Source organism: Actinomyces bouchesdurhonensis, assembly GCF_963540955.1.
Classification (GTDB): domain Bacteria; phylum Actinomycetota; class Actinomycetes; order Actinomycetales; family Actinomycetaceae; genus Pauljensenia; species Pauljensenia bouchesdurhonensis.
On record NZ_CAUTSL010000008.1, the window covers coordinates 1 to 57,671 of the forward strand.

Consider the following 57,671-nt stretch of genomic DNA (forward strand, 5'->3'; position numbering starts at 1 on the left):
GGACGGCGCCGTCGAGGTTCTTCCACTCCCCCTTGCCGACGCGGTATTCGAGGGTCGTCACGGTCGGGCGCATCTGGTCGCGGCGCATCGTGGTGAGCGCGTTGATGAAGCCATGGCCGCGGTACTCCTTGCCGTCGGTGGGAGCGTCCAGGCGCGTGTAGTCGATGGCGGCCTGCTTGCGCATGAGGTCGACGATCTGGGCGCCCGTGAACGCCGGGTGCGTGGCCTTGATGAGCGCGGCGATTCCCGTGATGCGGGGGGCGGCCATCGAGGTGCCGCTCGTCTTGGCGTAGCCGCTCGCATACTGGCTGGTGGGCACGGTGGAGTAGATGCCGTCGCCGGGGGCCGCGAAGTCAATGGTCGTGCCGTAGTTGGAGAAGTCCGCGCGCGCGAGCGTCGTCCACTCGGGCTTCGTCTCCTCGTTGACGCGCTTGAGGGCGCTCACCTGGCTGACCCCCGCGACCTGTCCGGGGACGCGGATAGAGCCCGCGACGGGACGGTCCTTGATGGGCGTGTCCAGGTCCGTCGGCGAGGCCGAGTCGGTCGTCGGGTTGTCGTTGTCGGCGCCCTCGTTACCGGCCGAGGCGATGACGGCCAGTCCGCTGCCCTGCGCGAAGGCGATGGAACGCGACGCCGCCTCCAGGCCCGCGGCCTGCTCCGGGTCGGTCGGGCTCCAGTACATCCACGGGTCCATCGAGTAGGAGTTGTTGACGATGTCGACCCCGTGGCTGGCCGCCCACATGAACCCACAGGTCACGTATTCCGGGTAGATGAGCTGCTCGGAGTTGGCGGCCTTGATCGACACGAGGGTCGCGTCGGGCGCGATGCCGTCGATGCCAATGCTGTTGTGGTTGGCGGCGATAATGCCCGCGACGTGCGTGCCGTGGAAGTAGTCGTCGCGCCACGAACCGTAAGCCTGGGAGGCGATGCCGTTAGTCGCGCAGGACACGGAGCGCGTCTGGTCGACGCGCCCGGCCAGGTCGGGGTGCATGTCGTCGATGCCCGTGTCGATGACGCCAACCGTGACGGGGGCGTGCGCGACGGGCACGGCGCCCGCCTCGCGCGCGCTCATCGCGGCGGCGCCCCAGTTCGAGATGTCCTCTTCTCCCTCAGCCTCGGTGGCATCGTGGTCGCGAGCGCTGTTCGTGCCGCCCGAAGGGGCGCCCGACTGTGGCCCGCTCGGACCGGTGCCGTCCCCGGACTGCGCCGGATCGGGCACCGGGTCGGGTGTTGGTTCGGGTGCGGGTTCTGGCTTCTCCCCGGGCGCGGGCGCCGCGGCTCGCTCACCCTCGGGCACGGGGGCGACGCGGGTCGGTCCGACCGAGTGCACCTTGATCCCGGCGCCGGCCAGGGCCTCGGCGATGTCGGGCGCGAACGAGGCCGACTCGCTCTGAGCGAAGAAGGTACCGATTTGGGGATACGAGGCCAGGGCGACGCCGTGGGCGCTCGGGACGAGGGCGAGGGCCCTCTCCAGCTCGGCGGGGCTGGCCCCCGGACTCAGGTTAATCGCGTAGTTCATCAGGCCCGCGCTACTTCGGGCGGGGGCTATCAGCGACGTGGGGTCATCGGCTCTGGCGGGTGGAGCGGTCGCGGTGGCCACGCCCATCGAGAGGGCGAGGACTCCGACGAGCCCGATGCGTGCAGCGTTGCGGCGCATGGTTCCTCATTTCAGTTGCTACAGTCACGCGCACGACACCGTGCGCGCATAAGAACCATCATCCTCGAGTTTGACATGTCCGACAATTCATAACGACTAACGTCGGGCAACACCCGGACAAATCAGGGCTTGACAGGGGGCTGCGCATGAGCGCAGCCCCCTGTCAGTATCGATGATGCCTCGGCGCGCCCCAACCTGGTACGCCGAGGCAGCAACTACGAGCGCAAACGACCGGACGAATCAAAGAAGTAGACAACGCCGTCGATCGTACGTTCGCCCGTCACCATGACGCCAGCCTCATCCAGGTAGTACCAGGACGAAGCATCCCTCACCCAGCCGGTAGCCATCGCACCCGAGAGCTGCAGGTAGTACCAGGACGATCCTTCCTTCAGCCAGCCGGTCACCATCGCGCCCGAGCCGTCCAGGCAGAACCACACGCCGTCCAACTCCAGCCAGCCGGTCACCATCGCGCCGGTCGCGGGGTCCAGGTAATACCAGGTGCCGCCCACGCTCACCCAGCCCGATGCCTGGGCACCGGACACTCCGTAGTAGAACCAGTGACCATTCTCGCTGGCCCAGCCGGTCACCATGTAGCCGCGCGCGTCGAAGCGGTACAGCTCGCCACCAATACGCATCGACGTCGACGCCGGGTAGGTGCCGTCGGCATTGCGCCACCACCAGCCCAGCGCATCCGAGATCCACTGACCGGCCACGGCCTCGTGCGTATCCTCGCTCGCCGGAGCAACCGTGAAAAGGGCCGACGTGGTCACGTCGTCGTCGGCGCGCGGATCCGGGTTGCGGCCCGAGGCCTCGACCCGAACAGCCTGCTGCCCCGACAGAGCCGAGACGTCCACGTCGTCCGCCCGCAGCGTCACGACGTCGCCCGTCAGCTCTCCCATGCCCGTGGTGGTGGCGACCACGGCACCGCCCACCAGCACTCGCGCCGAGGTCACGGGCCCGCCCACCGTCACGCGCACCGAGACGGAACCGGAGAGCTCCTGTCCGTCCAGCGGCGCCCACGCCGTCCCATCGGTCGAGTACTCGATGGGACCAATCACGGGCTGAGGCTGGTCTTTCAGGACAGCGTCGAGAGCATCCAGGAAGCCACTGCCGCGGTACTCCTTGCCATCCCAGGGCGCGTTAAGTTCGCCGTAGTTGCGCGCCGCCTGCTTCTTCATGAGGTCAATGACCTGCGCGCCCGTGTACTCGGGGTGCACCGACTTGATGAGCGCGGCGACACCCGACACGTGCGGGGTCGCCATGGACGTGCCGTCGGCGACCGCGTAACCACTCAGGTAGAACAGCAGCGGCGCGGTCGAATAAATCTGGTCGCCGGGCGCCGCGAAGTCAATCGTCGTGCCGTAGTTAGAAAAATCGGCGCGCGCCAAGGACAGGCCGGGGGCCACGTTGTAGGCCTGGGCGAGGGCGCTCACCTGCGCGACGCCGTCGATCATGGAGGGCACACGGATCCCGCCCTGAACATCACGGCCCTTCGTCGGAGCAGGCGCGTCGGTCGGCGAGCCGTCGTCGATCGTCGGGTTATCAATGTTGACGCCCTCGTTACCTGCGGCAGCGATGACGGCCAGACCCTTGCCCTGCGCGTACTTAATCGAACGGGTCGCCGCCTCCAGGCCCGCCGCCTGCTCCGGGTCCGTCGGACTCCAGTAGACCCACGGGTCCATCGAGTAGGAGTTGTTGACGATGTCCACCCCGTGATCGGCCGCCCACATGAACGCGCATGTCACGTACTCGGGATAGATGAGTCGATTGTCGTTCGTGGCCTGGATCGCCACGATGCTCGCCTGGGGTGCGATGCCATCAATGCCGATGTCATTGTGGTTCGCGGCAATGATGCCCGCAACATGCGTGCCGTGGTAGAACTCGTCGCGCCAGCCGTACAAGTCCTGCGTAGCGACGCCATTCACCGAGCACTTCACGGAACGCTGCGTGTCCACGCGGCCTTCCAGGTCGGGGTGCGTGTCCTCGACGCCCGAGTCCACGACGGCGACGGTCACGGGGGCGCGCTCCACGGCAACCGCCCCTGCCTCGCGGGCGTGCATAGCCTCGGCGCCCCAGTTGAAGACTTGTTCGCTGGTCGTGGAGGCCGCGTTGTTGCCCGTCTCGTCGCGCGTGGCAGCCAGGCCCCCTGACTGAGCGTCATCAGCCGCCCGGTCACCGGCTGCCGGGGTCTCAGCGTTCTCGTCGGCGGGTTCTTCACCGGTGGGAAGGGTGAGGCGCTCGTAATAGAGGACTTCCTGGGTGCGGGTCGGCCCGATCGAGTGGACGGGGATACCCGCGTCCCTCAGGGTGGCGGCCAGGTCGGGCGCAAATGAAGGCGTGGCGCTTTGCGCAAAGAAGGTTCCGATCTGCGGGTACGAGGCCAGGGCGGCGCCCTTGACCGACGGGACCAGAGCGATGGCGCGTTCCACGTCGGCTGAGCTGGTGCCCGGGGCCAGGTTGATCGCGTAGTTCATCTGATCATCGTTGGCGCGGGTGGACGAGATCAGGGGGCTGGTGTCGTCAGCGTGTGCGGGCGGAACCACCACCGTCGTCACACCCATCGACAGGGCGAGCGCGGCGACGACTCCAATGCGGGCAGCAGTGCGGCGCATTGTTCCTCGACTTTCGATTGTCATTGTCAGGATTTCGGCTGCATGTACAGCTGCGCCCATCATCCTAGAGTTTGTCAGTAACAACAAACTGTAGGCTTACCTTATTTGCTATTTGCGCAGCATTTCCGACAGGCCCCCACCGATTGCAAGTTCCCACCTCCAACACAAAGTCGCACGTAATTTAACTTGGTCAGCATTCGAGCGCCCCCACAAACGTTGCAATTTCAACGAGCCAATTTCAAACTCTGAAATAGTCGGGGAGGAATTACGTGCGACATTACTGGGGAAAGGTCGCGGCGATACCAGGACTGCTCCGAACGACCGTCCCACGACACAGGGTCCGACAGGCCCTCTCACAGCAAAGGGTCCGAACGGCCCTCCATTCCTCGGACTGTGATGTCGATGTCCAAGAAACGGGGGCCACTCACAAGGCAAGCGAGACGGGGAGCGCGCTCCCCGTCTCGCTGATCCGCTTACTCCAGGCCCGCGTCCAGGGCCAGCAGGTGATCGACCGTCTGCGGGCGAATAAACCAGCGGGCAGTGCCGTTCTCGACGGCGAGTACGCCAGGCTTCGTGACCATGTTGTAGTTCGACGCCATCGAATAGCCGTACGCACCGACGGCCGGCACAGCCAGCAGGTCACCACCCGTAATGTCAGCGGGAAGGTCAATGTCACGGATGATGATGTCTCCGCTCTCACAGTGCTTACCGACAACGCGGCAACGCGCCAGGGACGAGGCCTGGGCCGGGTCGCGGTTCGCGAGCGTCGCCGTGTAGACCGCGTCGTAGAGAACGGGACGGATGTTATCCGACATGCCGCCGTCGATGGCCACGTAACGGCGCACTCCCCCGCTTTCCAGGGAGACGTCCTTGACGACGCCGACCCTGTAGAGCATGACCATCGACGGACCGGCGATCGAGCGACCGGGCTCGACAGACACGTGCGGGACCGGCAACCCGTGGTGGGCGCAGCGCTCACGCACGACCCCGGCCAGCGCGCGAGCCACCTCGACCGGAGAGGTCGGGACCGGATCCTGCCCCGTGTAGGCGATGCCGACACCGCCACCCAAGTCAATGGCGGGCACATCCACGCCCAGCTCGCCGCGCACAACCGCCGCGAAGTCGACGACGATGCGGGCGGCCTCAGCAAAGGCCTCGGTCCCAAAAATCTGGGAGCCGATGTGACTGTGCAGCCCGCGGAAATCCAAGTGCGGCGCGTCCCTGATGGCTGCCACGGCCTGGTACGCCTGGCCGGTGGCCAGGGACAGGCCGAACTTCTGGTCCTCGTGGGCGGTCGCGATGTATTCGTTGCCGCCCGCGTGGATGCCGGATTTCAGGCGCACCATGACGGGCGCGGTGACACCGAGCGAAGCGGCGATGCGCTCGACCTGATAGACCTCATCCATCGAGTCGATGAAGATGCGGTGGATGCCGACCTCGAGGGCGAGGCGGATTTCCGCGTCGGACTTGTTGTTACCGTGCAGGCCAATCCGCGAAGGATCCACCCCGGCGCGCAGGGCGAGGCTCAGTTCGCCGAGCGAGGCGGTGTCGATACCCAGGCCCTCGGCCGCGACCAGGCGCGCCACGTCGGCGCTCAGGAATGCCTTGCCAGCATAGAAGACGTCGCCGCCGCTCAATCCGTATCCGTCCCAGAACTCCTCGGCCATCGCCGATGCCCACACGCGGGCGCGACCGCGCATAGCCTCGACGTCAAGCACGAAGGTGGGGGTGCCGAACTCGTCGGCGACGCTGGTCAGGTCGACGCCACCCACGCGCAGCACGCCACCCTCCCGCGCCGCGCTCCACGGCCACAGGTCGGGGCGCTCATCGGGGGTCGGGCACGTCAGGGTAACCGCATCGCTCACCGGGTCACATCCTCTCCGGCGCGCCCACACCGAGCAGGCCGAGGCCGGTGCGCAGCACCTGAGTGACCGCGTCATTGAGCCAGAGGCGCGCGACGTGACCGGACTCGACCGGATCGTCGCCGCGAGGCGTCACACGACACTGGCCGTACCAAGCATGATAGGTCGCGGCCAAGGACTCCAAGTAGCGGGCGATGCGGTGCGGCTCGCGCAGCTCTGTGGCCTGTGCGACCTGGGCGGGGAACTGGGCGAGGGCGGCCAGCAGGGCCTCGTCAGCCTCGGTGTCCAGGACAGCCGGGTCAAAGCCAGCATCGCGGGTAACGCCGTGCGCCGCCGCGTTGCGGGCAACGTTACAAGTGCGCACGTGAGCGTACTGCACGTAGTAGACCGGGTTGTCGTTGGAGTGGCTCGAAAGCAGGTCCAGATCGATGTCAACCTGCGTGTCCATGGAGACACGCACGAGGGCGTAGCGCGCGGCATCCACGCCCACGGCATCAACGAGGTCATCCAGAGTGACAATGGTTCCGGCGCGCTTCGACATACGCACAGGCTCGCCGTCCTTGACCAGGTTGACCAGCTGCCCGATCAGGATCTGTAGATTTTCGCCCGGCTTGTCGCCGAAGGCCGCGCACATTGCCATCATGCGACCAATGTAGCCATGGTGGTCGGCGCCAAGCAGGTAGATGGCCGCATCCGCGCCGCGCTCACGCTTGTTCAGGTAGTAGGCGACATCGCCCGCGAAGTAGGCCGCCTGGCCATCCGACTTGATGAGAACGCGGTCTTTGTCGTCGCCGTAGGTCGTCGTGCGCAGCCACACCGCGCCGCCCTCGTCGAAAACCTCGCCGCGCTCACGCAGGCGCTCGATCGCGTCAGCCACCGCACCGGAGCTGTGCAGGGAGTCCTCGTGGAAGAACACATCGAAGTCCGCGCGGAAGGAGTGCAGGCGCTCCTTAATCTCCGCGAACATGAGCTCGACACCACGGGAACGGAACACCTCGACGGCTTCGGCCTCAGGCAGCGTCACAGGGTCAGGTTCACCGGCGGCGTTCGCGTCGGCACGGACCTGCTCAGCAATGTCCGCGATGTACTGACCGCCGTAGCCGTCCTCAGGAACCTCACGTCCCGTCGCGCGAGCGTACAAGGATTGGGAGAAACGGTCGATCTGGGATCCATGATCGTTGAAATAGTACTCGCGGGTCACCGCGGCACCGCAGGCTGCCATGAGTCGCGAGAGCGAATCGCCGACAGCTGCCCAGCGGGCGCCACCCAGGTGCACGGGGCCAGTCGGGTTTGCCGACACGTACTCGAGATTGATAGAGTGACCCGCCAAAGTCGCGTTACGACCGTACTGCGCACCGGCCTCGACAATGGTACGAGCAAGCTCACCGGCGGCACCCGCACCCAGACGAATGTTGATGAAGCCAGGACCCGCGACCTCAACGGAATCGATGCCGTCAGCGGCGGCGAGATCGTCAGCGAGGATCTGTGCGAACTCGCGCGGCGCCATACCCGCCTTCTTGCCGAGCTGCATGGCAACATTCGTCGCCCAGTCGCCGTGCTCACGCACGCGCGGGCGCTCGACCGTCACAGGGTCAGGCACAAGAGCGGGGTCAATCGAGATGCGCCCGGCGGCCGCAGCGTCCAGCAGCGTCGAGCGGATAAGGGAGGCAAGTTCTTCAGGAGTCACCCCATTAGCCTACGGGGTTTTGGCTCGTCACCGCGAATGAATGCGCGGCGCGGGGATGAAAACCTGGCCACACGAGAGCCATCACGCGCGTCTTTCGTCCCGCGTCTACACGAAAGTCGAGGGTAAGATTTCGGGTAGCCGAACAATCATGACTGCGCAAGGAGGAACACCGTGAGCACCCCAGCCGCCGAGCACCACCACAAGCTCATCCCTCTCCTCGGTCCTGCCTTCGTCGCTGCCGTCGCCTACGTTGATCCCGGCAACGTCGCCGCCAACATCACGGCGGGCGCACGCTACGGGTACCTCCTCGTGTGGGTCCTCCTCGCCTCGAATATCTTCGCGATGGTCGTCCAGTACCTCTCCGCGAAGCTCGGCCTCGTCACCGGCAAGTCCCTGCCCGCCCTGCTCGGCGACCGCATGTCCAAACCCGGTCGCATCGCCTTTTGGATCCAAGCAGAGATCGTCGCCGCGGCGACCGACCTGGCCGAGGTCATCGGCGGCGCCCTCGCACTCCACTTACTCTTCGGACTGCCACTCCTGTGGGGCGGCATCATCATCGGCGCCATCTCCATGGCTCTTCTCGTCGTCCAAGGCGAGGGTAAGCAGCGCCAGTTCGAAACAATCATCGTCGCCCTGCTGGTCGTCATCACGCTCGGTTTCCTCGCGGGTCTGTTTGTCGCCCCGCCCAGCGCGTCAGGAGTCCTCGGCGGCCTCCTCCCCCGCTTCCAGGGCACGGACTCGGTACTGGTCGCAGCCTCCATGCTGGGCGCAACCGTCATGCCACACGCCGTCTACCTGCATTCCTCACTGGTCAATGACCACGAAACAGACGACCTGGGACCCTCCACCGCCGACTCGCGTCACTCCTCAGGCCACCTGTCGCGCCTGCTGCGCGCAACCCGCATCGACATCTACTGGGCGCTCAGCATCGCGGGCCTGGTCAACATCGGACTCCTTCTCCTGGCGGCAGCGGCCCTCGCAGGACAAAAAGGCACTGACACGATCGAGGGTGCGCACGCCGCGATCTCCTCCACTCTCGGCCCCGTCGTAGGCACTGTCTTCGCAGTAGGCCTGCTCGCGTCTGGCCTGGCCTCCACGTCAGTGGGAGCCTACGCAGGCTCCGAGATCATGAACGGCCTGCTCCACGTCCGCGTCCCGATCCTGGTGCGCCGCCTCGTGTCGCTGATTCCCGCTCTCATTATCCTTGGCGCAGGAGCGGAACCCACGTGGGCGCTCGTCGTCTCACAGGTCGCCCTGTCCTTCGGAATCCCCTTCGCGATCATCCCGCTCATACGACTCACAGCATCACGCGACGTCATGGGCGACTATGCAAACAACCGTGTCCTACGCGCGTCAGGCTTCCTGATCGCGGCTGTCATCGTCGCACTCAACCTGTTCCTGGTCTACCTGACGCTCACCGGTCAGGGCTAGGCGCCATGCTCACCCCACAGTCGCACGTAATTTGGTTCACCTTAGTTATCATAGGCATCCAGAAAACCGTGAAATTCCGCCACTTAGATTTCAAAATCTGAAACACGCACCGGGGAATTACGTGCGAGATTGTGGAGGAACCACGAGGCCGAGGCCGATCGCAGCCAGAGAACGAGGCCGGGGCCGAGTTCGCGGGTCGGGCCGACGGACCACCGGCCCCGTCTCGCGAAAAGATCACTCAGGCGCGCACGGAACGCTCGTAAGCGGCCATCAAGTCAATGCGACGCTGGTGGCGCTCATCCCCGCTGAAGGGAGTCTCGAGGAAAGTAACGATGAGAGCCAAAACCTCTTCCTCGCTGTGCTGACGAGCACCGACCGCCATCATGTTTGCGTCGTTATGCTCACGAGCTAGACGAGCGGTAGCATCCGACCACACGAGGGCGGCACGCACACCTTCCACACAATTCGCAGCCATCTGTTCGCCGTTACCCGATCCGCCAATAACGACGCCGAGGCTACCGGGTTCATCCACAACGGCCTGCGCTGCCTCAATGCAGAACGGCGGGTAGTCGTCGAGGGCGTCGTACACGTGTGCGCCGTGGTCGACGACGTCATAGCCTTTCTCACGCAGGTCAGCGACGATCTTTTCCTTGAGCTCAAAACCGGCGTGATCAGTGGCAATATGGACGCGCATGGAATCCTCCTGAGGGGTTCTCGAACAAGGAACGCCCACTAGTATGGCACACCTCACCGTCACGCGCGGGCGTTTGAAGCCTGCTAAACTGGCGGAGCTGCCCCGATAGCTCAGCGGATAGAGCGCTTGCCTCCGGTGCAAGAGGTCGCAGGTTCGAGTCCTGTTCGGGGCGCCACGCGTACCCAGGCCAGCACGCCACCGCCCGCTGACACCTCCCAGCGCCGCGCCCCGCCACACGCTCGCGCAGACGCGGCATCAGGACCGCCGCTATTCACACGACCACCGCGCGCCCGCACCCGTGCACCTGCCCGCCCCGGCCTCGTCGATGAGGCGACCCCCACCTCGGACAGCGCCCGCACGCCCGCGCACACGACATAAAATAAAGAGCGTCTCTATTGTCTACCAAGGAATGGCCAATGACCTACCCGTGGTGGAGTCTGCTCCCCTTCGTCGCGATGCTTGCCTGCATCGCCCTGCTGCCCATCATCCCGAAGACCTCGCACTGGTGGGAAAAGGAAACCTCTCAGCTGTCCGTCGCGCTCGCTCTCGGCGTGCCGACGACAATCTGGCTGTTCATGAAGGCCGGCAACGGCCCCCTCATTTCCACGGGCGTGGAGTACGTGCAGTTCATTGCGCTGCTCTTCGCGCTGTTCGTGGTCTCCGGCGGCATTCACCTGGCCGGCGACATTCAGGCGACCCCGCGCAATAACACGATCTTCCTGGCGATCGGCGGCCTGCTGGCCTCGTTTATCGGGACGACCGGCGCGGCTATGCTGCTGATCCGCCCACTCCTGGAGACGAACAAGGAACGTCAGCACCGCGTGCACACGGTCCTGTTCACGATCTTCATCGTCGCGAACTGTGGCGGCATACTGACTCCGCTCGGCGACCCGCCGCTCTTCCTCGGCTACCTGCACGGTGTTCCTTTCACGTGGACGCTCACACTGTGGAAGGAGTGGGTGTTCACCCTGGGGCTGCTGCTCCTCACCTACTACTCGATCGACCGCGTACGTTACGCGTCCGAGGACACGGCCTCCATCGAGTCCGACGACCGTGACGTGCAGCCCCTGCGCCTGCACGGAAAGATCAACCTGTTGTTCTTCGCGATCATCATCCTCTCCGTCGCTTTCGCCCCTTCCTGGGATGGCGAGGCGCTGGCCGAGGGTCACTTCGACTCGTGGGTCGACCTGGTGCCCTGGCGCGAGGTCATCATGTTCACGGTCGCGGGCCTGTCCTACAAGCTCTCGGACAAGAAGGTGCGCTTCGAGGAGAACGCGTTCACGTGGGGCCCGATCATGGAGGTTGCGACCCTATTCATTGGCATCTTCTCGACGATGGCGCCGGCGCTGCGCTACTTGGAGCAGATTGCCTCGGATCTGCCGCTGACACGCATGACGTATTTCGTCTTCACGGGCGGCCTGTCGTCCGTCCTGGATAACGCTCCGACGTACATGACGTTCTTCGAGATGGCGAAGGCTTCCGGCGGCGAGGGCACTCTGATCGCTGGTGTGCCCGAGTACTACCTGATTCCGATTTCGCTGGGCGCCGTGTTCTGTGGCGCGATCACGTATATCGGCAACGGCCCGAACTTCATGGTCAAGTCGGTCGCTGAGGCGGACGGCGTACCCATGCCGTCGTTTGGCCGGTACATCGGCTACGCGTTCACGCTGCTGGTGCCGGTCCTGGCCGCCATGGCGATGATCTTCGTGGACGAGTCCTGGCTGGTTCGGGGCTTGGGCATCGCCCTGGCAGCCGGCCTGGTGTTCCTCGCGCTGGTGCGTATCCGTCGCGCGGGCCTGGACGAGGCCGTGGCTGACTTCAGCGGCAGGGCGTAATCGAGCGGGCGGTCCTGACGGATGTGTCGAGGGGGCGGGGCCGACCGGCTCCGCCCCCTCAACGCATGTGACGCTCGCCCCGCCGAGGTCCCTCGGCTGTCGTTGCATTCTGTCGACGTTGTCATTTGTTCTCGTCGCCGCTGGTGTCGTCGTCTGGTGGTCCGGACGACGCATGACGTTGCTCTGTGCAGCTCGTGTTGTAACCACAGGCGCACGCAATCAGCCCGGCGGCAGAATCGTTCACCGAAGGGGGTAGCGAGTGATGCAACCACCCCTAGAATCCGTTGTCAGGCTCGGCATCGGGAGTATGTTCGGGCTTTGGCTGATGGTTTGAACTTCACGCAGGCAGCTCATGCTGTCGGGGTTTCGAAGCGGACGGGTAAGGTCTGGCGTAATGGTCGGACTCGTTCAAGTGGCCGGTGTGAGCGAGCCAGCATCGCTCCGCAGGAGCACTGGTACCGTCTGTATATGAAGTGCCAACCTCATCGGGTCAGTCAACGTTTCTTGTCTTTGACAGAGCGCATGCTCATCTTTGGGTGGCGCGTCGAGGGAGTCTCGATTCGGGATATTGCTCGCCGTTTGGGGCGTTCGCCCTCGACGGTGAGCCGGGAGCTGAGACGAAACGGGATTACGTCCACGTGCTACAACCCTTATATCGCTCACATGCGAGCAGGTAAGCGCCTCAAACGCCCCAAGGCGCGCAAGTGCGCTGATCCTCGCTTGTGGGCCATCATCTGGGACAAGCTTGAGCTCAGATGGAGTCCGGAACAGATTTGCGCCTACTTGCGCACGCGTTTCCCGCATAATCAGAGCATGAACCCATGCGTGGAGACGATTTATCAGTCCATCTTCATCCAGGCCAAAGGAGCGCTCCGTAAGGAGATTGCTTCCCTGATGCGTCAAGGACGAACCCGCAGGCGCCCGGCCGCCTACGCTCGTGGGGTGCGGCCTCGGTTCAAGGATCCTATGGTGATGATCAGTGAACGGCCCGCCAGCGTGGAGGACCGGGCGGTCCCCGGACACTGGGAAGGCGACTTAATTATCGGCGCCAAGGGACAATCCGCCGTCGGCACGCTGGTGGAACGCTCCACCCGGTACACGATGCTGCTCCACTTGCCCAACGGACACACCGCCGTTGAAGTTCAAGACGCCATTATCGGAAAGCTCGCAGACTTACCGCACTCCTTGCGTCTGTCACTGACCTGGGACCAGGGAAGCGAGCTGGCCCAACACCGCAAGATTGCCTCCGAGCTAGGCCTTGACGTGTACTTCTGTGACCCACACTCACCCTGGCAACGCGGCACGAACGAGAACACGAACGGGCTCTTGCGCCAATACATGCCCAAAGGCACCGACCTATCGCCCCTGACCGAAGCAGACCTGGACGCCATCGCCGACCAGCTCAACGAACGCCCCCGTAAAACGCTAAACTGGGACACACCCAAGCAGCGCCTCGAGCTGCTGCTCAGGGCATAGCATGTGTTGCAACCACCCCTAGAATCCGGCTTGACAGGTTCTCGCGGGGGGGGGCTAGCCTGACCACTACTGACCACAATGTAAGGGGAGATAGTTGTCAGGTGGAATCAAATGGAACGCGGACGATGTGTCGCGTGCCGTCAACATCTTGGAGTACTCATGCGAGGACGTCTGTTCCTATACTCTCGAGGCCCCGAGTGGCGCCGGGAGCAACGAAGCCGATCTTACGGCTCAGGTTGAGAGGATCAATAAGGTGATCTGGAAGGCAGCCTTTTGTTCGTCAGCTGTCGCTCACGGTCTGACGGCAGCCTCCGAGGCCTTTGCCAGCACCGACGATCAGGAAGCCATAAACTTTCAGGCAATGCAAGATTATCTGCGCAACAGGGGGGCACGATGAGCGCCAGCGACCCTGCAGAACAGCACGGCGCCTCATTTTCCATGCCGTTTCCCATCAACGTTGACGCTCTCTTCGATTTTGAGGCGCAGTGCGCGCAAAGCGCGGAAGTAGTGGAACGCGCAGACGGTGATGCGGCCCGTGCTTCGTCCATCGTGGCTCAGCAGGAGGCTCTTCTTGTCGAGGAATGCAGAAACGATCTGAGGATCACATCAGAAGTCTGCGAGGAGGTTTCTGACGATCTGTCCACGCTCAAGAACGCGGTGTCAGAGCTCGCTTGGTCGATGCGGTCGGTGCGCGACAAGTACCAGGGAATCGCGCAGACAGCGCAAGCTTACGGCCTGCCTGTCCAAGGTGACGCTGTGACCCTATTCGAAGACGCAACCGAGGACCTTGTCAGGATTTTCAATGATCTGAAAGCACAAGCGCTGGTCCAGCGGCAAAACTATGAACGCGCGGAATACGTGTTCTCGCTCGCATTAGACGGCTTACAAGTGGATCTCTACGAGCGATGGATTGAACCCGTGTTCAACGCGTTCAAGGAACAGTTTGTTCTAGATGAGAAACACCCGTTAGCGAGGGCGCTCCCCTATGCTGTGGGGCTGTTGGACATGGGCGGGCAAATGACCATCGGGGGTTCGATGGTGCATTTCAATCGGCTGTATGAAGCTCCCGAGGGTTTCTTCGCCAAAGGGGACCTGTCGAAGTGGGCCTTCCGGCCGATCGGGAGACACGGGCTGGAACCAGTGGCAACACGACAGATATTGCCGGTCGCCACAAAAATTGGGAAGGTCGCCGGCATAGCGGGGGCGGTCGTCGATGGTGGTATCACCGCCTACGACACGTACCAAACCGATACCGAGCAGCACCCCGAATGGAGCGAGGGCCACAAGATAGCACGAGCTGGTACAAAAGGAACCCTCACAGGCCTCGGCACGTGGGGAGGCGCGGCACTAGGAGCGAAAGGCGGCGCTGCCATCGGCGCTGCCGTCTCGGGGCCTTTCGCCCCCGTTGGTGCAGTCGTTGGCGGCATTGTCGGCGGGGTCGTCGGCGGCTTGATTGGGCACTACGCCGGAGAGAAGGTCGGAGATGGGGCCAACTCAGTCATCGATAGCCATATGGACAACGGATAAGGTTTCAGATTATGACACATGATCGCATAATGCCCGTAGCGACATTTCTATTTGGTATCTTCTGTATGACAATGTGGTACCTTGAAATGTTCTCGGACAGTCGCCTTGGCCACATATTGAGAACCATGACAAAATCCAGTCTCCACAGCAGAAACTGGTCGACAATCTGCACCCCTGCGTTCTCTTTGATGTTCATTGATGTTGGAGTCATGAGCACCGCTGAGGTGAACATCATTCCACGCAGCCTTTATTTCCCTTGCGTTTATGTATCTTTATTCCTTGTCCTAGTGATTCTCATTGGGCTCCTACCTATCAGGTTTCCCCGGTGTGTCTACGCCGATTGGCAGTACGCCAAGCGGCACGGGCTCCTGGATGAGAACGGAAACATTGACCAGGAGGCATACGAGAAACACACAAAAGGCAAGGAATTCTGGTGAACGAACGCGGGGCTGTATCCGCTATCTCAGGGCCTTTCGCACCCATTGGTGCCGTCGTTGGTGGCCTGGTCGGCGGCGTCATCGGCGGAGCGATCGGGCACTATGCTGGTGAATCTGCTGGTGATTGGATCAATGATAAGGGTGTAGACCGTGTTGCAGCGTCGATGGAATGAGGGATGACTTATGAAGGATAATTTGCTTGGCTGTCTATGCGCTCTGATTCTTGGCGTTCTTGGCGTGGGCATATGGTACGCCGAAATGTTCACGGACTCCAAGGCTGCGAACCTATGGCGTCGTATGAACGGACAAGGTCGCATCAGCAAGAACTGGGCAGCTATCGGTTCTCCGGCTCTATCATCTATTTGTTTCATCTATCTATTTTCTGTTCTCATTGAGAAGCAAGCACCCGGCTGGCTAATATTTGGGCTTGCATGCCTCATGATGCTCCTCGGCCTCGTCATTCTCATCGGCCTTCTACCGATCAAATTTCCCCGGTGTGTCTACGCCGATTGGCAGTACGCCAAGCGGCACGGGCTCCTGGATGAGAACGGAAACATTGACCAGGAGGCATACGAGAAACACACAAAAGGCAAGGAATTCTGGTGAACGAACGCGGGGCTGTATCCGCTATCTCAGGGCCTTTCGCCCCCGTTGGCGCTGTCGTTGGCGGCATTGTCGGCGGCGTCATCGGAGGATTGGTCGGGCATTCTCTAGGGGAAGAGGCTGGAAATCTTGCCAATGACGCTATCGTCGATCCCCTCAATGAAAGATGAGCACATGAACGAGAATCTTAAACTGGCTATTGTTGGGATCGGCATGGGTCTATTTGGAATAGCAGTCTGGTATACGGAGATGTTTACTGATTCAAAAGCCGCAAACCTGTGGCGCCGAATGAATGGACAGGGGAAGATCAGCAGAAACTATGCTGCTATTGGCGCACCTGCGATTTCTATCACTTTCTTTATCGTCGGCATATCTGGAATTGTCAGGTATTACCACCTTCCTAGAATTTGGCTCACAGGCATCGCAGCAGTGGCTTTGTTCGCCGCTGCCTTCCTGCTCATCGGCCTTCTACCGATCAAATTCCCTCGGTGGGTCTACGCCGATTGGCAGTACGCCAAGCGGCACGGCCTCCTGGATGAGAACGGAAACATCGATCGGGAGGCTTACGAGAACCATGCGGGCAGGAAGGAATTCTGGTGAACGAACAGGTAACAATGACCCTTTCCTCGGGATGGAGATTCCTGACCCCGGAGGAATACTCACAGCTCGGCCCCCTAGCAGATGATCCCAGCGTCCGCCTCGTCGCCGTCGCTTCGACAAAAGATGAGGGAAATGTTCCGACCTTCGTAGTCACCGGCGGAGCACTCAGCACCGACGCGAGCGACGACGACGTCTACGCGGACACCATCAGGCAGGTGAAGGATGCGCTGCCCGGATTCCACCTCATTGACGACTTCACCTGGCCGGTCACGCCTCAAGGCGCACGCTGGCGCACTGGCGTCTACATTCTCGATAATGTGTCACTGACGCTCACTCAACTCACGTGGATGACACGCACAGCTCCGGTGGGGCAGCTCTCGTCGCAGCGCTTCCTGTGGACCGCGACGTGTACGTGCCCCAGCATTCTCTTCCCGACGGTCATCGATGATTTCATCACGATGACTCAAACCCTGGAGGTAGCACCGTGAGCGACCATCCCACCGAAGACAAGTCTGCTGATCAGCTCGTCGTGACCGTCGAGCAAGCCGACGCTCTGCTCGACATGATCGCCAGCAACGATAAGGACAGCACCATCTCAAGCGCTGCACTCTCCAGCGGACTGGTGTCACTCGGACTAGTCGGCGCCAACGGCCTGGCCGGCGACGCCGCACGAATCCTCGAACCGGTGCGAGCAGCACGCTCCCAAATCATTATCCGCGTCCTGTCCCCTTCCATCTCGGGCATCATACGCGACTGGAGGATCTGGCCCACAACACCTCGCTCCGTCGTTATGCGTTCCGACGTGGACGGCGTGCACGTCAGCCAGGTTGATGACTGCGAAGTCCCCCATATCCTGGCCTTATCGTCCCTGCTGCACGCCGGACCTACCATCCACGACGGGCCTCCTTACATTCCCGCGGACTTCGTCGCTGCGATTCGTTCCCTGGATGCGCAAGGCGCTCAAGATGTGCTCAACGATCTCGTGACATATGGCCCCGCGGAGTCACACTTCGCCCAGGACTGCGTCTCGGGGCGCTGGAGCGTCGTAACCTGCGTGCGCGAAGAGAAACGTCGCGGACAGTGGCGGACGGGGCCACACTACGAGTGTTTCGTGACCGACCACATGCACGCGCACATCCACGCGCCGCTTGACGGCAAAGCCCTCGCCCGGCTGTCAGCCGATCCAACACTGGACGCGCCGCCTCGCGCTGCGATCTGGGCGATGATGATGGGGCTACTGGGCGGGTAGTTCACCTTCCCCAGGCAACGCACCCGCATGACGAAAAGTCAACAACACGTGCCTTACCCCCGTAAGCGGCGTGTGTTAGCGGGCGCGCACCCGCCGGTGCGCACCCGCCAATTCACGCAACAACCTCAGTCTCTGGGCCCCGAGACAGCGCCGGGCGCCGGAGGCGGGGTCCACAGGCCGCGCGCGTCCAGGAAGTCCCGCAGGAATGCGGGGCGATCGGTGACGATGCCGTCCACGCCGACCTCGAGGAGGCGCAGCACGTCGGCCACCGTGTTGATGGTCCACACGTGCACCGCCAAGCCGAGGGTGTGGGCGGCGGCCACGAAACGTTCATCCACGACGCGGACGGGACCCTGACGCATCGGCACCTGCGCGGCAATGGCGCCCTGGCGTGGGCCAGGCACGTGCCACCACGCCGGGTTTGTCGCGCTCTTCGCGGCGCCCACGAGGCGCACCACGGCCTCGGTCCCCAGAGACGTGGCCACAGCACGATCCGGGTCGGAGGCGGCGGCATCGCGCACGACGCGCAGACGCGGCTCCGAGAAGGAGGCCACGAGCACGCGATCAGCGGCGCCATGGTCGGCCACGACGTCGAGGAGCGGCCCCTCGACGCCCGGCTCCTTCACGTCGATATTGAAGTACGCGTCCGGGAAGGCCTCCAGCACCTGCGCGAGGAGGGGCAGCTGCTCCCCCGAGTCGCGATGGCGCAGCGCGGACAGCTCCCGCCACGTCATCTGCGCAATCACGCCGGTCCCGTCGTAGCAGCGGTCCACGGTCTCATCGTGGCAGATGACGACCCGCCCGTCAGCGGTCACGTGCGCGTCGGTTTCAATGTGACGCACCCCGGCCTCGTAAGCGTGAGAAAACGCGGTCATCGTGTTCTCGGGAGCCTCCTGGCCGCCGCCCCGATGGGCGAAAACGATGGGTCCCTGACGCATAGTCACGGGCATCATGAGCAAGACTCCTGTCCGAGGTAAACGGCTTTGTGCGCCGTCATCCACGCCTCCGGGTCCACGGGAGTGTCAGAGGAATCATGGATTTCAAAGTGCAGGTGCGGGCCGGTGGACCAGCCATTGGAGCCGACCGCACCAATGACCTGCCCAGCTGTGACAGTGTCACCGACCTTCACCTTAATTTTGTTCATGTACTGGTGCAGGTAGGCCGAATGGAAGACCGTGCCGTCCGCCAGCGTGTGCTTAATCTGCACGTAGGCGCCCGAACGCGAATTCTCTGCGACCTCCTCGACGACCCCGCCGTACACGGACGTGATCGGCGTATCCAGGGGGGCAGCCATGTCAATGCCCTCGTGCGCGAGCAGCTGCCCGGAGACAGGCGAAATACGCATCGTGAAAGGCGACGTGATCGTGTAGGTCCCCTCGGCCAGCGGCCAGTAGATCGTGTCGGCCACGACCCTCACACTACGGTTACCGTCCGCGCCGGTGCCGACCGCGCAACCGGTGACGGACACGGGCGCCTTAGTCTTGGCGCGCGAATTCGCGGTCAACGTACCGTCCAGCGCGGTGGCCTGAGGCAGAATCTGGGAGGAGGCCCAACTGCCGCCGCCCACGGACGCGCCGAAGGCGCGCGCGGGAACAGTCAGGGAGGAGTCCGATCCGACGCGACCAGTCATCGGCACGGCGATGGTCGAACCCGCCAGGCCGACGACCAGGAGGGCACGCAGCACGTAGCCGACCGGGTGAACATGCCGTCGTTGCGTCTCCTCCGACGAGGCCGACCCACCGTCAGCGTTAAGGGTGCCTTCCCTGGGAATTGATGTGTCGAGAGGCGGGGTACCGGTGACGGTTTGTGCGCCACCAAGCGGGACGAACGGCGTCCCTTGCACGGGGGTGGGCGCATCGGCCTCGGCAACAGGGCCGTTACGATCGGGTCCTACACTCAGCGAAACGGGTGCGGTGGGACGAACAGGCGGCGGCGGAGGGGGCTGCACACCGCGGGGCTTGTCCCCGGTAATAGGGGTTCCCTCGCCGCCCTGGGAGCGCGCGGCGCGCAGCTGCGACCGCTTGGGCAGCGGGCACTCGTTCTCGCTCACGCTTTCTCCCCTTTCGCTTTCTGATCGTCCCACTCTAGCAACGCCCTCGTAGGCTGTGCCAGCCGCTGCCTCGTCAGGGCCGCTGGAGGGCGTCGCGAACTTCGCCGACGAGCAGCTCCAGGATGTCCTCCAGGAAGAGGATACCGACGACTACCCCCTCGTCGCGCACGAGCGCGCAGTGAACACCCGTGCGCTGCATGTGACGCAGCGCATCCTCGACCTGGTCGGAGGAGGAAACAGCCTCGAGGCGGCGGATACGCCACGGGGTGATGGGCTGGTCGCGTTCGCCCCCGGTCGCGTACAGAACATCCTTTAAATGAACGTAGCCGACGATGGAACCGTCGTCGCCTGCAATGGGGAAACGCGAAAAACCGGTGTGAGCTACGTGTTCCTCCACGTCGGCGGGCGTGACGTCTTCTGGCAGGACGACGAGGTCGTCGAGGGGCACCATCGCCGATCCCGCGGTCTCCTCGGAGAACTCGAGGGTACCACTGAGCAGCCCGAGCTCGTCGGTCAGGACGCCCTCGGCTTGGGAGGCCACGACGATGGAGGCCACTTCCTCAACCGTGTAGGTGGCGGAGATTTCCGAGCGCGGCTCGTAGCCGGCCCGGCGCACGAACCAGTTCGCGAAATGATCCATGGCATCGATGATCGGGCGCAGGACGTGGCCCAGGCGCACGAGGACGGGGGCCAAAATCAGCAGCATGCGCACGGGGGCGGCGATCGAGATGTTCTTGGGGACCATCTCACCGAAGACGACGTGACAGAAAAGGACGACCACAAGGGCCGCCGCGAATCCGACGACGTGGCTGGTCGCCTCGGGGGCACCCAGGCGCTCAAGCGGAGACTCGACCAGATGCGCGATCGCGGGCTCGGCGACGACGCCCAGCGTCGTGGACGCGACCGTCACGCCCAGCTGGCAGATCGCCAGCATGAGCGAGACGTGGCGCAAGGCGAAAAGGGCGGCGCTGGCTCCACGCGCCCCCTCGTCGACGAGCGGCTCGACCTGCGAGCGGCGCGTCGAGGTGACGGCGAACTCGCCGGCAACGAAGAAAGCATTGACGGCCAGCAGGGCAACGGTGATGGCGAGACCAACTCCGACGCTCACAGCGACACTTCCTCGTCCTCGGCGGGCGCGGGCGTGATCGCCACCTGGGCGACGCGCCTTCCCTGCATCTGGGTGACCTCGATGCCGATGCCATCGACGCTCACACGCGAGCCGACGGAGGGGATGTCACCCAGCTCGTTCATGACGAGGCCGCCGATCGTGTCGTAGGGGCCGTCCTCGGGCAGGTTGATGTCGGTGCGGCGGGCGAGCTCGTCGGGGCGCAGCGTTCCGGGCACGAGGAACGTGCCGTCGGGACGCGGGCGAATGCCGAGGCGACGCTGATCATGCTCGTCGGAGACCTCGCCGACGATCTCTTCGACGACGTCTTCGAGGGTGACGATGCCGGACACGCCACCGTATTCGTCGACGACGACGGCCATCTGCAGGCCCTCGTCGCGCAGCTGGACCATGAGGGGGCCGATCGGCGCGGTCTCGGGAACCGAAGGCGCGTCGGTCATGAGTGACGAAGAGACGACGGGGACTTCGGCGCGACGATCGGCGGGAACACCGACAGCGCGCCGCAGCGAAACCAGGCCGAGGATGTCGTCAGAGTCGTCGCCGATGACAGGGAATCGGGAGTGCCCGGTTTCGCGGGCCAGGTCGAGCACGTCCTGGGCGCTGTCGCCCTCGCTCAGGGTGTGCAGGCGGCCCCGGTCGGTCATGACGTCGGCGGCACTGAGCGTGTTCATGCGGATCGTGTTCGTGAACAGGTCCGCTGTGGAGGTGTCGAATGTGCCTTCTTCGGCTGAGTGCTCCACGAGGGCGGCCAGCTCGGAGGCGGAGCGCGCCGACGAAATCTCTTCCTGCGGCTCGATGCCCATGCGGGCGAGCACCCAGTTCGCGGTCCCGCCCAGCACCCAGATGATGGGTCGAGCGATGATGGTGAAGACCATCTGGAAAGGAACGACGCGCGAGGCCGTGGACATCGGGTGAGCAAGAGCGAGGTTCTTAGGGACAAGCTCACCGAAGAGCATCGAGAAGACGTTGATGAACACGGCGGCCACGAATGCCGCGATGCCGGTCGCCAAGCCCCACGCCAGGCCGACTGATCCGAGCAGGTCCTCCAGCAGGTCAGCCAGAGCACTCTGCGTCGTATAACCGAGCAGGATCGTGGTCAGCGTGATACCGACCTGCGCACCCGACAACTGAGTTGATAGAGAGCGGGTCGCGCGCAGGACCGAAGCGGCACTGCGGTCCCCCTCCTCCGCCTTCTTCTCGAGGACCGCCTGGTCGACCGCGACCAGCGAGAACTCGGCGGAGACGAAAACGAAGGTGCCGGCGGTGAGAACGATGCCGAGCAGGAGCATGAGCGCGGTCGTCATCGCGTGGCCCCCTCAACGAGGCAGGGGCAGACCCGGCGCACGCGCTGGGGCAACGGGAGAAAAAGAGCAGCAAAAGAGCCGACAGTGTCGCATTCCATGATGATTCCAGTCTAGCGGTCTGCGACCCGCATCCCCGTCTACGTGTCCACGCACACGCCGCGGTGTGCCAATACTCTCCCTATGACGGACCAAAGGCCCTTGAAGTACACGCCAAAGTTGTACCAGGTTTCGTGAAGACGGTCACGCGGCGGTAGAATCGCTCCGGTATGGTCGCCGCGACATAAGCCCATGCGTGCGGCGTGAGTCAAACGGAGGAAGACGTGCCCACCCACACAGTTTCCCAACCCGACCCGCAGTGGTACCTCGCAAAGATGCGGGATTTGTACAACCGCGATCCACAGCTGCTCGACCCCTCGTGGCGCGCCTACTTCGCGACAGAGTCCGCGCCCCCGCAGCTACGCGCCAAACGCCCCGCCATCCCCGAGAGTGAACCTGACACGCTCGCACACGCCACGACCTCGTCCCCACCGATTTCAACACCGGATACCACCCCCGAGGGACCAGACTCATCGAACCCAGCACCCCTGCGCGTCACTCCACCGGCGCTTGACCTTGACAGCGAAGAAGAGGACGCGCACGCCCCCCACGACGACGCGCCCGTCGTGTCCGTCACGCGTTCGGACCTGCCGCCCGCCCCGCCCGCCGCCCTCGCCGAAGCCACGAGTCCCTACACGCGCTTGCAGCACGGACGCGCCGCCTTCACTCTCTCCAAGGGAACCCCCACCCAAGACGAAATACACGTCCTGAAATCCGTCGCCCGCGCCACCGCCAAGCACATGGAAGCCTCGCTGTCCATCCCAACGGCCACCTCCCAGCGCCAGATTCCCGCCAAACTCCTCATCGAAAACCGGGCCCTCATCAACGCCCACCTGGCACGCACCGTCGGCGGCAAAATCTCTTTCACCCACCTCATCGGCTACGCGCTCGTCGAAGCCCTGTGCGAGATGCCCGACCTCAACGTGCGCTACACCCTCGAGGGCGGCAAGCCCGCCGTCGAACAGCTCGCGCACATCGGATTCGGTCTGGCCATCGACGTGGCCGACTCGCAGGGCAACCACTCCCTGAAGGTCCCCGTCATCCACGACGCCGACACCCTCACATTCTCCGAGTTCGTCGCCGCCTACCAAGACCTGGTCTCCCGCGCACGCGCCGCAACCCTGACAACCACCGACTTCCAGGGCGCCTCCGTCACCCTCACCAACCCAGGGACACTGGGCACCACAACCTCCGTGCCGCGCCTCATGGTCGGACAAGGCATCATTATCGGCGTCGGCGCCACCGACTACCCGGCCGAATTCCGAGGCGTGTCCCCCAAGCGCCTGGCATCCCTCGGCATCGGCAAAACAACGTACTTCTCCTCCACCTACGACCACCGCATCATCCAAGGCGCGGCGTCGGGCCGCCTCCTGGGCCTAGTCGACGCGAAGCTGTCGGGCCGCGACGGCTTCTACGAACGCGTCTTCACGTCCCTGCACGTACCCACGCGCCCCTACTCATGGGAAGCGGACTACGAATACGACCCCGACCGCGAAAAGGGCAAGCCCGCGCGCATCGCGGAAATCATCCACGCCTACCGCTCGCGCGGCCACCTCGCCGCCGACACGGACCCCCTGGCCTACCGCGTACGACGCCACCCCGACCTCGACATCGCGTCCTACGGCCTGAGCGTGTGGGACCTGGATCGTCCCTTCCCCACCGGCGGCTTCGGCGGGGCCGACCAGATGCTGCTGCGCGACATCCTCACCCGCCTGCACGACACCTACACGCGCACCGTCGGCATCGAATACATGCACATCCAGGATCCTGAACAGCGCGCCTGGGTCCAAAAACGCATCGAAGGTCCCTACGAGGCCCCCTCCCCCGAGGCTCAACGCCACATCCTGGGCACTCTTATCCGCGCCGAGGCGTTCGAGGAGTTCCTACAAACCAAGTTCATGGGCCAAAAGCGTTTCTCACTCGAGGGCGGCGAGTCCCTGATCCCCCTCCTTGACCATATCCTCGCCGACTCAGCGCGCGCCGGAATCCACGAGGTCGCCATCGGCATGGCTCACCGCGGCCGCCTCAACGTGCTCGCCAACATCGCCGGCAAGTCCTACGCCCAGATTTTTGACGAGTTCGAGGGCAACTACATGCCCAACTCCGTCCAGGGTTCCGGCGACGTCAAGTACCACCTGGGCACGTGGGGCGTGTACTCACTCGATGACGGCCTGGCCACAAAGGTCTACATGGGCGCTAACCCCTCGCACCTGGAAGCAGCCGACGGTGTCCTAGAAGGCATCGTGCGCGCCAAGCAGGAGGCCCTCGATGACCCCGACCTGCCGATCATCCCGATCCTCGTCCACGGTGACGCAGCCTTCGTTGGCCAAGGCGTCGTCCAAGAGACCCTCAACCTCTCCCAACTGGAAGGATACAAGACCGGCGGAACGATTCACATCATCGTCAACAACCAGATCGGGTTCACGACCGGACCCACGCAGGGCCGCTCAACCGGGTACGCGACCGACCTGGCCAAGGGCCTGCAGATCCCGATCCTGCACGTGAACGCGGACGACCCCGAGGCCGTCATCCGCTGCGCACACCTGGCGTTCGAATACCGCAACACCTTCCACAAGGACGTCATCATCGACATGGTGTGCTACCGCAGGCGCGGACACAACGAAGGCGACGACCCGTCGATGACACAGCCCGTCATGTACTCACTCATCGACCGTATCCCCTCCACGCGAGCCGTGTACATCCGCGGCCTGGTCGGTCGCGGGCAGCTCACCGAAGACGAAGCCCGTCAGTCCATCACACAATACGAAGCAGAGCTGGGGCGGATCCTCGACGAGACGCGCGCAAGTGGAGCCTCCTCAGTGTCCGAGACCAATCCGGGTAGCCGCACGCGTGACCCCGCGCTGACCGCCGGCGTGGGCAACGCGGGTGAATCCCCCGACGAAGAATGGACCATGCCCGAGTCCCAACTGCCCGGTACCGGCATGATGATCGGCTGGACGTCCGCTGTGCCTGCCACGCAGTTGCGCCGCATCGGTCGGGCGCACACGCGTTTCCCCGACGACTTTAACCCACACCCGAAGCTGCGCCAGCTGTGCGAACGACGACTGCAGATGGCGCTGGGCAACAAGCCGATCGACTGGGGGTTCGCGGAACTCCTCGCCTTCGGGACGCTCCTCATGGAGGGAACCGGCGTGCGCCTGTCCGGCGAGGACGTGGCACGCGCGACTTTCGTCCAGCGTCACGCCGTCTTGCACGACGGCGACGACGGACGCGAGTTCACGCCGCTGCGTTTCCTCACCGAGGGCCAGGCACGCTTTGACGTATGGAACTCGCCGCTGAGCGAGTATGGTGTGCTGGCCTTCGACTACGGCTACTCGCTGGAGAGTCCCGAAACACTCACCATCTGGGAAGCACAGTTCGGCGACTTCGCGAACGGCGCGCAGACAGTCATCGACGAGTTCGTGTGCTCGGCCGAACAAAAGTGGGGCCAGCGCTCCTCGCTGGTCATGCTGCTCCCCCATGGCTACGAGGGGCAGGGTCCCGACCATTCGAGCGCGCGCATCGAACGCTACCTGCAGCTGGCAGCGCAGGACAACATGTGGATCGTCCAGCCCTCCACACCGGCGAACTACTTCCACATGCTGCGCACCCAAGCCTACAAGCGACCGCGCAAGCCGCTCATCGCCTTCACACCCAAGCAACTCCTGCGCCTGTCGGCGGCGGCCTCGTCGATCGACGAGTTTACCTCCGGCGTTTTCCAGCCCGTCATCGGCGATGCCGCACACCTCGATGCCGCGTCCGTGACGCGTGTCTTGCTGTGCTCGGGTCGCCTCTACTACGACCTGGCCAAGGAACGTGAGCACCGAGGCGACACGTCAACGGCGATCATCCGTGTGGAGCAGCTCTACCCGCTGCCCGAGGCCGAGGTGGCAGCCGCGCTCGCCCAGTACCCGAACGCGACCGTGACATGGGTGCAGGACGAGCCTCGCAACCAGGGCGCGTGGCCGCACCTCGCACTCAACCTGTTCCCGTCGCTCGCACGCCCCGTCCGACTCGTCTCGCGACCCGAGTCCGCAACGACGGCAGCTGGACGCGCATCGCTTCATAAGGAACAGGCGGCTACCCTTATTGCGCAGGCCTTCGAAGGCTAGCGAGCTTCCTGCGCGCGCCCACGATCCGGGCGCGCGCAGGCACACCCGGAAAGGACCACCATGCGCATCTGCTTTATCGGCGACGAGCTGGTCGCCGGAGTCGGCGACCCTCGAGGCCTGGGCTGGGTGGGCCGCGTCAACGCCCACTCTACGTTCGACCTACCCGCCACGTTCCTCACCCTCGCCGTCCCCTCAGAAACCACCAAGCAGATGGCTGCCCGCTGGGAGGCAGAAGTCCTGCTACGCCTAGCCGACGGCGAACCCCACGGCCTCGTCATCGGGGTCGGTCCCGGCGACGTCGCTGCCGGTATCTCCACTGCCCGCTCACGCCTGAACCTCGCTAACATTACGGATCGCGCCACGTCGTTGGGGGTCCCCAGCTTCGTGGTGGGTCCCCCGCCCCTGGCCGGCGTCGACTCCGGCGCCCTGAAGTCTCTGGCGTCCTCCTGCTCCGAAGTGTGCGCGCGCCGCGGGATTCCCTTCGTTGACTGCTACACGCCCCTGGTCGCTCACGACCAATGGTTCGAGGACATGGCCGCCTCCATGGCACGAGGGATGGACGGCCAGACCCTGCCCGGGCAAGCCGGGTACGCGCTCATAGCGTGGATCGTGCAGCACCAGGGCTGGTACGAGTGGACGGGCGCGACCCCCACGGACGTGTGAGCACAGGAGGACAGCGTGTACCCGCGTCGTTCACGTTTCTCCCCCGAGAGACGTCCGAGACGTGCTCGGCAACAGCTCGGCGTGACCATATGCGCCTGCACGCTCGTCGGGTCCGCGGTCGTCATGCTCGGCGCGTTTTTGCTTGCCGGGAACTTCGGTGTCCGTCAGCTGGTCTGTTCACTCATCGGCTCTGGCGCGGTCGTTGTCTTCGGCATCTGCCTCTTGTCGCTCCTTCCGATGCTCGTGCGCACGATGCGCGCACAACTGGATCAACCTGGCGACGCTGGTCCCGCCATCAAGACACTTTTCTGCATTGCTGTGATCGCGTTGGTCGCGACCGCGTCTACCGTGATGGGCGGTGGAGCCTTCAGTGAGCTATCCAGTGACGCCCGCCAAGGCCCCCAGACGCGGGCCGTTACGAGCTGTGAGAACTTCCAGACGTTCACCGAGCACGGGCGTGGCGGCAGCATCTACTACCGCAACGTTTTTACCCTCCATTTTGACGACGGAAAGCCGCGTCGCTTCGACATCACGACGCACACGCAAGACGAGTTCACGAAACCAACAAGCCCCTACTACGCTGTCTATCAAGCATGTGTCGTCCGCCCTTTCACGACCTCTCTCGTCGTCGACTACTACCCACGCAGTGGGATCATGAAGGCTATCCGTGAGGCGTGACGCGAACGCGCCCCGGCCTCGCCCATCCCACACGCGTCAGTGAGACCATGAGCAACCAGTACCCCACCTTTCCCCCCGCCCGGTCCCGCCAACCGCCCCCCGGCCTCGTCGATTTTCGAGCGCCTGCCGCGGGGGTTCTCAACGCGCGCAAACCTGCTCGCATTCGTCGTCATCGGCTTCTTCGGCACCATTGCCTACGCCTTCGCGACGCTCGGCAGGTACGTGCACTTCGGGTTCTGGCGGCTCGTGTGGGTGGCCGCAAGGTGCGCCATCGGTCTCGTCGCTGCGATCGTATGCACGGTCCTCTTTACCTATCTGCGCAGGCGTGGGCGCCGAGCGCAGGCCGAGGGGGATGCCTCCTCCGGTACGCTCTACACCGCCGTCTCAATCGCGGTGGGCGTTGTTGGCATCGTGATCGCTGCCGTGTCAGGCGTCTACGGGATCGCCGTCGCCCGGGACTTCGCGGAAGGGCCCCGCACGATCAAAGTCACGTCGTGCCAACTCACCCAGAAGGAGCACTACAAGCCGTCGGACGATCACAGCAAGGTCATCGACTACTACGACAATCACTTCGCCATGACCCTGGAGGATGGGACAACGCGCACACTCACGCTCGAGACCGAGAGCTCCGACGACCTCGCCAAGGAGGGCGGCATCTCCGCGATCATCTACGAGACATGCAAGGCACGTTCCGGCGCGACGTCACTGACCGTCGATGTCTATCGCCACAGCTGGGTCCTCGTCGACGCACGAGCGGAATGAGCGGCACATGACCAAGCAGAAAGCCACCAGGCGCGAGAAGCTCCTCGTCTGCGCAATCATCATCGCTTTCATGTCCCTCAATATCGTCCTGGGATCTTTCTTCTCACCCCGCTCATGGTCGTCGGCTGTCGTCACCGCAGCGGCTTCCTATCTGATTGTCTTCATCGTGGTCGCAGTCGCCGTCGGCATCCGATTCCTGTACAGGGATTGGAAGACCCCGCCGCGGCACGCCGCCGGGCGCCCCTCCCCGGAGGTGCCCGCCCACCTCGCCACGCCACCCGCAACACCCGCACTCCCCCCAACCGCCACAGCCATGCCTCAAACCCACCCCCAGCCGCCCAGCGACTTCGCGAGCATCGACGGCGCCATCACCTACGCGCAGCAATCCGGTTTCACCATCATCAACCTCTTCAACGAATACGCTCCGTTAAGCAAATACGGGGACGCCGTCGGCGCGGAAATCCTCTACCTGGCCTTCTCCCACATCGCCGAAATCGACAAGAACGCGTCGCTCACCGTCACCGGCTCGGCGACGGAGGAAGCCCTCACCCTCACCATCAGCGCGCTCACAGATCGCGCCCCCGTCCTGGGTGCGCGACGCATGGGTGAGATCCGCGCCCTCGCGACGACCATGGGCGGTAGTGTGGACACCGACGCACAGGCCGCCAGCTGGACACTCACCGCGAGACTGCCCACCGCGGCGGGCGCACCCTCCTAGCCCAGGCCTCGCCCCACACCCCTCACAGCATAGGTCTCCACATGAGCAACCCCAACCAGTTCAACTCCCCGCAGAACCCCTCCGACCCCGGACAGGTTCCCCCCGTCGGCCCCTCCCAGTACCAGTACCCCTCCTACCAGGGCGCCGACTCCCAGCAGGTCCCCGGATACCAGTATCCGCAGTACGGGCAGCCCTACCAGGCGTCCGGTGCCGCGTCGCCCGACGGCGCGTATCAGGGCCAGCACAACCCGCAGGTCGGCTACCAGTACCCGCCCAACCAGACGCCCGCGGGCGCCGCCTCCTACGGGTACGCCCAGCCCGACCCCTCGCACGAGGAAGAGACTGCTGCCCCCACCCAACAGAAGAAGCGTTCCCGCGCGACGACCATCCTCACGATCCTGGCCGTCCTCGCCGTCGTCATCTACGCCGTCGTGGGAGGCTCATACGACTTCGGCACGGAGAGACTCACCTGGACGGCCGCGGCAAGCGGGCTCGGGCTCATCGTCGCCATCGGATGCCTGGTCAGCATCCCCCGCTCCTACCGCGAATTGCGGCGAGCCAAGGCCGCCGGCGACATCGCAACCAGCCGCATGCGCGTTCGCGCCCTGTTCTTCGCCATCATCATCCTCCCCCTCAGCGGCTACTTCTCCGTCACCTACGGCGTCCCGGCCGCCCAAGACCTCGTCGAAGGCCACCACACCGTCACCGTCACCTCATGCACCTACGAGCAGGGCTCGCACAGAAAGTCGCGTCGACGCGGAGGCGGGCGCACCGTGTACGACAACTACTTCACGATGATCCTCACCGACGGGACACTGCATACGACAACCATCGAGACAAACCAGCCCACGAGCATCCAGACCATGGGCGGCACCTACGAGGTGCTCTACCAGGCCTGCAAGCTGCAATCGGGCAACGCGTCCATGACCCTGGACGTCTACGAGCACAGCTGGATCATCGTCGACGCCCGCCTGAACTGACGCGCACGGACGATCTCGCCCCGGCCTCGTTCCCACCCCTCCCCTCAGGTCCACCATGAGCAATCAATACCCTTATCTCTCCCCCTACGATCCGGACGCTTCCGGCAGTCAGCCCGCCAATCAGCCGCAGGTGCCACAGCCGCAAGCGGGCGACGCGCAGCCTTCCTTGCCGCCGCTGTCGTACCAGGGTTGGGCATATCAGGGGTCCCCATACGGGCAGGCGTATGCCGCGTCGTCCGACGCCGACGAGGCCTCTCAGAGTTTTCCTGCCCCCAACGATCCTTCCGGCGAGGGCAAGGTGCCGAAGAAGCACACGGGGTGGTGGATCCTGCTCACGCTCGTGGGCCTCCTCCTTGGCACAGTCCTCTATTTCTTCGGTGAGATGTTCGACTTCGGCACGGAACGGATCGTCTGGACCCTCATCAAGTGTGCCGTCGCACTCGTCTTCGCCCTTGCCATGATTCCCCTCTATGCTGTTACGCGGCGCAATTACCTCGTGGCGAGCGCGCGGGGCGATGAGAAAGTGGCACAACAACGCCAGCTCGGCCTGGGGATGGTCGGCGTCTTTGGCCTCGGGTTCGCCATTTATGCGCTGTCGAACGGCGTTCCCGCGGTGCTTGACGTCGCCGACGGCCCACACACTGTTACGGTCACGTCATGCAGCTTCGAGCAGTACAAGACGAGTCGGTCACGCTACCGCGGCGGCGTCTCGACCGTGTATAAGAACCAGTTCATCATGACGTTTGAGGATGGCTCGACCCACACGCAGACCGTCGAGACGGACAGCAAGGATGAGATTGCGAGGCAAGGGGACGTGACAGCCGTCCTCTACGAGGCCTGCGCTCTGCGCTCCGGCAACGCGACCATGACCATCGGTTACTACACGCATTCAAGGGTCGTCGCGAGCGCGAGGATCAACAACTGATCGGTCGGCCCGCCCACCCGGCAGGCCGGCGCACGCGCCCCGGCCTCGTCCCAACCTCTACGGCCTGAAAGGGAACCCATGTCACGCAACCCAGCTTCCTCTCCTCGTCGGGCTTCCTCGCCCGCGCAAGGCCCGACAGGCACAGGTGTCCTCAAGAAGATCGCCACCGCCATCGGGGCCGTCCTCGTGGCTCTGGTCATTGCTGCTATCGCCCTCTTCTGGTTCATCGGAGATCACACAGATTTCGGCCGCGATCGCGTCGTGTGGAAAGCGCAGGCCTGCGGCGTTGGGCTCGTCCTCGTCGCGGGGCTCCTCATCGCGTGCGCGTTCGCGTACCTCGGCGTGTGGCGGGCCAAGCGCGACGTCGATATTGAGAAGTACAACCAGCGTTCCTTCGGCATCGTCGTCCTGTGCGTCACCGCATTATTCGTGGGATTCCAGTCAATCAGCCGCGGCCTGCCCGCCTTCCGCGACCTGAAGGAGGGCACCACCACCGTCACCGTCACCTCGTGCAGCTTCGAGCAGACGCCCCGATCAAACCCGGGGACGCGCGGTGATCGCACACCCGACAACGGATGGGACAACACCTTCACGATGACGCTCGCTGACGGCACCAAGCGCGCCACGGTCATCGAAACAGCCACTGGTGAGGACATTGCCTCGCGCGGCGGTCTCACGGGCGTCCTCTACGAGGCCTGCGCTCGGCGCTCCGGATCCGCCTCCATGACCATGGAGGTCTACCCCCACACGTGGTCCATCGTCGAGGCGCGCATCGACTGACAAGACACAGGAGAGAGCCATGAGTATGCCCCCACGTGATCCTTCCTTTCCGCCGTCGCGGCAGGACTACAGGGACCTCATCGACCACCACTACGTCATCCGCGGCCTCACGTTCGCCCCGCTCATCCTCTTCCCGATCGCGCTGAAGACCGGCGCGCAATACGGGCCGCTCAGCTTGTGGACGGGCATCGGCATGAACCTCAGCATCCTCCTCACCTGCCTGACGATCCCGCTGGCGATTCCCGTGATGCTGCGTGACGCCCGCGAGGCGCAGACCCGCGGCGTCGACAAGGCGATCCCCCGCCGACGCCGCTGGAAAGCCGCCGGACGAGTCGCCATCGCCGTCTCTTTCGGGATACTGAGCACCGTGCACATCGTCCCCCTCGTCCAAGACCTGGCAAGCGGGCCCAAACCCGTGACCGTCACCAGCTGCACGAGTAGCGTCGCCGACCGTGAATGGCGCAGCGGCAGACGAGGATCGCGCACAACCACCATCTATCAGGTCTACGAGATCACCATGCAGCTCACAGACGGCTCCACCCGCGTCCAAGACATCAGCCTGCAACCGCAGGACTCCGAACCCGCCAACTCCCTCGCGATCTACGACACCCTCTACGACGCCTGTATCACCCATCCGGGCCAGACACCCATGACGCTACAGGTCATGCCCCGCAGCTGGCGGATCATCGAAGCCCACCTCGGCTAGCACCAGGCCCCACGGCCTCCACACACTGGACACGACCCCATGAGTTTTCCCAGCACCCCTCCCCTGCCTCCAGTTCCTGATACTCCGCCTACTCCTCCCCTGCCTCCGAGACCCGCACCCGCCGTCGCGAAGCCGGGCCGCGGCGCAGGACGCTCCCTGTTCCTGCTCCTCCTCGTCCCCCCGGCGTTGATCACCACGATCATCGTCGTCATGCACAACATGGGTTCGTATGGGAAGAGCAAACTCGTCGGCGTTATCATCCTGTGCTGTCTGGGGCTCCTCGTCGTCATCGGCGCCGTCGCCACCCTCCTCGCCTCCATACCAGACCTGCGCGCCGCGAAGCGCTCCGGGGACCGGCGGGCGGTACGCAAGCAGCTGGACAACCTCGCCTCGATGGCATTCGGCGTCCTCGTGATTGCCGCACCCGTCTTTTACTTCCTCACGCCCGCGGTGATCGACCTGGCGCAAGACCCCCAACCGCGCGCTGTCGCCTCCTGCAGCTACGCCCAAGACACCGTCACACGATCACAGTGGTTCACCGGAGGCACCAGCTACAACAACCACTTCGTCATGCGCTTTGACGATGGCACCCAGCACACCTTCACCATCGCCACCTCTGAGCAGGACATTTCCCAGCTGCCGGGCATCATTCATCCGCTCTACGAAGGCTGCGTCCTCCACCCCGACCAGACGCCGCTGACCATCGACATGTACGTGCACAGTAAAACCCTGGTCGACGCGCGGGTCGATTAGTTGCGGGGTGACGCCGGGCGGCCTGCGGCCCTGGCTTGCGACCGTGATCCTCGATCGACGAGGCCGTGAAACAGCGTGTGAAACGCCTCGGTTACGCCTGGGTGAGGATCCCCGAGATGAAGCGAGCGCTGCGGTCGAGGGCGGCTCGGGCCTCGGGAATGGTGGGAACGCTCAGGACATACACGTGGAAACCGCCCGGCTCCACGCGCAGGCGCACGTCCACGCCAGCGCGAGCGGCCTTGCGCGCGAACTCGATCACGTCGGGCCCCAGGATGTCAGCATCGCCCTGGAAAATACGCATCGGCGGCAGGCCCGCCGGGTCACCGTACAGGGGGCTGACACGCGGATCAGTCGGATCCAGGTCTGCGGCCCACGCGCGGCCGGCCCACGCCAGCCCAGGCACGCGCAGGATCTTGTCGCGGCCCTGCACCTCCTCGATGCGCGGGTTCGTCATGGTGACGTCCACCCACGGTGCGTACAGGACGAGGCCGTCCACCTGACGCGCACCCGTGTCGCGTCGCTGCATGGCGAGGGAGAGCGCCAGCCCGCCACCCGCCGAGTCGCCAAAGAGGATGACGCGGCCGAACTCCGCCTGGGCCTCGTCGATGATGGGCTGGACGAAGTCGAACGCGTCGGTCGCGGTGTGGTTGGGGGCGAGCGGATAGTCGGGGATGATGACGGGCAGCCCGGTGCGGTCGATGAGGCCCTCGACAATCCCCCACTGGCCATCAACCAGGGGAAAGAGGTAGGCGCCACCGTGCAGGAAGATGAGGGCACCGCCCGAGCGCAGACCCTGCTTCGGGAACACGCGGGTTATTCCTCTGTCGCACGTCGCCGTGAAACGCACTCGCATCGACGCGGGCATCGGGCCCGGCTGTGGGGCGTGGAACGCCATATCGCGCACAGCTTCCTCGGTGTGCAGCGCGGGAGGCGTGAGCCCCTTGCGGGCGTGCACGAGACGCATCTGGAGGGACATGGAGCCTCTTTCGCTCTTTCGGATCGACAAACGGTTTCTGTTCGCATCGGGACGCGCCCGCGCGCCAGCACATACCAGGATACGACGCATTCACCTTTCCCACCGGCAGCCGCGTCGCCTCTCGAGTAGAGAATCCACTGGCGTCCATACTGTTCCCAGACCCAGCAGATTCGGCCATCACGCGGATAGGTAACCAGCATCCGGATAGCTTAATAACCTATCCGGATACGCGGTTCCTATCCGGATGCAACACCACGGGCCACACCCCGGCCCAACACGCGGATAGGTAACGAACATCCGGATAGGTTACGAACACGCGGATAGGTTAATAACCTATCCGGATGCGCCGATCCTATCCAGATACGCGGTTCCTATCCGGATACGACGCCACAAGTCCACCAACCGCCAGGCTCACGTCGTCTCGCAAGCAGACAATCAACCGGACGCACGTCTTTCCGCATAGATCCCACCCATCACACGCGATCACGCGGATAGGTTACGAACATCCGGATAGGTTACGAACATCCGGATAGCTTAATAAGCTATCCAGAAGCGTCGTTCCTATCCAGAAGCGCCGATCCTATCCAGAAGCGCCGATCCTATCCAGATACTCGCATGCGCTTATCCACAGGGCTATCTCCAGTGTCGGGTGTATCCACAGGCCCTCGTCTAGCGCTTTCCTCGATACCGATGATGATACGAAACTTCATCTATGACGAAATCTTCCATTATTATCGCCCCGCCCGCAGACGCACCTCGCGAACAATCAGCGTCAACGCTAGCCCACATCATGCGTGGCGTCTGCGCAGTCCTACCCCTCGATTCCACAAACGCCAACCCCTGGGACGTATGGGACGTCGTCGCTCGCGCACGCATACATGCCGTCGACACCTCCCACGAGCACTCCCCGGTCTTTGTCGGGCAAAGCTGCTTGCGGCTCCTAGGGATCCGCGGATGGTCCCAAAACCCTCCTGTCACCATCTACCGCGAACACCGAAGGTGTACCTCTTCTCTGCCGTCATGTAGCGTCGGCTCCACGACGGTTCCAGCGACATCGGTGTCATGCTCTGAGTTTCCACCTCTTTCGGAAGAACGTAACAGGATCGACGGCTTGGTCGTAGAACACCCCTACGATGCGCTCGTGAGAAGCGCGCTTCATGATGAGCCGTTAGAGTCCTTCGTCCTCGGATGTATGGCACTCAACATATGGAGCCAGTTCTCGATGTTTCATCAAGATGAGTGCCGCCAGCGAGCTGAGCAGATCCGCGCTGAGCTGCTTGCTCGCCTCTACCGAGCTGGCCACGTTCGCGGCTACCGACGTGCTCGCGCGATCCTCGAAGCCATCGATCCAGGCTGCGCCAACCCTGCTGAAGCTGCGCTTCTGTGGCTGGTGCGTTCCATCTGCCCCTTCGCAGCCAAAACGCAGGTGCATATCGGGGTACGCGGCCACCACTACTACATAGATATTCTCATTGAAGACCTGCACCTCATCATTGAATTCGATGGAGTTGCAAAACTCGGAGAAACTCGCGTCGAGCTCGAACAAGCCAAACGCGAGTGGGTGTTGCGCGATCAGAACCTTCGAGATGCCGGGTGGCAGGTCATCCGAGTGAGTTGGCCAGACTACGACGACTGGGAACAGCTGCGGATCAGGTTGAGCCGAGTCCTAGGTCCGATCAATCCTGCTCCCGACTGCCGTTTCCTGTGGAAACTACCGACACAACGTTGCGATGGACCGTTGCGGCGCTTCTACTCACGAACCCCACGCATGGGACGCAAACACGCGGATAGGTGACGAACATCCGGATAGGTGACGAACATCCGGATACCTTAATAACCTATCCGGATGCGTGGTTCCTATCCAGATGCGCCGTTCCTATCCAGATGCGAGGCCACGAGTCCACCAACCGCCACTGCTCACGTCGTCTCGCATGCGGACAATCAACTGGCCTCACGTCATCTCACGGCTCCCACCCATCGGACGCAACCACGCGGATAGGTAACCAACATCCGGATAGGTAACCAACATCTGGATAGGTGACGAACACGCGGATAGGTTAATAACCTATCCGGATGCGCCGTTCCTATCCAGATGCTCCGTTCCTATCCGGATGCGCCGTTCCTATCCGGATGCAACGCCACGAAACCCCACCGCGGCCCGTCACGCGCTTCACGACTTGGGCCCGCGGGTGGGCACACACCAGGCGCGCACCCGGCGCAGCTGCGGCTGGTTGCTGCCACCGGCGCATACAAAACGCGCCCGGACCATCCGGTCCGGGCGCGCAACGTATTCGGCTCAGGCGTTAGGACGCTTGCCGTGGTTCGCGCCGTGCTTACGACGATCGCGACGCTTACGACCCCGCTTCGACATGTCATTCTCCTTGAGTTTGTTGTCTAGACTGAAGCATTTTTGCACACATTGCCCAAAACCACCAAGGCACAGGTCGTTCGCGGCGACGAAGGTCACCGAAAAGCGGGTGGTTTACCGGGCCTCGTCGACGCGCGAGTCGACACACGTGCGGACGCCGACGACGCGACCAACTCGATGGGTGATACGCGGTGCCGGGCAACGGGCGCGCGAGCAACGAGAGCCTGCAAGAAGATCCGTTCCCAGCCGCACGCGCTAAACACTAAGAAACTGCAACGACGAATCGCAGACATAGGAGGCCACGCGATGCAACGATTCCGCACGCATGAAGCGCCAGCGGTCCACGATGACGAGCTGCACACAGGTGAGATAAGACGGCGCAATGCACCGCCAGAAACTCACCGCCAGGTGACGGACACGCTCGTGATGGAGGCGACGATGCGGGCGCGCAGTGCGGGTGAGGCCTGCTCGGCCTCGTAGCAGCCGCGCATGAGGGCGCGCACGTGGCGTTCAGCGTCCAGGGCGGCGGCGCAGTTCGGGCAGGTGGTCACGTGCTGGATCATGAGGGCGCGGTCGCGGGCGTTGGGTCCGGGCACGGACCCGGCGTCGATGAGGCCGCTGCGGCGGTCGCACTCCTCGCAGTCGATGAGCTCGTACAAGGCGTCGAGGACGTCCTGACAGGTGATGGTGGTGTTCATTTGTCCCCTCCGATCCCATATTCCGCGGCGACGTCGGCCAGCGTGGAGCGCAGCTTCTTGCGGGCGCGGTTCAGTCGGCTCATGACGGTCCCCATGGGAACTCCTAGTTCTTCGGCGATTTCCTTGTAGCTCATTCCCTCGACGTCAGCCATGAGGACAACCATCCGATGTTCCTCTGAAAGCGAATCGAGGGCCTCGCGCAGCTGCGTGGAGGGCAGTGCTTCGAGTGCTTCGACTTCGGCGGATTTCAGGCCCACCTCCGCGTGTGAGGCGGCGTCGGCCAGCTGCCAATCCTCGACGGTGTCGGTGGAGGCACGCTTGGGGGATCGCTGCGCCTTGCGGTAGCTGGTGATGTAGGTGTTGGTGAGGATCCGGTAGAGCCAGGCTTTGATGTTGGTGCCGGGCTTGTACTGGTGGAACTTCTGGTAGGCCTTGAGGTAGGTCTCTTGGACCAGGTCTTCCGCGTCGGTTCGGTTGCGGGTCATGCCCAGGGCTGCGCCGAAGAGTTGGTCCATGAGGGGCATCGCTTCGTCCATGAAGCGCGCCTGGAGCGCGGTGTCGTTCGGGGTGGACGAGGCCGGGGCGGAGTCGGGTGCGTCGGGCATCGGTTGGGGGGTTGTCGTGTCCATCGCTTCCCAGGGTAGTCGCAGGTGTGCGCGACGGGCGTGGGCGGGGTTGATGGGCGGTCATACTGAGGGCAACGCCTCACGCGCCGCTTTATTCCAACATGCGCACGAGTGTGCATTGCACCACTTTTTACCCGTTGTTTGGGAGGGACGGGGCCATTCGGCTTCCCCCGGGGGCAAAGGTATCGAACAATAGGGGTATGAATCTGCTGCGCGTTGTTGCCCGTCCCCTGCTCGCCGCCCCATTCATCGCCGATGGGGTGGATGCCCTCACGCATCCGCGTGTCCACGTGGAGCGCGCCGCGGGCGTTCGTCCCCTCATTGACAAGGCGACCGACGCTGTTGGCCTGGAGCCGCTCACGGATGAGCAGCTGGCCCTGGCGACCCGCGTGACCGGCGCGGTGAGCGTCGTCGCGGGCCTGCGTTTCGCGCTGGGCCGCAGGCCCCGCGTCGCAGCCCTGACCCTGGCCGCGATCGGCGCGCCCATGGCGCTCATTCAAGCGCCGCTGCCGGGTATGTCTCACGGTCTACCGAAGGACCATGGCGCCTACCTGCGTAGCCGCACCCTTGGCAAGCTGGGCCTGGTTGGCGGCGTCCTCATCGCGTCGACGGACCGCGTCGGCCAGCCGTCGGCTCTCGTCGCTCGTGCGATGCGCCGAGATCAGCGCCGCGCGATCGCTGCGGCCGAGGCCGCGGTTGCGGAGCGCCTGAGCGGCACCGCTTCGTGAGCGCGCCCTGGCCCGCTCCCCTGGCCTCCTTCCCCGTGGACGCCACGGTTGAGGTGCCGGGTTCGAAGTCGATCACGGCGCGCGCCCTCTACCTGGCGGCCGTCGCCGATTCCCCTTCCCTGATCAGGGGTGCTCTGGATGCGCGCGACACGCGCCTGTTTGCCGCAGCCCTGGAGGTGATGGGCGCACGCGTCGAGGACGAGGGCGCGGGAGTCTTGCGCGTCACCCCTATGTCGCTGCCGCCCCAAGGCGGTCGCATCGAGTGCGGACTGGCCGGGACGGTCATGCGTTTCCTGCCGCCGCTGGCGGCCCTCTCTCCCGAGGAGACGCTCTTCGATGGGGACGAGCAGGCCTACGCGCGCCCGCTCGGCCCACTCCTGGATGCGCTGGCACGTATGGGCGCGACCGTCACCTATCACGGGGAGCGCGGGCACCTGCCTTTCACGATCCGGGGCCCGATCCACACGCCGCTCGGCGCGCAGGCCTGGGTAGACTCCTCGTCTTCCTCGCAGTTCCTCTCCGCGTTGCTGCTCGTCTCGCCCCTCGTGGGCGATCCCCTCTTCGTGTCGGCTCCGGGCATCGTCCCGTCGATGCCGCATGTGGAGATGACGCTGGCGTCCCTCGCTGGCGCGGGCATTGACCTGGAGGTCGTGGATGAGGGCCGCGCGGACCTCGCGACGTGGCACATCTTCCCGTCGCGCCCGCGCGGCGGCGACATCACCGTCGAACCCGACCTGTCCAATGCCGGCCCCTTCCTGGCGGCCGCGATGGTGACGGGCGGGCGCGTGCGGATCCCGGCGTGGCCAGGGGCGACGACGCAGGCGGGCGACGCCTGGCGGGCGTTGCTGGGCCACATGGGCGCGACCATCACGCTGGATGAGGAGGGCCTGACCCTGAGCGGTCCGGGCGCCGGAAACTACCCGGGCATCAAGGCAACCATGGCTGAGGTCGGCGAGCTCACCCCCACCCTAGCCGCGATCTGCGCCTACGCCTCGAGCCCCTCGCACCTGAGCGGCATCGCCCACCTGCGCGGACACGAGACGGACCGCCTGGCGGCCCTGGCCGCCGAGATCAACCGCGCGGGCGGGCAGGCCGAAGAGACCGAGGACGGGCTCATCATCACGCCGCGACCGCTCCACGCCGCACAGATTCGCTCCTACGCGGATCACCGCATGGCGACCTTCGGGGCGATCCTGGGCCTCATCACCCCCGGCATCACGGTCGACGACATCGCGTGCACCTCCAAGACGCTGCCCACCTTCGAGGCCATGTGGGCCGGCCTCGTGGGCGATGGCGGCCAGGGAAGCACTGACGCTGAGGGAAGCACTGACGCTGGGGGAAGCGACGGGGGCCAGGCACACGCCGATGGTCACGGGACCGTGCAGGCCACCCCGGCCTCGCCGATCGAGGAGGAGCAGTGATGGCCCGGCGCGACACCGGAACCGATGACCCGCGCGTGCGCGTGCGCGCCGGCAAGGGCTCGCGCCCGCGCACGAAGGACCGTCCCGACTGGTCCTCCAAGCCTCTGGGGCGCGTCATCGGCATCGACCGCGGCCGTTACCAGGTGAGCCTGGAGCAGGACGGCACCCGCGTGGTGGCCGTGCGCGCCCGCGAGCTGGGCCGAGGCTCGGTCATCATGGGCGACCGCGTGCGCCTCACCGGTGACCTGTCGGGGCGCCCCGACACGCTCGCGCGCATCGTCGCCGTCGAAGAACGCTCCTGCGTGCTGCGCCGCTCCCTCGAGGACGCGCCGGATCAGCGCGGCGAGAAGGCGATCGTCGCGAACGCGGACACCATGTGCATCGTCGTGGCGCTGGCGGATCCGCCCCCGCGCACCGGCATGATCGACCGCTGCCTGGTCGCCGCCTACGAGGCGGGCCTCGACCCCATCCTCGTGCTGACGAAAGCGGACCTGGCCAGCGCGGACGAGCTGATCGCCGCCTATGCGGACTTCGACGTGCGCGTCGTGCTCACGAGCGCCGAGGCCGGGGAGGCCGACCCGGGCGTCGCCGAGCTGCGGACCCTCCTGGCCGGCCACTGGTCGGTGCTCGTGGGGCATTCGGGGGTCGGCAAGTCCACGCTCATCAACCTGCTGGTGCCGGGCGCGGGCCGCGCGACGGGTCACGTGAACGAGGTGACGGGGCGCGGGCGCCACACCTCCACGTCCTCGGAGGCCTTCGAGCTGGAGGCGGGCGGCTGGATTGTGGATACGCCCGGCGTGCGTTCCTTCGGCCTGGGGCACGTGAGCGTCGCCGACGTGCTGGGGGTCTTCCCAGACGTCGCGGAAGCGGCCGCCTGGTGCCTGCCGCTGTGCTCGCACGAGGCCTCCGAGCCTTCCTGTGCGCTTGACAGTTATGCGCGCACCAACGGCCCCTTCGCGATCGACGAGGCCGGGGCTGAGGATGTGGATCAACTGCGGCAGGGGCGCGCATCCCGCGTAACATCGGTGCGCAGGCTGCTGGAGGCCGTGGCGACGGCGGAGGCCGCCAGCAGGGCGGCTCGCTGACAATTGTCAAGCCCAAAGGCCTTGACAACACCACCACTGGGGGGATAATGAGGAAATAGCGATGGTCGCTATCTCTGAGTCACAAGGTCGTGATCGCTATGTCCACCATTGAGCCTCTCCTTATCGGCAACACTGCGGGGCTTTCGCGGGTCGACAAGGTCCTCCGCTACTTCTTCTTAGCACTGTTGATCGGCACGGTCATCTACTCAATCGGCGGAACCTTCTTCGGGAAGGACAACCGCCTAAACGACTACGGGCTCGCCGACGCTGCGTTGCTCCTCGCTGTCTACATCCCAGGCTATTCGCGTCACATTCCTGGCGCACACCGGGCACTTCGGGCCTGCGAGTGGGTGGTGATGGCTTGTTCCCTCGTATGTACCGCCACTGTCATCGTCGGTGACGTCACGGACCACGGAGTCCGCCCCGAGCCCAACAACACGCCATGGAACATCGCCATGGGCGCGGGTCTTGTGGCCCTCTGTTTCTTCGTGGTGCTCCTCATCGCGAAGGACCGCGCCCGCAGGCGCGGGCTGGTTCCCCCGGCCCGCTAGGCCTTCAATCGGGTTCCTGGATGCACTGTTCAGTGGGCGCGGGGCCCCGCGAGCGCGCGGCCCCGCGGGCGCTCAGCGCTGGAAGCGGCGCACGAAGTTGCGCAGGATGAGGCGCGAGGGGTCCGTGTCCACGGTGGCGACCTGGGCGCGGATGGCCTCGGCCTTGTCGGCCGGGTAGTAGCGGCCCGCGTACTGGTCGATGCGCACGTTGACGCCTTCGAGGTCCATCTCGGGGTGGAACTGGGTCGCCCACGCGGCCTCGCCGACGCGCACCATCTGGATCGGGGTGTCATCCCCAGCCAGGAGGACATGCATACCCGGGGCCAGCTCGCGCACGGCCTCGTGGTGGCCGACGTAGGAGTGGAAGCGGTCGGGCGTGCCCTCCAGGAGCGGGTCGTCGCGGCCCGCGTCGGTCTTCGTCAGCGCGATGCCGCTGATTTCCTCGCCGTGGTGGGTGTCGATGACGCCGCCCAGGTGCAGGGTGAGGGTGCCCAGCCCGTAGCACAGGCCCAGGAGCGGGAAGGATTCGCCCAGCGCCCGGTCGTAGAAGGAACGCAGCCAGGCCTCGGCGCGCACCTGGCGCGCTTCCTTCAGGTGGTCGTCGGCGTTCGCGTCCCACGGGGATCCGCACACGAAGGCGCCCGAGTATTCGGACAGGTCCAGGTCGGGCAGCTCCCTCTCCATGCGTACCTGTCGCACCTGGTCGGGGCTCAGTCCCGAGAAGCGAGGCAGGTCGGCGCTCTCCGCGGCCAGGACGGGGCCATCGTCGCGGGAGGTCAGCATGAGGAAGGGCTTGGTCATGGCTCCATGCTATCGATTACCCGCGCGCATGCAGAAGGTGTCCGCCCTCCAAGCGTGTGTGACGGACGCAGATGTGGGCGCCCTCTGCCACACTGGGAGCATGTTGATTCTGCACACTTCCGACTGGCACCTGGGGCGCACGCTGCACGGCGCGTCCCTGGGCGACAGCGCGGACGCGTTCATTGAGTGGCTGGTCGCCCTGGTGCGTGAGCGCGGCGTGGATGCCGTGCTCATCTCGGGCGACGTGTTCGACCGCGCGGTTCCGCCCGTTGATGCGCTCGCGCGGATGCGCCGTGCCCTGCGCGAGCTGACCGCGCTCACGACCGTCGTCCTGACGTCGGGGAACCACGACGGGGCGGCGCGCCTGGGGCTTTTCGCCGACATGCTGACCCCCTCGCTGCACGTGGTGACGGATCCGGAGGCGATCGGCACGCCCGTCGAGGCCGGGGGCGCCCTCGTGTATCCGATGCCCTACCTGGAGCCCGACCTCGTGCGTCAGGCGCTGTCGGACCTGCCTGCGCAGGGGGAATCCGGGCTGCCCGCTCCCCTGCCCCGCTCCCACCAGGCGGTCCTGGCGGCCGCCTTGCGCCGCGTGCGCGCGGACCTGTCGGCTCGGCGGGGCTCGGGCGACGAGCGCCCGGCCATCGCGATGCCGCACGCCTTCGTGACGGGCGCTCAGACCTCGGACTCCGAACGCGACATCCAGGTCGGAGGCGTGCCCTCCGTCTCGGCGGACCTGTTCGACACGCTCGGGGGAGCCGACCCCCTGACCCACGGACTGGACTACGTGGCGGCCGGGCACCTGCACCGCCCGCAGGGCATCTCGGGCGCATCCGTCCCAATCCGCTACGCGGGCTCCCCCATCGCGTATTCCTTCTCCGAGGCCGGGGCCACGAAGTCCGTCACCCTCGTGACCACGGACGCTGCCTCGGTGACCGGCATCGAGGTGGTGCCCATCCCGACGCTGCGGGGTATCGCGGTGCTCGAGGGGACCATGGATGAGCTGCTCACCGATCCCGACGAGGCCACCACGGCCTCGTACGTGTCGATCACGGTCACGAACGACGCGCGCCCCGAGCGCATGGTTCCGCGCATCCGGGAGGTCTACCCGCACGCCCTGATCGTCGTGCACCGCCCCTGCCAGGCGCCCACGCTCGCGCCCGCGATGACCGTGCGCGCCTCGAGGGACCCGCGCGAGGTCACGGAGGAGTTTTACGAGGCCGTGGGCGGGCGGCCCCTGTCGGAGCGGGAGCGCGAGCTCGCCCAGGATGTGTGGGCGCAGCTTCGAGGAAAGGACATGCAGTGAAGATTCGGTGGCTGCGCATTGTGGGCATCGGCCCCTTCGCAGGGACACACACGGTCGACTTTTCGGCCTTCGAGGACTCTGGACTCTTCCTGTTGGAGGGGCCCACGGGCGCGGGTAAGTCCACGATCATCGACGCGATCACCTTCGCCCTGTACGGGGACGTGGCGCGCACGAAGGACGCGTCGAAGGACCGCCTGCGCTCCAACCACATCTCGGATTCGGACCCCTCCGAGGCAGACCTGGTGTTCGAGGTCGCCACGGGCATCTACCGGGTGACGCGCACCCCCGCGTACACGCCGGCGGGTAAGAAGTCGCAGCGCAACTCGAAGTCGACGCTGACGCGCGTCGTGGAGGATCCGGACGCGCCGGACGGCTGGCGCACCATCGAGGCGGTCGCGTCGGGGCCGCGCGACGTGGGCTACGAGATCCCCACGATCGTGGGCTTGGACAAGGACCAGTTCCTGCAGACGATCGTGCTGCCGCAGGGCAAGTTCTCCCAGTTCCTCACCGCCACCTCGGATGCGCGCGAACAGATCCTGCGCGACATTTTCGACACGCAGATCTATTCCGACTTCACCAAGGCGCTAACCGATGCGGCCGCCTCGTCGAAGCGCGGCATCGAGGAGCGGCGCGTGGCCGCGCTCGGCGCTTTCGAGCGCGTGCGGTCTCTGGACGCGGCTTTTGATGAGGATGCCTCCTATGGCGTGGACGCAGCCGACGCCCAGTCTGCCGCCGCTACGGAGGCCGACCAGCTGGACGCGAGCGCTGAGGATGCCAGCGCGGTGAGGCGATGGGCACAGGATGCGTGCGCGCGGGCGCGTGAGGCGCACGCGCACACACTCCGCGTCGCTGAGGCAGCCACGGCGGCAGCACGCGAGGCGTCCCGTGCCCTTGCCGAGGGCCGCGCGCTGGCAGAGGCACAGTCGGAGCACGCGCGCGTGAGCGCGACGCTCGCCGCGCTCACCGCATCGCAGGAGACGGTCGCATCCGACCGGGAGCGCGCGCGTTCGGCCCGGCGGGCCCTGGCCGTGGCGCCCTTCGACGCGGCCGTCGCCGAGGCCTCGGCCCGCCTGGAGTCGGCAGGCGACCAGGTATCGGCCCTGTCCCCCGCTCTCGGAGAGGATGCCTCGGTCGTCCCGGAGTCTCTGACGACCGAGGCCGTGGCTGCTCTCGGCGAGCGGGCGCAGGAGATGCGCGATGAGGCGACGCGCACGCGCGGCTCTCTCGAAGAGGCTCTCGCCGTCGAGCGCTCGCTGCCTGAGGCGCGCGCACGCATCGAGTCGCTGCGTTCCCGCCGCGAGCAGACGTCGGCGAGCATCGCGTCGATTGAGGCCGAGCGCGAGGAGCTGCCCGGGCGGATCGAGCAGGCAACTCAGGCCCTGCGCCTCATGCGGGCGGACGCGGACACGCTGCCCGAGGCGGCGTCCGCGCTGCGCGCCATCAACGAGCGCCTGGATGCCTCCATGCAGGCGGATCTCCTGCGTTCGGCTCTCCTTCGCGCGTCGGACGAGCTGCGCGAGGCCACGGCGGCCGCGAAGCTCGCGAACGCGGCGGCCGCGGACGGCCACGACCTGTGGATCGCGCAAAGCGCCTCGGCGCTCGCCCGCGAACTCGAAGAAGACGCACCCTGCCCCGTGTGCGGCTCGACCACCCATCCCGCCCCCGCGCCGGCCGCGGACGGTGAGATCACGCGCGAGCAGGTCGCCGCGCTCGACCAGGCGCGCGACCGCGCGGAGGCAGCGCTGCGAGATGCGCAGGCGCGCCACCAGGACCTCGTCCGGCGTATCGCCCAGCTCAACGAGGTGGCGGGCGCGCCCACGCCGACGCTCGAAACCGAGTGGGATCAGGCCGCCGAGCTCGTGGCGACGCTGGAGGCCCTCTCCCCGCAGATCGCCGAGATCGAGACCGCCCTCGAGCAGGAACGCGCGCGCCTCGGCGGACTCACGGACAGCCTCGCGAGTGCGCGCGAGGCCGCCGCTTCCCTCGCATCCACGCTTCAGGAGCGCGAATCGGCGCTGGCCGCTGCTCTGGGGCGCGTGGAAGCAGAGCGCGCGGGCTTCGAGTCCCTTGACGCTCGCGCGGCGCACCTGGATGCGCGCGCACATCGGGCGGCGCTGCTGTCGGGCGCGTGCACGGAGTGGGAGAATGCGAGAGCGGCTCTGGTGAAGGCACAACGCTCCCTCGCGGATGCACTGACGCAGCAGGGCCTGGAGGCGGATTCGTGGCGCTCGCTTCTTCTTCCGCTCCCCCGGGTCGAGGCGCTCGAGGCGCGCGTGGCGGCTCACGACAAGGAGCTGTTTGCGGCACGCGAGGCCCTCGCCTCCGAACGCCTGACCCGCGCAGCTTCCATACCTGCGCCGGACCTCGTGGCTCTCACCGAGGCCTCCCGAAAGGCCGATGAGGACGCTGCTTCAGCCGCCCGGGCCTCAGGCAAGCTCGAGCAGCATTGCGCTCAGCTCGACGCTGCCCGTGCGTCCCTCGGGCAGGCGCTCGACGCCCTCGCGCAGGCCAGAGAGCAGGCCGGTCCCATCCGCCGCCTCGCGGACATCGCGGTGGCCTCGGGCCCGGAAAACCTGGCGTCCACTCCCCTGTCGGCGTGGGTGCTCATCGCCCGCCTGGAGGATGTGCTGGCGGCCGCAAACCCGCGCCTGGAGCGCATCTCGTCGGGGCGCTACCAACTCGTCGCCATCCCCGACGACGGTACGGCCTCGCGCAAGTCGGGGCTGGGCCTGGCGATCATCGACCACGACACGGAAGCAGTTCGCAGCCCACGCACGCTCTCGGGCGGTGAAACCTTCTACACGTCCCTGGCACTGGCTCTCGGGCTTGCTGACGTCGTGACGGCAGAGGCTGGTGGGGTCGAGCTGCGCACAATGTTCATCGACGAGGGCTTCGGGTCGCTGGACTCGCACACCCTCGCCCTCGTCATGGAGCAGCTCCAGGCGCTGCGCTGCGCAGGCCGCACGGTGGGTGTCATCTCACACGTCGAGGAGATGGCGACCCAGATCGCGGACCAGATCCAGGTGCGGCCGCTGGCGCAGGGCGGATCGACTCTGAGCGTGCGCGCTTAGAAATCTGGAGTGGAGAGGGCGTCGACGCGCGGTGGCACGAGCCGAGCCACTCGTCGCGCGGGTGCCGTACGTGTGCCGAACGAAGCATTCGCAATGACCTGGGCCACGCGGCGCTACGTGTACACACAACTGCGCATACGCGATGGCTGCCGACGGCCTTACTCCTTGTGCAGCGCCAGCACAGTGGGACGCTCCGAACGGTCAAACCACGCCAAGGACGACTCCCACAGAGCGGCTACAGCATCGTCGGCTTCCTCCTGCGTTTCTGCCTCCAGGACAGCTGTGACATCGGGGGTTGCGTCAGGCAGGTCCGCGAGGATCGCGGCCACGTCCGACCACGTGTATTCGAAGGCCGGTGCCTCGAAAATGTGGGGTTCGAGTTGTTCCCCTGGGCGCAGGGTAGTTGAGGTGGGGGTATCGACTGCCAGGACGACGCGCGTGGGCAGTGCCCCGTCTGTCTCGCGGGCCAGCACCAGGGATGCCAGGGCGGCCTCCGTGATCGCGTCGTCCTCGAGGACCTCGACGTCCTCGCTGCTCATCGCAGCGTCGGGCACGGCGAGTACTCCGTCGTGCACGGGCGGCAGGGGGACGGACAGGTCAGACAGAAGGGCGGGAACGTAGACGCGCATGGTCACAGTGTAGGCACCCACTGGTCCACGATCGCCTCCAACGCGTCGGTCGCGGAGCATTGACTTCCTGTCTCCCCCAGTGCCGTCGCGCGCAGGCAGGCACGGGCGACGCCGGCATCGTCATTGATAGTGTGGAAGATGCGTCCGGGCATGAACGCTCCGATGGCGGCCTGCAGTGCGGCGACCGGGCGCGGACCGATCGCGTCCTTGCTCACGCGGTTGACGATGATGTCCACCGGAATGTCGCGCCCCTGTTCCTCCCACCAGCGGGCGAGGAAGGACAGACGATTCACACCGATGATGTCACCGCGCGCGACGACAACGAGGCGGTCGGCCCGTTCTAGGACACCGAGGGTGACGTCATCTCTGTTCACTCCGCGCGTGGGCTTTTCGAGGTAGGTCGCGGCCAGATCAACAATGCTGTAGCGCGCGTTCAGGCGTGCCGCGCCGATGATTGCTTCGATGTTGGTTCGGCTCACCTCACGCCAGCGGTGCGGGGTGACCAGCCCAGTGACGACGCCCAGGCGCTCGCTCCTTCTCACGCAGGCGCCTGCGATGTCTTCGGGCGACAGTGGGCCTCGCGATGCGGCGCGCGCGAGGATGGACAGGCCCGAGGTCTGTACGGGCAAGCCCAGGAGGTGGGCAATGCTCGGATTGGACGTGTCCGCGTCGATGAGGAGGGTCTCTCCCCGCGTCGCTAGCATCGTTGCGATGCCTGCAGCAAGGGTCGTGCGCCCGGGTGCCCCGGAGGTGCCCCACACCGCTAGAACGGTGCCCGCGCTGGTGGGCGGGGGCGGAGGTGGTGACGAGGCTTGGGCTTGGTGTGTGCGCCGCGCGCGGGTGGCGGCTATCAGCGAGTTGACGACCTGGTCGGGACTGCCAGGTGCCGCGACCGAGTCACAACCGAGAGCACTGAGTCGGTTGCGTTCCTCGTGGTGAGCCAGCGCGACGACCGCCATACCAGCCGTGTGGAGGCAGAGTAGGGCATCGGCGGTCAGGTCGGTGTCTGCTCCGTCGATGATGGCAAGGTCGGCGATGCCGGCGCGGGCGGCAGCGATGACCTCGGCGAGGTCGGCGCAGCGCCTGACGATGGACAGGCAGTCTGAGCGTGATTGGATCGCCTGGATGATCGGGGCTTCGTAGTGCTGATTAGCCAGGATGACGACGCCGTGGACACCGCTCACGATACCCCCACGGGAACGGCGGCGAGCTGTTCGGTCGATGTCTGAGCGGCGAGGAGGGTTGGTAGGGATGATGCGTTGGCCATGATTTCGATATGGGTTTCCCTGTGTATTTGGGAGGCGGATGCGTCTACGGATCGAACGAAGGTGAAGGTTCCATCGATTTCGCGGGCCTTCGTATCGGTGTCTGTGGCCGGGCGGGAGGGGATGGCCCATAGACGGATCGGTGTGCCGTCGGCGACGCCTTCGGGGAGGCCCGCGTTCACGGTGAGTGCGACACGAACCATCGCGTCGGGGTCCTGCCCACCGTTGTGGTCACTATCGGCCAGGTCGGCTCGCATGATGAGCTGCCCGGGGATAAGTGGTCGGGCGACGGGTGTCCCCAGTGGTGCTTGCGCAGTCGGAACATAGACGGAGGATTCCACGGCGAGAACGATTTCACGGACGTTATCTGCCGTGATGGCCTCCCCTGGTGCGATGCTGGTCGTCACCGAGTAGACGCGGGTTCCTCCCCGAAGGAACCCGCCCAGGACACTGAAGGCGAGCACGGACGCGATGATCAGGACGACGCCGATGATGAATCGACGGTCCATCTTGCCGGGGACGCGCGCCGGGATCGACACTGAAGCTGAGACGCGTTTCACCCTTCCATAATGCACGTTTCGAACGAAAAACGGTAGGTTGTCGAGCATCTATCGGAATCAACCGGGTCGATATGTCGATTCACATGCGAAAAATTGTCGACTCAAACCATACAAACGAAACGATCTCAACTGATACCATATTGTCATGGCAACACGATTCCTCACCCTCGCTGACGTCGCCGAAACCCTGAATCTAACGATGTCAGCCACCCGCGCCCTCGTATCCTCCGGCGAGCTCCCGGCCATCCAAGTTGGCGGTAAGCACGTCTGGCGAATCGAAGAGTCCGTTCTGGAGCAATTCATCCAGGACCAGTACGCCGCGACGCGCGAGCGCCAAAAGGCGGAGCACGCTCAGTAGTCCGGCGACCAGCGCTGGCCAAGCACGCGGAGTCGACGAAGCCCCGAGAGCGCCAGCGACATGATCTGCCCCTCTTGTTCATCACGACCGTCGTATCCGAGGGCCGCCTCACTGAGGGCAACATCGATATGATCCCCGTAGACCGCGTCGATGACCCCACGATGGTCACCGCAGTCCGAATCGATAGCGACTTCGATTCCGCGAGCGCTCAGCTCCCGCAGGACGTGGCCAACACCGATGCCGCCACGGATCGACGACTCGCGCGCAACGCTGCGTCCGAGCGGCCAGGCGCCGACGACAGCCGAGATCATCACGAGACTGTCGCCGGTGCTGGCGCGCAGCAGCACCCACGTGCTCGTTGAGTCGAGCACCTCACCCACTATGACGCCGCCACCTCTCAGCGCTAGTGTGACAACGCCCTCGACTCCAGCCAGTCGCGCGGATAGGGTGACGGAGGCGCGCTCTGCGTCTGTCAGCTCATCGATGAGTTCTTGGAGGTCGCAGCTACGCGCCTCGTCGAATCGTGCTTCCAGTTCGTCAATGAACGCATACATATCCATGCATCTACTCTGCCACACGAGTCAAGCTGTGAGTTGCGCATCACACTTTCAAGGAATTAACCACTATCTATTGACATATACTATTATGAAGTAGATAGTTATAGTACCGAATTAGCCTCCTCAACGAAGAGCACCTCATGACATACGACTCACCCACCGGCACAGGTCAGGCGCACCTGACCGACGCATTCCTCTGGCTCGTGGGCGCACCCCTCACCGTCCTCGACATCCTCTACCTCAGCTGCGCAGCACCGCCCATCACGCCGAACGCTCCCGAGACACTCGCCGTCTGGACGCTCGCATGCCTCGCCTTGGCGCTCCTGGCATGGAATCTTCTCTGGTCAGCCGTCGCACACCTGGCCACGCTCACGCTCACCCCCGCCCCGCTTCGACGGGCATCACACGCTCTCGTATCACGTGTCGGCACGCGGCTATCAAAATCCCTTCTGGCAAAAGCCGGCGCCGGGGCACTCATCGGTTCAGCACTTCTCACCCCCATCCCTCACGGAGCGAGCATGGCCGCTCCCCCTGAGGCAGCTTCGCCCGGCATATCCCTCACCTGGGCAGACAGCCCCAACCCGTCACTCTCAACAAGCGACGCCACCTCGACTCACCCCGACGAAACACCATCCACGCAGGCCCAACGCGCATCACGCGAAGCGACCGCTGCACAGCAGACAGTAACGATCCGCCCCGGCGATACCCTCTGGTCGATCGCCCAAACCCTGCGTCCAGACTCCGACGACGCCCACATCACCCGCGTCTGGCAGGCGATCCACCGCGCCAACGCGGATGCTATCCCGAATCCCTCACTCATCTACCCAGGAGTACAACTCTCCATCCCCCAGGACCTTCCATGAGCACCCACCTCCACCCCCGGCCTCGTCCCCTCTGTCAATCAACACGCCGTACGCGCACCACACCAACACCCACCAGACCCGCCTCGCTCGCCCCGTTTCGCTGGTCCGCACCCGGCCCACACATTCAGTCACGTCGTCCACGAGCCGCGCTTGTGACCGATCCGAACCGCCCCGACCTGCCAGACCCAGGCCCCTGGGCAGCCACCCTCGCCAGAGCCATCGTCGAGGTCGTCACAGGAGTCCGAACCTCACACCAACTACGCCGCTGGCTCCTCCCCGACCTCTACGCAGCGCTTATCGAGGTCCACCTGACGCCATGCGCGCGAGGAACCACGCCGATCCACGTACGTGTGTGCACCATCGACGCACAACACACGGAAGCAGCAGTCATCGTCGCGACGGCCACACGCACGTACGCCCTGGCCCTGCGACTCGAGGAGTACCGGGGACGCTGGATGACCACAGCCCTCGAACTCGCCTGATCGCGCACTCCACCAACACACAACAAAGCGAGGGGACTCCCGCAGGAGCCCCCTCGCCCGATCGTTCAACGACGGCGACGCTTCTTAGCGGCCGCGCGACGCTCCGCGCGATTACCGCCCGCCGACGATGATGTGCCCTGCCCCTCCGCAGAGCTGTAGCTCACGCGACTGGGTGCATTCCGACGACCCACATTACCCATGACAGAACGGGCGCGAGCGACGGCCTCGCGCGCAGCCTCAGACGCCGCGGACTCCGCGGCAGCCACCTGCTCGACGCTGGGACTACCCGCCGCCTCAGACTTCGAGGAGGCCGAGGCGGGCGCAGACGCCGAAGCCACGGACGCACTCGCGATAGAACCACCCGCCTGCTCCTCAGCCACAGCCAACGCACGCTCAAACTGCTTAGCGTAGCTGAACACCTGCTGAACAGACTCCTCGCGGATACGCTCAACCATCGCCTGGAACATTTGAGCGCCCTCGTCCTTATACTCGACGAGCGGATCACGCTGACCCATCGCGCGCAAGCCGATACCTTCCTTCAGGTAATCCATCTCGTAGAGGTGCTCACGCCACAAGCGATCAACCACGGAGATGACAACACGGCGCTCAAGCGTCCGCATAGGTTCCTCACCCAACTGCGCCTGTGCCAACGGGTTATCGTTCAAGCGATCCTCCGTGTCTGCGTACACCGCGTGAATATCGCCCACGAGCTCGGTCACGAGGTCATCGCGAACCAGGGAATTCCTGCCCCCGTGCTCCTCCTCGACCTCCTCGATCGAAACCGACGGAGGATAGTAGCCGCGCAGATTCTCCCACAGGGAGGGCAAATCCCACTCATCGACCGGCTTGTCGGCGACCGCCTCATCGACCAAGCCCGTCACGAGCGACTCCGCGAAGGAACGCAGCTGGGGCCCCATATCCTCACCCTCAAGCACCTTGCGACGCTCGCCGTAGATGGTCTCACGCTGCCCCGTCATCACGTCGTCGTACTTCAGGACGTTCTTGCGGATCTCAAAGTTACGGGCCTCCACCTGATGCTGAGCAGACGCAATCGAACGCGACACCACGCGATTCTCCAGCGGCATGTCCTCCGGATAGGCACCCGACGCCATAATACGCTGGGCCATACCCGAGTTAAACAGACGCATCAAGTCATCTTCCATCGACAGATAGAAACGAGACTCTCCAGGATCCCCCTGACGACCACTACGACCACGCAGCTGGTTATCAATACGACGCGACTCGTGGCGCTCCGAACCGAGCACGTACAGGCCGCCCAACTCACGCACCTCCTCACGCTCGGCCTCAACAGCCGCCTCCGCAGCCTCGAGAGCCTTGGGCCACGCCTCGCGGTACTCTTCCGGGTTCTTCTTCGGATCGAGGCCCTCATCAGCGAGGTTCGCCTGGGCGATGAACTCCGAGTTACCACCCAGCATGATGTCGGTACCACGACCAGCCATATTCGTGGCCACCGTCACCGCACCCTTACGACCCGCCATCGCAACGACAGCGGCCTCGCGGGCATGCTGCTTAGCGTTGAGCACCTGGTGCGCAATTCGTTTCTTCTTCAGCATCTGAGAAAGCAGCTCAGACTTTTCAACCGACGCAGTACCGATGAGGACAGGCTGACCAGCTTCGTGGCGCTTAGCCACATCCTCAATAATCGCGTTCAGTTTCCCCTTCTCCGTCGGGTAGACGAGGTCAGGCTGATCCTTACGGATCATCGGCTTGTTCGTCGGAATCGGGATAACGTCGATCTTGTAGGTCGAAGCGAACTCCGCGGCTTCCGTCTCAGCCGTACCCGTCATGCCCGCTCGCGACCCCTCCGGGTACAGGCGGAAGTAGTTCTGCAACGTGATCGTGGCCAGCGTCTGGTTCTCCGCTTTGATCTCCACGCCTTCCTTGGCTTCAATCGCCTGATGCATACCATCGTTGTAACGTCGGCCCGGCAAAACGCGGCCCGTGTGCTCATCAACAATGAGGACCTCGCCGCCATCCACGATGTAGTCGCGGTCCTTAAAGAACAGCTCCTTGGCGCGGATCGCATTATTCAGGAAACCGATCAACGGAGTGTTCGCGGCCTCGTACAGGTTTTCGACGCCCAGCTGATCCTCAACCTTGTCAATACCCGGCTCCAAGATGCCAACGGTCTTCTTCTTCTCATCGACCTCATAGTCCTCGTCGCGCGTCAAAATGCGCGCGATGCGCGCAAACTCGATGTACCAGCGATTCAAATCTCCGTCGGCAGGACCTGAAATAATCAAAGGCGTACGAGCCTCATCAATAAGGATCGAATCAACCTCATCAACGATGACGAACTCGTGACCACGCTGGACCATGTCTTCGGGAACCTGAGCCATGTTGTCGCGCAGGTAGTCGAAACCAAACTCGTTATTCGTGCCATACGTGATGTCACACGCGTACATCTCGCGGCGCTGCGCGGGAGTCTGCCCCACGAGAACACACCCACAAGACATACCCAGGAAGTTATACACACGGCTCATAAGGTCCGACTGGTACTTTGCCAGGTAGTCGTTAACCGTCACAACGTGCACACCCTTACCGGTCAGCGCGCGCAAGTAAGAAGGCATCGTAGCGACCAAGGTCTTACCTTCACCGGTCTTCATTTCCGCGATCTTGCCCTGGTGTAGAGCGATACCACCCATCACCTGCACGTGGAAAGGACGCATACGCAGGATTCGCCAAGAAGCCTCACGAACCGTCGCGAAAGCCTCCACCAGGATGTCATCCAGGGTCTCACCCTCCTCAAGGCGATCCTTAAACTCCTGGGTTTTTGCTTGCAGTTCTTCGTCGGTCAGAGCCTCAAAATCCTCCTGCAGGGCATCAACCTGCGACGCAAGCCGATCCAGCTTGCGCAGCATCCGACCTTCGCCCGCGCGAAGGATCTTGTCAATAATCGACACGACTAGCTCCTGACGTCTGTAGTCCGCCCCCCTGTAGGACGGACAGCCAAATCCACCCATTAGTTTACGAACTAACTGCCCAAAGTGGAAACGCCCGCGCGAACATGGACGCATTTAACGTCACAGGTAAACATGCGGGTGTGCCCCGGGCACTAGGCCCGGGGCACACCCGCATCAGTGAACCGTCAGATCGTCGTATTCAAACGAAGCACACCGTACGTCCACCCGTGACGGTGGTAGACGACGCACGGCTGGCTCGTCTCCTTATCAACGAAGAGGAAGAAGGGGTGGCCGACCATCATCATCTGGTCCAGGGCCTCATCCACGCTCATCGGCGGAGCCTCGTGCACCTTCTGGCGCACAATAATGGGCGTGTCACCCCACTGCTCCTCGCGAGCCTCTCCAACCTTGAGATCCTCGGCGCTACGCAGCGGCTTGGGAGCCTCCGGCTCGGGCGCCACCTGCTCCTCAACAACAGGTGCTACGTCAAGTACTTCGGTTTCGACCAGATTACGCGGGTACCTGCGGCGGTGGTCTTTCACGCGATCACGCAGGCGGCGCAAACGCTCGTAAAGCTTCCCGGCGGCAATGTCAACAGCCGCGTAGCGGTCGGCGGAGCGCGCCTCCGCGCGGATGATTGGCCCCTTGCCGTAGACGGTCAACTCAATGCGCTCGGCGGTATCTGCTTGGCGGGGGTTACGTTCGTGAGTCAGCTCCACATCCACGCGCTGCGCACGCGGATAGAACTGGGTAATCTTCGAAACCTTCTCCTCCACGTATGCCCGGAAATTCGGGTGAATCTCAGCATTACGTGCGACGACGGTGATGTCCATGTGTTTCCTCCATGGTGTGCGGCGGGCATCGTTGCCCGCGGATGGGGATTGTTCGGTGCTCACTGCCCGAACCGTGGCCTGAGCTATCACCTCCCGCACTGACGTGGAAGGCGTCCGCGCCTGCCACGCTATCGAAAGTTCGTAACCGCATTATAGCACGTCGGTGACCTACGTCATGCGATGAGGCCTGGACGGCACAACGCCGCCACCCCATCCACCCGCCCCAGCACTCGCTCCATTTCACGGATCGTCGCACCCGTCGTCACCACATCATCCACCGCAATCACAATCGCTCCTTCCGGAACCGACACACGAGCACGCATCGAACCCATGCGCCCCACCACACGAGCAGCACCCGTCTTACCCGACTGCGATCCCACCCCCACCCGCAACCGCAACACATCTACAACACGCACACGAATACGCTCGCGAACACGACGATCGTCGCGCGACAAACACCCGCGGGAGCTTCCCCCGCTCAATAGCCGGTCCGAACAAGCCTTGGCAAGCCCCCGCGCCACCCCGCGCGCGAGCGGCAACGCCACCTGCCGCCCCCGCAGACGCCTCCCCCACGACGACGGCGCAGGCACAACCCACACGTCCACCGCCCCGCCAACCTCGCGCGCCCTCCCACTACCCTCACGCATCGCCGCGGCGGGCGACCCAGGCCCAGCCACCACCCGCCACAGGGACGCACCCAACGTGGCCCCGGCCTCGTCAAGAAAAGCACTCACATCCGTGCGCATCGCATGCTTCGCGCCCAAAACAATCCTGCGCAGGGGACCGGAATAGTCCCCGAGGACCCAAAGAGGGATCGAACCTCGACGCCCCTCCAAGGAAGACGACACCGGCTCAACGGTGGCCAGCGACGCACACGAAACACACATGACCACGTCCCACGCCAAACACCCCACGCACTGAACGGGCAGCACCGCGCCCAGGAAAGCATCAACGAAACCAGCCACCCGGTGCACTCCTGCCACCAGCCCTCACCCCGCGTAACGCGCCGATGTCACGTCAGCCGAGACATTTTGCCACAGCGCTCCCGATCGCACGAGAACCTGCGCCTTACCCGCCTCGTCCGTCCCAACGATGACAACCGAAGCAGAAGAAGCCCCGGCGCTCATCGACGACACGCGGATCGGCAACGCAACGCTCGAAGGCAAACCTCCCAACGCCATCGTCACAAGCTGGTCGTTGTCACCACCCTCACCGCGCACCGCAAGAACGACTCCCGTCGACGTGGTCCACGACGCGTCGATGACAGCCCCGCCGTCGAGCGAAATCTGTTCGAGGGAACGCACCGCCTGCGGACGACCACCCGGCTCGCGTTCAACAACGCCCACCCACGCGCTCGGTGTGGAGCCACGGATAACGAGGGCACGCACACCGTCAGGGGAAATACGCACCGCGTGAACGTCACCCGCGCTTTCGGATTCGATGCGCACACTGAACGCCCCATCCGTGCCGCCACCGACACTGAGCCACGAAGCGGACGTAGGAGGTCCCCACACCCATCCGTATCTGTCAATCGAGGGCCCGAGGGGGGCCTGACCTGGCAGGAAGGCAACCTGGCTACCTGCATGCTCCGCGTAGACTCCATCGGGGCCACTCCACGCCACGAGAGTGGAATCCATCGGCGAACAGGTCGGATGCGCGGCGTCCCTCGCCGAAGCGCGGGGGGTAAAACCCGATGCTGACACGACCCCCACGCCTGATGGACCAGCCCCCACCATAGTGTCGAGGGAATACGACGGCGGTGGCGGCACTGCTGGCACGTCAAGGGTGTCGCCCGAGAGGGTAATGCTCACCTGCGACACGTCAGGCGCCTGCGTGAGGGTACGCGTCAGCTGCCATGAGAGACTCACCTGCGCGGCTTCGTCGGGGGGCATCGCGGCGTTGAGTTCGACGCGCGCGACCCCGTCGCTGACCTCTACCCCGTGCGAGGGCAGGGTGGCCCCCGCCGGGATCGCGTTGGCAACCACGGGATCGAGGGCTGGGCTGGGTCCCGCGACAAGGCCTGCGAGAAGGTGGGAGGCCAGGCGCCTGGAAGGGTACCAACGCGGATCAGACACCAGGTCCGACCCATCAACGGACGGGAAGTACAGGTTTGCCTGCGTGTACGAGGCCGTCAAGGCCGCCCGAGAGATGAGGATAATGTTGTCGGGCGCGTCGATACGCCACTGCCCGTCCTCGCGGACAAGGGTGAAAGTCCGCGACACGATGGAGCCATTCGAACGCGTGAG

General features: G+C 64.7%; 52 protein-coding genes and 1 tRNA gene (1 of these 53 running past the window's edge). 31 read left to right on the forward strand and 22 right to left on the reverse strand.

All coding sequences use genetic code 11. The features are described from left to right. The 4 genes from RYL44_RS02370 to argS form a co-directional block, all read right to left on the reverse strand. On the reverse strand, positions 1-1,657 hold a 1,657-nt coding region (locus RYL44_RS02370), incomplete at its 3' end, for a S8 family peptidase (RefSeq protein WP_314974980.1). A gap of 215 nt (positions 1,658-1,872) precedes the next feature. Beyond that, positions 1,873-4,269, reverse strand: coding sequence for a S8 family serine peptidase (locus tag RYL44_RS02375; protein WP_314974981.1), 2,397 nt, complete (start codon positions 4,267-4,269; stop codon positions 1,873-1,875). 473 nt (positions 4,270-4,742) lie between these two features. Beyond that, positions 4,743-6,134, reverse strand: coding sequence for a diaminopimelate decarboxylase (gene lysA / locus RYL44_RS02380; RefSeq protein WP_314974982.1), 1,392 nt, complete (start codon positions 6,132-6,134; stop codon positions 4,743-4,745). A 4-nt stretch (positions 6,135-6,138) separates the two neighbouring features. Further along, a complete protein-coding gene (argS, locus tag RYL44_RS02385) occupies positions 6,139-7,818 on the reverse strand; it encodes an arginine--tRNA ligase (RefSeq protein ID WP_314804737.1) in 1,680 nt (559 codons plus the stop codon). A 171-nt stretch (positions 7,819-7,989) separates the two neighbouring features. Here argS and RYL44_RS02390 point away from each other — a divergent pair, with 171 nt between their 5' ends. Then, positions 7,990-9,249, forward strand: coding sequence for an Nramp family divalent metal transporter (locus tag RYL44_RS02390; RefSeq protein WP_314974983.1), 1,260 nt, complete (start codon positions 7,990-7,992; stop codon positions 9,247-9,249). A gap of 238 nt (positions 9,250-9,487) precedes the next feature. Here the strand turns inward: RYL44_RS02390 and RYL44_RS02395 are convergent, their stop codons facing one another. Next, complete coding sequence (locus tag RYL44_RS02395) at positions 9,488-9,943, reverse strand: ribose-5-phosphate isomerase (RefSeq protein ID WP_073982568.1); 456 nt, start codon at positions 9,941-9,943, stop codon at positions 9,488-9,490. A gap of 99 nt (positions 9,944-10,042) precedes the next feature. On the opposite strand from RYL44_RS02395, the gene RYL44_RS02400 reads away from it, so the two are divergent. The 10 genes from RYL44_RS02400 to RYL44_RS02445 all read left to right on the forward strand — a co-directional run bounded on the left by RYL44_RS02400 (position 10,043) and on the right by RYL44_RS02445 (position 17,670). Next, positions 10,043-10,118: transfer RNA gene (locus tag RYL44_RS02400), tRNA-Arg, on the forward strand. Positions 10,119-10,359: 241 nt separating this feature from the next. Next, the gene (locus RYL44_RS02405; protein ID WP_314974984.1) at positions 10,360-11,778 is read left to right on the forward strand and encodes a sodium:proton antiporter; all 1,419 of its coding nucleotides are present in this window, start codon (positions 10,360-10,362) and stop codon (positions 11,776-11,778) included. 330 nt (positions 11,779-12,108) lie between these two features. Beyond that, the gene (locus RYL44_RS02410) at positions 12,109-13,254 is read left to right on the forward strand and encodes an IS30 family transposase (protein WP_390883769.1); all 1,146 of its coding nucleotides are present in this window, start codon (positions 12,109-12,111) and stop codon (positions 13,252-13,254) included. A gap of 393 nt (positions 13,255-13,647) precedes the next feature. Then, positions 13,648-14,781 carry a glycine zipper domain-containing protein gene (locus RYL44_RS02415; RefSeq protein WP_314974985.1) on the forward strand — a complete coding sequence of 378 codons (1,134 nt, stop codon included), beginning with the start codon at positions 13,648-13,650 and terminating at the stop codon, positions 14,779-14,781. 433 nt (positions 14,782-15,214) lie between these two features. Next, a complete protein-coding gene (locus RYL44_RS02420) occupies positions 15,215-15,391 on the forward strand; it encodes a hypothetical protein (protein ID WP_159430571.1) in 177 nt (58 codons plus the stop codon). A 10-nt stretch (positions 15,392-15,401) separates the two neighbouring features. Beyond that, on the forward strand, positions 15,402-15,824 hold the full coding sequence (locus tag RYL44_RS02425; protein WP_390883768.1) for a hypothetical protein: 423 nt from the start codon (positions 15,402-15,404) through the stop codon (positions 15,822-15,824). Then, a complete protein-coding gene (locus tag RYL44_RS02430; RefSeq protein ID WP_314974987.1) occupies positions 15,821-15,991 on the forward strand; it encodes a hypothetical protein in 171 nt (56 codons plus the stop codon). Before RYL44_RS02425 ends, RYL44_RS02430 begins: the two co-directional genes overlap by 4 nt. A gap of 4 nt (positions 15,992-15,995) precedes the next feature. After that, positions 15,996-16,421: a hypothetical protein gene (locus RYL44_RS02435; protein ID WP_314974988.1), complete on the forward strand. Its 426-nt coding sequence runs from the start codon at positions 15,996-15,998 to the stop codon at positions 16,419-16,421. Beyond that, positions 16,418-16,909: a hypothetical protein gene (locus RYL44_RS02440; RefSeq protein ID WP_314974989.1), complete on the forward strand. Its 492-nt coding sequence runs from the start codon at positions 16,418-16,420 to the stop codon at positions 16,907-16,909. Before RYL44_RS02435 ends, RYL44_RS02440 begins: the two co-directional genes overlap by 4 nt. Then, positions 16,906-17,670, forward strand: coding sequence for an XRE family transcriptional regulator (locus RYL44_RS02445; RefSeq protein WP_314974990.1), 765 nt, complete (start codon positions 16,906-16,908; stop codon positions 17,668-17,670). Before RYL44_RS02440 ends, RYL44_RS02445 begins: the two co-directional genes overlap by 4 nt. Positions 17,671-17,795: 125 nt before the next feature. On the opposite strand, the gene RYL44_RS02450 is transcribed toward RYL44_RS02445, so the two are convergent. The 4 genes from RYL44_RS02450 to RYL44_RS02465 form a co-directional block, all read right to left on the reverse strand. Beyond that, positions 17,796-18,623 (reverse strand): glycerophosphodiester phosphodiesterase family protein, encoded by an 828-nt coding sequence (locus tag RYL44_RS02450; protein WP_314974991.1) that lies wholly within the window; start codon positions 18,621-18,623, stop codon positions 17,796-17,798. Continuing rightward, positions 18,620-19,513 carry a M23 family metallopeptidase gene (locus RYL44_RS02455; protein ID WP_390883770.1) on the reverse strand — a complete coding sequence of 298 codons (894 nt, stop codon included), beginning with the start codon at positions 19,511-19,513 and terminating at the stop codon, positions 18,620-18,622. The genes RYL44_RS02450 and RYL44_RS02455 overlap by 4 nt, the downstream gene beginning before the upstream one ends. 280 nt (positions 19,514-19,793) lie before the next feature. Further along, positions 19,794-20,828 (reverse strand): hemolysin family protein, encoded by a 1,035-nt coding sequence (locus RYL44_RS02460; protein ID WP_314974993.1) that lies wholly within the window; start codon positions 20,826-20,828, stop codon positions 19,794-19,796. Beyond that, on the reverse strand, positions 20,825-22,150 hold the full coding sequence (locus RYL44_RS02465) for a hemolysin family protein (protein WP_314974994.1): 1,326 nt from the start codon (positions 22,148-22,150) through the stop codon (positions 20,825-20,827). Before RYL44_RS02465 ends, RYL44_RS02460 begins: the two co-directional genes overlap by 4 nt. 320 nt (positions 22,151-22,470) lie before the next feature. Between RYL44_RS02465 and RYL44_RS02470 the strand changes: the two genes are divergently transcribed. The 10 genes from RYL44_RS02470 to RYL44_RS02515 all read left to right on the forward strand — a co-directional run bounded on the left by RYL44_RS02470 (position 22,471) and on the right by RYL44_RS02515 (position 33,323). Continuing rightward, positions 22,471-26,358 (forward strand): multifunctional oxoglutarate decarboxylase/oxoglutarate dehydrogenase thiamine pyrophosphate-binding subunit/dihydrolipoyllysine-residue succinyltransferase subunit, encoded by a 3,888-nt coding sequence (locus tag RYL44_RS02470; RefSeq protein WP_314974995.1) that lies wholly within the window; start codon positions 22,471-22,473, stop codon positions 26,356-26,358. 60 nt (positions 26,359-26,418) lie between these two features. Next, entirely contained in the window at positions 26,419-27,021 is a 603-nt protein-coding gene (locus tag RYL44_RS02475; protein ID WP_073982562.1) for a GDSL-type esterase/lipase family protein, read from the forward strand. A gap of 81 nt (positions 27,022-27,102) precedes the next feature. After that, positions 27,103-27,699, forward strand: a complete 597-nt coding sequence (locus tag RYL44_RS02480) for a hypothetical protein (protein ID WP_234968620.1) — start codon at positions 27,103-27,105, stop codon at positions 27,697-27,699. A 222-nt stretch (positions 27,700-27,921) separates the two neighbouring features. Further along, the gene (locus tag RYL44_RS02485) at positions 27,922-28,461 is read left to right on the forward strand and encodes a hypothetical protein (RefSeq protein ID WP_314974996.1); all 540 of its coding nucleotides are present in this window, start codon (positions 27,922-27,924) and stop codon (positions 28,459-28,461) included. Between the two features lie 7 nt (positions 28,462-28,468). After that, entirely contained in the window at positions 28,469-29,179 is a 711-nt protein-coding gene (locus tag RYL44_RS02490; protein ID WP_314974997.1) for a hypothetical protein, read from the forward strand. 41 nt (positions 29,180-29,220) lie between these two features. Beyond that, entirely contained in the window at positions 29,221-30,159 is a 939-nt protein-coding gene (locus RYL44_RS02495; RefSeq protein ID WP_314974998.1) for a hypothetical protein, read from the forward strand. A gap of 55 nt (positions 30,160-30,214) precedes the next feature. Further along, positions 30,215-31,084, forward strand: a complete 870-nt coding sequence (locus RYL44_RS02500; protein WP_073982557.1) for a hypothetical protein — start codon at positions 30,215-30,217, stop codon at positions 31,082-31,084. Positions 31,085-31,162: 78 nt separating this feature from the next. Then, positions 31,163-31,864 (forward strand): hypothetical protein, encoded by a 702-nt coding sequence (locus RYL44_RS02505; RefSeq protein WP_073982556.1) that lies wholly within the window; start codon positions 31,163-31,165, stop codon positions 31,862-31,864. Positions 31,865-31,883: 19 nt separating this feature from the next. Continuing rightward, positions 31,884-32,570 (forward strand): hypothetical protein, encoded by a 687-nt coding sequence (locus RYL44_RS02510; protein ID WP_073982555.1) that lies wholly within the window; start codon positions 31,884-31,886, stop codon positions 32,568-32,570. A gap of 39 nt (positions 32,571-32,609) precedes the next feature. Beyond that, entirely contained in the window at positions 32,610-33,323 is a 714-nt protein-coding gene (locus RYL44_RS02515) for a hypothetical protein (RefSeq protein ID WP_073982554.1), read from the forward strand. A 91-nt stretch (positions 33,324-33,414) separates the two neighbouring features. Here the strand turns inward: RYL44_RS02515 and RYL44_RS02520 are convergent, their stop codons facing one another. Beyond that, positions 33,415-34,299, reverse strand: a complete 885-nt coding sequence (locus RYL44_RS02520; RefSeq protein WP_314974999.1) for an alpha/beta hydrolase — start codon at positions 34,297-34,299, stop codon at positions 33,415-33,417. A gap of 1,222 nt (positions 34,300-35,521) precedes the next feature. Between RYL44_RS02520 and RYL44_RS02525 the strand changes: the two genes are divergently transcribed. Next, a complete protein-coding gene (locus RYL44_RS02525; RefSeq protein ID WP_234968619.1) occupies positions 35,522-36,094 on the forward strand; it encodes a hypothetical protein in 573 nt (190 codons plus the stop codon). A 501-nt stretch (positions 36,095-36,595) separates the two neighbouring features. On the opposite strand, the gene RYL44_RS10185 is transcribed toward RYL44_RS02525, so the two are convergent. From RYL44_RS10185 to RYL44_RS02535, 3 genes are all read right to left on the reverse strand, one after another. Continuing rightward, complete coding sequence (locus RYL44_RS10185; protein WP_106406425.1) at positions 36,596-36,670, reverse strand: 50S ribosomal protein bL37; 75 nt, start codon at positions 36,668-36,670, stop codon at positions 36,596-36,598. 395 nt (positions 36,671-37,065) lie between these two features. After that, positions 37,066-37,365 (reverse strand): anti-sigma factor, encoded by a 300-nt coding sequence (locus RYL44_RS02530; protein ID WP_314975000.1) that lies wholly within the window; start codon positions 37,363-37,365, stop codon positions 37,066-37,068. Further along, a complete protein-coding gene (locus RYL44_RS02535) occupies positions 37,362-37,994 on the reverse strand; it encodes a sigma-70 family RNA polymerase sigma factor (protein WP_314975001.1) in 633 nt (210 codons plus the stop codon). Before RYL44_RS02535 ends, RYL44_RS02530 begins: the two co-directional genes overlap by 4 nt. A 197-nt stretch (positions 37,995-38,191) precedes the next feature. On the opposite strand from RYL44_RS02535, the gene RYL44_RS02540 reads away from it, so the two are divergent. From RYL44_RS02540 to RYL44_RS02555, 4 genes are all read left to right on the forward strand, one after another. Further along, positions 38,192-38,719, forward strand: coding sequence for a DoxX family membrane protein (locus RYL44_RS02540; RefSeq protein ID WP_314975002.1), 528 nt, complete (start codon positions 38,192-38,194; stop codon positions 38,717-38,719). Further along, entirely contained in the window at positions 38,716-40,140 is a 1,425-nt protein-coding gene (aroA, locus tag RYL44_RS02545) for a 3-phosphoshikimate 1-carboxyvinyltransferase (protein ID WP_314975003.1), read from the forward strand. The genes RYL44_RS02540 and aroA overlap by 4 nt, the downstream gene beginning before the upstream one ends. After that, positions 40,140-41,225 (forward strand): ribosome small subunit-dependent GTPase A, encoded by a 1,086-nt coding sequence (rsgA, locus tag RYL44_RS02550; RefSeq protein WP_314975004.1) that lies wholly within the window; start codon positions 40,140-40,142, stop codon positions 41,223-41,225. The genes aroA and rsgA overlap by 1 nt, the downstream gene beginning before the upstream one ends. 98 nt (positions 41,226-41,323) lie before the next feature. Beyond that, complete coding sequence (locus RYL44_RS02555; protein WP_314975005.1) at positions 41,324-41,776, forward strand: hypothetical protein; 453 nt, start codon at positions 41,324-41,326, stop codon at positions 41,774-41,776. 72 nt (positions 41,777-41,848) lie between these two features. Here RYL44_RS02555 and RYL44_RS02560 read toward each other — a convergent pair whose 3' ends face one another. Next, positions 41,849-42,577 carry a glutamine amidotransferase-related protein gene (locus RYL44_RS02560; RefSeq protein WP_314975006.1) on the reverse strand — a complete coding sequence of 243 codons (729 nt, stop codon included), beginning with the start codon at positions 42,575-42,577 and terminating at the stop codon, positions 41,849-41,851. Between the two features lie 100 nt (positions 42,578-42,677). On the opposite strand from RYL44_RS02560, the gene RYL44_RS02565 reads away from it, so the two are divergent. Together RYL44_RS02565 and RYL44_RS02570 are read left to right on the forward strand one after the other, a co-directional pair. Then, a complete protein-coding gene (locus RYL44_RS02565) occupies positions 42,678-43,883 on the forward strand; it encodes an exonuclease SbcCD subunit D (protein WP_314975007.1) in 1,206 nt (401 codons plus the stop codon). Further along, positions 43,880-46,954, forward strand: coding sequence for an SMC family ATPase (locus tag RYL44_RS02570; protein WP_314975008.1), 3,075 nt, complete (start codon positions 43,880-43,882; stop codon positions 46,952-46,954). The genes RYL44_RS02565 and RYL44_RS02570 overlap by 4 nt, the downstream gene beginning before the upstream one ends. A 158-nt stretch (positions 46,955-47,112) precedes the next feature. Here RYL44_RS02570 and RYL44_RS02575 read toward each other — a convergent pair whose 3' ends face one another. From RYL44_RS02575 to RYL44_RS02585, 3 genes are read right to left on the reverse strand one after another with little or no spacing between them, the layout of a single operon-like run. After that, complete coding sequence (locus tag RYL44_RS02575; protein ID WP_314975009.1) at positions 47,113-47,583, reverse strand: DUF6912 family protein; 471 nt, start codon at positions 47,581-47,583, stop codon at positions 47,113-47,115. Positions 47,584-47,585: 2 nt separating this feature from the next. Beyond that, a complete protein-coding gene (locus RYL44_RS02580; RefSeq protein WP_314768843.1) occupies positions 47,586-48,767 on the reverse strand; it encodes a CpaE/TadZ family protein in 1,182 nt (393 codons plus the stop codon). Beyond that, positions 48,764-49,408 carry an SAF domain-containing protein gene (locus RYL44_RS02585; RefSeq protein WP_234968618.1) on the reverse strand — a complete coding sequence of 215 codons (645 nt, stop codon included), beginning with the start codon at positions 49,406-49,408 and terminating at the stop codon, positions 48,764-48,766. Before RYL44_RS02585 ends, RYL44_RS02580 begins: the two co-directional genes overlap by 4 nt. Positions 49,409-49,553: 145 nt before the next feature. On the opposite strand from RYL44_RS02585, the gene RYL44_RS02590 reads away from it, so the two are divergent. Further along, positions 49,554-49,766: a helix-turn-helix domain-containing protein gene (locus RYL44_RS02590; RefSeq protein WP_073982547.1), complete on the forward strand. Its 213-nt coding sequence runs from the start codon at positions 49,554-49,556 to the stop codon at positions 49,764-49,766. Here RYL44_RS02590 and RYL44_RS02595 read toward each other — a convergent pair. Continuing rightward, positions 49,760-50,326: a hypothetical protein gene (locus RYL44_RS02595; protein ID WP_073982546.1), complete on the reverse strand. Its 567-nt coding sequence runs from the start codon at positions 50,324-50,326 to the stop codon at positions 49,760-49,762. The genes RYL44_RS02590 and RYL44_RS02595 overlap by 7 nt on opposite strands. 137 nt (positions 50,327-50,463) lie before the next feature. On the opposite strand from RYL44_RS02595, the gene RYL44_RS02600 reads away from it, so the two are divergent. Continuing rightward, the gene (locus RYL44_RS02600) at positions 50,464-51,186 is read left to right on the forward strand and encodes a LysM peptidoglycan-binding domain-containing protein (RefSeq protein WP_073982545.1); all 723 of its coding nucleotides are present in this window, start codon (positions 50,464-50,466) and stop codon (positions 51,184-51,186) included. A gap of 152 nt (positions 51,187-51,338) precedes the next feature. Then, complete coding sequence (locus RYL44_RS02605) at positions 51,339-51,668, forward strand: Rv3235 family protein (RefSeq protein ID WP_234968617.1); 330 nt, start codon at positions 51,339-51,341, stop codon at positions 51,666-51,668. Positions 51,669-51,733: 65 nt separating this feature from the next. Here the strand turns inward: RYL44_RS02605 and secA are convergent, their stop codons facing one another. The 4 genes from secA to RYL44_RS02625 form a co-directional block, all read right to left on the reverse strand. Beyond that, entirely contained in the window at positions 51,734-54,592 is a 2,859-nt protein-coding gene (gene secA, locus RYL44_RS02610; protein ID WP_314975010.1) for a preprotein translocase subunit SecA, read from the reverse strand. 185 nt (positions 54,593-54,777) lie between these two features. After that, positions 54,778-55,425, reverse strand: coding sequence for a ribosome hibernation-promoting factor, HPF/YfiA family (gene hpf / locus RYL44_RS02615; RefSeq protein WP_314975011.1), 648 nt, complete (start codon positions 55,423-55,425; stop codon positions 54,778-54,780). A 173-nt stretch (positions 55,426-55,598) separates the two neighbouring features. Then, positions 55,599-56,390, reverse strand: a complete 792-nt coding sequence (locus tag RYL44_RS02620; RefSeq protein WP_314803713.1) for a ComF family protein — start codon at positions 56,388-56,390, stop codon at positions 55,599-55,601. Positions 56,391-56,414: 24 nt separating this feature from the next. After that, a protein-coding gene (locus RYL44_RS02625; protein WP_314975012.1) for an LpqB family beta-propeller domain-containing protein crosses the window boundary here: on the reverse strand, positions 56,415-57,671 show its 3' portion. 393 nt of this gene lie beyond the right edge of the window; only the last 1,257 of its 1,650 coding nucleotides appear in the window; the start codon falls outside the window, past its right edge; its stop codon occupies positions 56,415-56,417.

What these genes read in the sequence shown, in the direction of transcription:
- RYL44_RS02375 (WP_314974981.1), bottom strand. Translation starts at nt 4,269, where the DNA reads ATGCGCCGCACTGCTGCCCGCATTGGAGTCGTCGCCGCGCTCGCCCTG.
- RYL44_RS02395 (WP_073982568.1), bottom strand. Translation starts at nt 9,943, where the DNA reads ATGCGCGTCCATATTGCCACTGATCACGCCGGTTTTGAGCTCAAGGAA.
- RYL44_RS02405 (WP_314974984.1), top strand. Translation starts at nt 10,360, where the DNA reads ATGACCTACCCGTGGTGGAGTCTGCTCCCCTTCGTCGCGATGCTTGCC.
- RYL44_RS02415 (WP_314974985.1), top strand. Translation starts at nt 13,648, where the DNA reads ATGAGCGCCAGCGACCCTGCAGAACAGCACGGCGCCTCATTTTCCATG.
- RYL44_RS02425 (WP_390883768.1), top strand. Translation starts at nt 15,402, where the DNA reads ATGAAGGATAATTTGCTTGGCTGTCTATGCGCTCTGATTCTTGGCGTT.
- RYL44_RS02435 (WP_314974988.1), top strand. Translation starts at nt 15,996, where the DNA reads ATGAACGAGAATCTTAAACTGGCTATTGTTGGGATCGGCATGGGTCTA.
- RYL44_RS02450 (WP_314974991.1), bottom strand. Translation starts at nt 18,623, where the DNA reads ATGATGCCCGTGACTATGCGTCAGGGACCCATCGTTTTCGCCCATCGG.
- RYL44_RS02465 (WP_314974994.1), bottom strand. Translation starts at nt 22,150, where the DNA reads ATGACGACCGCGCTCATGCTCCTGCTCGGCATCGTTCTCACCGCCGGC.
- RYL44_RS02475 (WP_073982562.1), top strand. Translation starts at nt 26,419, where the DNA reads ATGCGCATCTGCTTTATCGGCGACGAGCTGGTCGCCGGAGTCGGCGAC.
- RYL44_RS02490 (WP_314974997.1), top strand. Translation starts at nt 28,469, where the DNA reads ATGACCAAGCAGAAAGCCACCAGGCGCGAGAAGCTCCTCGTCTGCGCA.
- RYL44_RS02495 (WP_314974998.1), top strand. Translation starts at nt 29,221, where the DNA reads ATGAGCAACCCCAACCAGTTCAACTCCCCGCAGAACCCCTCCGACCCC.
- RYL44_RS02500 (WP_073982557.1), top strand. Translation starts at nt 30,215, where the DNA reads ATGAGCAATCAATACCCTTATCTCTCCCCCTACGATCCGGACGCTTCC.
- RYL44_RS02505 (WP_073982556.1), top strand. Translation starts at nt 31,163, where the DNA reads ATGTCACGCAACCCAGCTTCCTCTCCTCGTCGGGCTTCCTCGCCCGCG.
- RYL44_RS02510 (WP_073982555.1), top strand. Translation starts at nt 31,884, where the DNA reads ATGAGTATGCCCCCACGTGATCCTTCCTTTCCGCCGTCGCGGCAGGAC.
- RYL44_RS02515 (WP_073982554.1), top strand. Translation starts at nt 32,610, where the DNA reads ATGAGTTTTCCCAGCACCCCTCCCCTGCCTCCAGTTCCTGATACTCCG.
- RYL44_RS02520 (WP_314974999.1), bottom strand. Translation starts at nt 34,299, where the DNA reads ATGTCCCTCCAGATGCGTCTCGTGCACGCCCGCAAGGGGCTCACGCCT.
- RYL44_RS02525 (WP_234968619.1), top strand. Translation starts at nt 35,522, where the DNA reads ATGTTTCATCAAGATGAGTGCCGCCAGCGAGCTGAGCAGATCCGCGCT.
- RYL44_RS02530 (WP_314975000.1), bottom strand. Translation starts at nt 37,365, where the DNA reads ATGAACACCACCATCACCTGTCAGGACGTCCTCGACGCCTTGTACGAG.
- RYL44_RS02535 (WP_314975001.1), bottom strand. Translation starts at nt 37,994, where the DNA reads ATGGACACGACAACCCCCCAACCGATGCCCGACGCACCCGACTCCGCC.
- RYL44_RS02540 (WP_314975002.1), top strand. Translation starts at nt 38,192, where the DNA reads ATGAATCTGCTGCGCGTTGTTGCCCGTCCCCTGCTCGCCGCCCCATTC.
- rsgA (WP_314975004.1), top strand. Translation starts at nt 40,140, where the DNA reads ATGGCCCGGCGCGACACCGGAACCGATGACCCGCGCGTGCGCGTGCGC.
- RYL44_RS02555 (WP_314975005.1), top strand. Translation starts at nt 41,324, where the DNA reads ATGTCCACCATTGAGCCTCTCCTTATCGGCAACACTGCGGGGCTTTCG.
- RYL44_RS02560 (WP_314975006.1), bottom strand. Translation starts at nt 42,577, where the DNA reads ATGACCAAGCCCTTCCTCATGCTGACCTCCCGCGACGATGGCCCCGTC.
- RYL44_RS02565 (WP_314975007.1), top strand. Translation starts at nt 42,678, where the DNA reads ATGTTGATTCTGCACACTTCCGACTGGCACCTGGGGCGCACGCTGCAC.
- RYL44_RS02575 (WP_314975009.1), bottom strand. Translation starts at nt 47,583, where the DNA reads ATGCGCGTCTACGTTCCCGCCCTTCTGTCTGACCTGTCCGTCCCCCTG.
- RYL44_RS02590 (WP_073982547.1), top strand. Translation starts at nt 49,554, where the DNA reads ATGGCAACACGATTCCTCACCCTCGCTGACGTCGCCGAAACCCTGAAT.
- RYL44_RS02595 (WP_073982546.1), bottom strand. Translation starts at nt 50,326, where the DNA reads ATGGATATGTATGCGTTCATTGACGAACTGGAAGCACGATTCGACGAG.
- RYL44_RS02600 (WP_073982545.1), top strand. Translation starts at nt 50,464, where the DNA reads ATGACATACGACTCACCCACCGGCACAGGTCAGGCGCACCTGACCGAC.
- hpf (WP_314975011.1), bottom strand. Translation starts at nt 55,425, where the DNA reads ATGGACATCACCGTCGTCGCACGTAATGCTGAGATTCACCCGAATTTC.